The 57,671-nt window shown below is 59.5% G+C and carries 52 protein-coding genes and 1 tRNA gene (1 of these 53 only partly in view); 11 read left to right on the top strand and 42 right to left on the bottom strand.

Annotated features, from left to right (window positions below):
• Positions 1 to 628 precede the first annotated feature (628 nt).
• From Q4D83_RS06820 to Q4D83_RS06810, 3 genes are all read left to right on the top strand, one after another.
• Positions 629 to 1,369 carry an NAD-dependent deacylase gene (locus tag Q4D83_RS06820; RefSeq protein ID WP_303174125.1) on the top strand — a complete coding sequence of 247 codons (741 nt, stop codon included), beginning with the start codon at positions 629 to 631 and terminating at the stop codon, positions 1,367 to 1,369.
• A 189-nt stretch (positions 1,370 to 1,558) separates the two neighbouring features.
• Positions 1,559 to 3,889: an alpha-amylase family glycosyl hydrolase gene (locus Q4D83_RS06815; protein ID WP_303174123.1), complete on the top strand. Its 2,331-nt coding sequence runs from the start codon at positions 1,559 to 1,561 to the stop codon at positions 3,887 to 3,889.
• Between the two features lie 207 nt (positions 3,890 to 4,096).
• Entirely contained in the window at positions 4,097 to 4,465 is a 369-nt protein-coding gene (locus tag Q4D83_RS06810; RefSeq protein ID WP_303174122.1) for a DUF6463 family protein, read from the top strand.
• 84 nt (positions 4,466 to 4,549) lie between these two features.
• On the opposite strand, the gene Q4D83_RS06805 is transcribed toward Q4D83_RS06810, so the two are convergent.
• Both Q4D83_RS06805 and Q4D83_RS06800 read right to left on the bottom strand, forming a co-directional pair.
• Positions 4,550 to 4,622: transfer RNA gene (locus tag Q4D83_RS06805), tRNA-Lys, on the bottom strand.
• A 338-nt stretch (positions 4,623 to 4,960) separates the two neighbouring features.
• Positions 4,961 to 6,478: an acetyl-CoA hydrolase/transferase family protein gene (locus Q4D83_RS06800; RefSeq protein WP_303174120.1), complete on the bottom strand. Its 1,518-nt coding sequence runs from the start codon at positions 6,476 to 6,478 to the stop codon at positions 4,961 to 4,963.
• A gap of 245 nt (positions 6,479 to 6,723) precedes the next feature.
• Here Q4D83_RS06800 and dusB point away from each other — a divergent pair, with 245 nt between their 5' ends.
• Together dusB and Q4D83_RS06790 are read left to right on the top strand one after the other, a co-directional pair.
• On the top strand, positions 6,724 to 7,869 hold the full coding sequence (gene dusB, locus Q4D83_RS06795) for a tRNA dihydrouridine synthase DusB (RefSeq protein ID WP_303174165.1): 1,146 nt from the start codon (positions 6,724 to 6,726) through the stop codon (positions 7,867 to 7,869).
• A gap of 377 nt (positions 7,870 to 8,246) precedes the next feature.
• Entirely contained in the window at positions 8,247 to 8,978 is a 732-nt protein-coding gene (locus Q4D83_RS06790) for a hypothetical protein (RefSeq protein WP_303174118.1), read from the top strand.
• A gap of 450 nt (positions 8,979 to 9,428) precedes the next feature.
• Here the strand turns inward: Q4D83_RS06790 and mshD are convergent, their stop codons facing one another.
• A complete protein-coding gene (gene mshD, locus Q4D83_RS06785; protein WP_303174116.1) occupies positions 9,429 to 10,286 on the bottom strand; it encodes a mycothiol synthase in 858 nt (285 codons plus the stop codon).
• Positions 10,287 to 10,311: 25 nt separating this feature from the next.
• Here mshD and Q4D83_RS06780 point away from each other — a divergent pair, with 25 nt between their 5' ends.
• Together Q4D83_RS06780 and Q4D83_RS06775 are read left to right on the top strand one after the other, a co-directional pair.
• Entirely contained in the window at positions 10,312 to 11,010 is a 699-nt protein-coding gene (locus Q4D83_RS06780; RefSeq protein WP_303174114.1) for an LmeA family phospholipid-binding protein, read from the top strand.
• A 20-nt stretch (positions 11,011 to 11,030) separates the two neighbouring features.
• Positions 11,031 to 11,672 (top strand): FABP family protein, encoded by a 642-nt coding sequence (locus tag Q4D83_RS06775; RefSeq protein WP_303174112.1) that lies wholly within the window; start codon positions 11,031 to 11,033, stop codon positions 11,670 to 11,672.
• 619 nt (positions 11,673 to 12,291) lie between these two features.
• Here the strand turns inward: Q4D83_RS06775 and Q4D83_RS06770 are convergent.
• The gene (locus tag Q4D83_RS06770) at positions 12,292 to 13,173 is read right to left on the bottom strand and encodes an aminodeoxychorismate lyase (protein WP_303174110.1); all 882 of its coding nucleotides are present in this window, start codon (positions 13,171 to 13,173) and stop codon (positions 12,292 to 12,294) included.
• A gap of 63 nt (positions 13,174 to 13,236) precedes the next feature.
• On the opposite strand from Q4D83_RS06770, the gene Q4D83_RS06765 reads away from it, so the two are divergent.
• Together Q4D83_RS06765 and Q4D83_RS06760 are read left to right on the top strand one after the other, a co-directional pair.
• Positions 13,237 to 14,205: a folate-binding protein YgfZ gene (locus Q4D83_RS06765; RefSeq protein WP_303174163.1), complete on the top strand. Its 969-nt coding sequence runs from the start codon at positions 13,237 to 13,239 to the stop codon at positions 14,203 to 14,205.
• Between the two features lie 148 nt (positions 14,206 to 14,353).
• Positions 14,354 to 14,557: a DUF3073 domain-containing protein gene (locus Q4D83_RS06760; protein ID WP_303174108.1), complete on the top strand. Its 204-nt coding sequence runs from the start codon at positions 14,354 to 14,356 to the stop codon at positions 14,555 to 14,557.
• A gap of 126 nt (positions 14,558 to 14,683) precedes the next feature.
• Here Q4D83_RS06760 and purM read toward each other — a convergent pair whose 3' ends face one another.
• The 4 genes from purM to Q4D83_RS06740 are packed head-to-tail and all read right to left on the bottom strand — an operon-like array spanning position 14,684 to position 18,538.
• Entirely contained in the window at positions 14,684 to 15,754 is a 1,071-nt protein-coding gene (purM, locus tag Q4D83_RS06755) for a phosphoribosylformylglycinamidine cyclo-ligase (RefSeq protein WP_303174106.1), read from the bottom strand.
• A gap of 47 nt (positions 15,755 to 15,801) precedes the next feature.
• A complete protein-coding gene (gene purF, locus Q4D83_RS06750) occupies positions 15,802 to 17,316 on the bottom strand; it encodes an amidophosphoribosyltransferase (protein WP_303174162.1) in 1,515 nt (504 codons plus the stop codon).
• 57 nt (positions 17,317 to 17,373) lie between these two features.
• Complete coding sequence (locus tag Q4D83_RS06745) at positions 17,374 to 18,093, bottom strand: VIT family protein (RefSeq protein ID WP_303174104.1); 720 nt, start codon at positions 18,091 to 18,093, stop codon at positions 17,374 to 17,376.
• A 58-nt stretch (positions 18,094 to 18,151) separates the two neighbouring features.
• Complete coding sequence (locus tag Q4D83_RS06740) at positions 18,152 to 18,538, bottom strand: sterol carrier family protein (protein WP_303174103.1); 387 nt, start codon at positions 18,536 to 18,538, stop codon at positions 18,152 to 18,154.
• 51 nt (positions 18,539 to 18,589) lie between these two features.
• Between Q4D83_RS06740 and Q4D83_RS06735 the strand changes: the two genes are divergently transcribed.
• Positions 18,590 to 19,555 carry an acyl-CoA thioesterase gene (locus Q4D83_RS06735; RefSeq protein ID WP_303174101.1) on the top strand — a complete coding sequence of 322 codons (966 nt, stop codon included), beginning with the start codon at positions 18,590 to 18,592 and terminating at the stop codon, positions 19,553 to 19,555.
• Positions 19,556 to 19,622: 67 nt separating this feature from the next.
• Here the strand turns inward: Q4D83_RS06735 and Q4D83_RS06730 are convergent, their stop codons facing one another.
• From Q4D83_RS06730 to Q4D83_RS06630, 21 genes are all read right to left on the bottom strand, one after another.
• Entirely contained in the window at positions 19,623 to 20,318 is a 696-nt protein-coding gene (locus Q4D83_RS06730; RefSeq protein ID WP_303174100.1) for a hemolysin III family protein, read from the bottom strand.
• A gap of 96 nt (positions 20,319 to 20,414) precedes the next feature.
• Positions 20,415 to 22,739 (bottom strand): ABC transporter permease, encoded by a 2,325-nt coding sequence (locus Q4D83_RS06725; RefSeq protein WP_303174098.1) that lies wholly within the window; start codon positions 22,737 to 22,739, stop codon positions 20,415 to 20,417.
• Between the two features lie 260 nt (positions 22,740 to 22,999).
• Complete coding sequence (purL, locus tag Q4D83_RS06720; RefSeq protein WP_303174097.1) at positions 23,000 to 25,276, bottom strand: phosphoribosylformylglycinamidine synthase subunit PurL; 2,277 nt, start codon at positions 25,274 to 25,276, stop codon at positions 23,000 to 23,002.
• A 19-nt stretch (positions 25,277 to 25,295) separates the two neighbouring features.
• Complete coding sequence (purQ, locus tag Q4D83_RS06715; RefSeq protein WP_303174095.1) at positions 25,296 to 25,967, bottom strand: phosphoribosylformylglycinamidine synthase subunit PurQ; 672 nt, start codon at positions 25,965 to 25,967, stop codon at positions 25,296 to 25,298.
• A complete protein-coding gene (gene purS, locus Q4D83_RS06710) occupies positions 25,964 to 26,209 on the bottom strand; it encodes a phosphoribosylformylglycinamidine synthase subunit PurS (RefSeq protein ID WP_303174094.1) in 246 nt (81 codons plus the stop codon). The genes purQ and purS overlap by 4 nt, the downstream gene beginning before the upstream one ends.
• 162 nt (positions 26,210 to 26,371) lie before the next feature.
• Positions 26,372 to 26,848 (bottom strand): glutathione peroxidase, encoded by a 477-nt coding sequence (locus tag Q4D83_RS06705; RefSeq protein WP_303174093.1) that lies wholly within the window; start codon positions 26,846 to 26,848, stop codon positions 26,372 to 26,374.
• A gap of 4 nt (positions 26,849 to 26,852) precedes the next feature.
• Positions 26,853 to 27,470, bottom strand: coding sequence for a 5,6-dimethylbenzimidazole synthase (bluB, locus tag Q4D83_RS06700; RefSeq protein WP_303174161.1), 618 nt, complete (start codon positions 27,468 to 27,470; stop codon positions 26,853 to 26,855).
• A gap of 48 nt (positions 27,471 to 27,518) precedes the next feature.
• On the bottom strand, positions 27,519 to 28,667 hold the full coding sequence (locus Q4D83_RS06695; RefSeq protein WP_303174092.1) for an AAA family ATPase: 1,149 nt from the start codon (positions 28,665 to 28,667) through the stop codon (positions 27,519 to 27,521).
• A gap of 310 nt (positions 28,668 to 28,977) precedes the next feature.
• Positions 28,978 to 30,387 carry an MFS transporter gene (locus Q4D83_RS06690; RefSeq protein WP_303174091.1) on the bottom strand — a complete coding sequence of 470 codons (1,410 nt, stop codon included), beginning with the start codon at positions 30,385 to 30,387 and terminating at the stop codon, positions 28,978 to 28,980.
• Between the two features lie 15 nt (positions 30,388 to 30,402).
• Entirely contained in the window at positions 30,403 to 31,047 is a 645-nt protein-coding gene (locus Q4D83_RS06685) for a putative quinol monooxygenase (protein ID WP_303174088.1), read from the bottom strand.
• Positions 31,044 to 32,024 (bottom strand): hypothetical protein, encoded by a 981-nt coding sequence (locus Q4D83_RS06680; RefSeq protein ID WP_303174086.1) that lies wholly within the window; start codon positions 32,022 to 32,024, stop codon positions 31,044 to 31,046. The genes Q4D83_RS06685 and Q4D83_RS06680 overlap by 4 nt, the downstream gene beginning before the upstream one ends.
• 16 nt (positions 32,025 to 32,040) lie before the next feature.
• On the bottom strand, positions 32,041 to 32,613 hold the full coding sequence (locus Q4D83_RS06675) for a 3-phenylpropionate/cinnamic acid dioxygenase subunit beta (protein WP_303174084.1): 573 nt from the start codon (positions 32,611 to 32,613) through the stop codon (positions 32,041 to 32,043).
• 2 nt (positions 32,614 to 32,615) lie between these two features.
• Positions 32,616 to 33,974: an aromatic ring-hydroxylating dioxygenase subunit alpha gene (locus tag Q4D83_RS06670; protein WP_303174082.1), complete on the bottom strand. Its 1,359-nt coding sequence runs from the start codon at positions 33,972 to 33,974 to the stop codon at positions 32,616 to 32,618.
• A gap of 296 nt (positions 33,975 to 34,270) precedes the next feature.
• A complete protein-coding gene (locus Q4D83_RS06665) occupies positions 34,271 to 34,687 on the bottom strand; it encodes a PaaI family thioesterase (protein ID WP_303174081.1) in 417 nt (138 codons plus the stop codon).
• Positions 34,684 to 34,998 (bottom strand): hypothetical protein, encoded by a 315-nt coding sequence (locus Q4D83_RS06660; RefSeq protein WP_303174078.1) that lies wholly within the window; start codon positions 34,996 to 34,998, stop codon positions 34,684 to 34,686. Before Q4D83_RS06660 ends, Q4D83_RS06665 begins: the two co-directional genes overlap by 4 nt.
• Positions 34,995 to 36,596 carry a long-chain fatty acid--CoA ligase gene (locus Q4D83_RS06655; protein WP_303174076.1) on the bottom strand — a complete coding sequence of 534 codons (1,602 nt, stop codon included), beginning with the start codon at positions 36,594 to 36,596 and terminating at the stop codon, positions 34,995 to 34,997. The genes Q4D83_RS06660 and Q4D83_RS06655 overlap by 4 nt, the downstream gene beginning before the upstream one ends.
• The gene (locus Q4D83_RS06650) at positions 36,593 to 37,411 is read right to left on the bottom strand and encodes an SDR family NAD(P)-dependent oxidoreductase (protein WP_303174074.1); all 819 of its coding nucleotides are present in this window, start codon (positions 37,409 to 37,411) and stop codon (positions 36,593 to 36,595) included. The genes Q4D83_RS06655 and Q4D83_RS06650 overlap by 4 nt, the downstream gene beginning before the upstream one ends.
• A 12-nt stretch (positions 37,412 to 37,423) precedes the next feature.
• Entirely contained in the window at positions 37,424 to 37,981 is a 558-nt protein-coding gene (locus tag Q4D83_RS06645) for a 3-phenylpropionate/cinnamic acid dioxygenase subunit beta (RefSeq protein ID WP_303174072.1), read from the bottom strand.
• Between the two features lie 10 nt (positions 37,982 to 37,991).
• Positions 37,992 to 39,194 (bottom strand): NAD(P)/FAD-dependent oxidoreductase, encoded by a 1,203-nt coding sequence (locus Q4D83_RS06640; protein WP_303174070.1) that lies wholly within the window; start codon positions 39,192 to 39,194, stop codon positions 37,992 to 37,994.
• 5 nt (positions 39,195 to 39,199) lie between these two features.
• On the bottom strand, positions 39,200 to 39,544 hold the full coding sequence (locus tag Q4D83_RS06635; protein ID WP_303174068.1) for a non-heme iron oxygenase ferredoxin subunit: 345 nt from the start codon (positions 39,542 to 39,544) through the stop codon (positions 39,200 to 39,202).
• Between the two features lie 2 nt (positions 39,545 to 39,546).
• On the bottom strand, positions 39,547 to 40,884 hold the full coding sequence (locus Q4D83_RS06630; protein WP_303174159.1) for an aromatic ring-hydroxylating dioxygenase subunit alpha: 1,338 nt from the start codon (positions 40,882 to 40,884) through the stop codon (positions 39,547 to 39,549).
• A 413-nt stretch (positions 40,885 to 41,297) separates the two neighbouring features.
• Between Q4D83_RS06630 and Q4D83_RS06625 the strand changes: the two genes are divergently transcribed.
• Complete coding sequence (locus Q4D83_RS06625; protein WP_303174066.1) at positions 41,298 to 42,083, top strand: IclR family transcriptional regulator; 786 nt, start codon at positions 41,298 to 41,300, stop codon at positions 42,081 to 42,083.
• Positions 42,084 to 42,089: 6 nt separating this feature from the next.
• Here Q4D83_RS06625 and dmpG read toward each other — a convergent pair whose 3' ends face one another.
• From dmpG to Q4D83_RS06560, 13 genes are all read right to left on the bottom strand, one after another.
• Positions 42,090 to 43,100 carry a 4-hydroxy-2-oxovalerate aldolase gene (gene dmpG, locus Q4D83_RS06620; RefSeq protein ID WP_303174064.1) on the bottom strand — a complete coding sequence of 337 codons (1,011 nt, stop codon included), beginning with the start codon at positions 43,098 to 43,100 and terminating at the stop codon, positions 42,090 to 42,092.
• Positions 43,101 to 44,018 (bottom strand): acetaldehyde dehydrogenase (acetylating), encoded by a 918-nt coding sequence (locus tag Q4D83_RS06615; protein ID WP_303174063.1) that lies wholly within the window; start codon positions 44,016 to 44,018, stop codon positions 43,101 to 43,103.
• A 16-nt stretch (positions 44,019 to 44,034) separates the two neighbouring features.
• Entirely contained in the window at positions 44,035 to 44,811 is a 777-nt protein-coding gene (locus Q4D83_RS06610) for a 2-keto-4-pentenoate hydratase (protein WP_303174061.1), read from the bottom strand.
• Entirely contained in the window at positions 44,808 to 45,731 is a 924-nt protein-coding gene (locus Q4D83_RS06605) for a 3-carboxyethylcatechol 2,3-dioxygenase (protein WP_303174059.1), read from the bottom strand. Before Q4D83_RS06605 ends, Q4D83_RS06610 begins: the two co-directional genes overlap by 4 nt.
• 10 nt (positions 45,732 to 45,741) lie before the next feature.
• Positions 45,742 to 46,611 (bottom strand): alpha/beta fold hydrolase, encoded by an 870-nt coding sequence (locus Q4D83_RS06600; RefSeq protein ID WP_303174057.1) that lies wholly within the window; start codon positions 46,609 to 46,611, stop codon positions 45,742 to 45,744.
• A gap of 140 nt (positions 46,612 to 46,751) precedes the next feature.
• Positions 46,752 to 48,854 (bottom strand): S9 family peptidase, encoded by a 2,103-nt coding sequence (locus Q4D83_RS06595; RefSeq protein WP_303174055.1) that lies wholly within the window; start codon positions 48,852 to 48,854, stop codon positions 46,752 to 46,754.
• On the bottom strand, positions 48,847 to 49,575 hold the full coding sequence (locus tag Q4D83_RS06590; protein ID WP_303174053.1) for an ABC transporter ATP-binding protein: 729 nt from the start codon (positions 49,573 to 49,575) through the stop codon (positions 48,847 to 48,849). Before Q4D83_RS06590 ends, Q4D83_RS06595 begins: the two co-directional genes overlap by 8 nt.
• Entirely contained in the window at positions 49,569 to 50,666 is a 1,098-nt protein-coding gene (locus tag Q4D83_RS06585; protein ID WP_303174051.1) for an iron ABC transporter permease, read from the bottom strand. Before Q4D83_RS06585 ends, Q4D83_RS06590 begins: the two co-directional genes overlap by 7 nt.
• Positions 50,663 to 51,817 (bottom strand): ABC transporter substrate-binding protein, encoded by a 1,155-nt coding sequence (locus tag Q4D83_RS06580; RefSeq protein ID WP_368502199.1) that lies wholly within the window; start codon positions 51,815 to 51,817, stop codon positions 50,663 to 50,665. Before Q4D83_RS06580 ends, Q4D83_RS06585 begins: the two co-directional genes overlap by 4 nt.
• A gap of 145 nt (positions 51,818 to 51,962) precedes the next feature.
• The gene (locus Q4D83_RS06575; protein WP_303174047.1) at positions 51,963 to 52,856 is read right to left on the bottom strand and encodes a phosphoribosylaminoimidazolesuccinocarboxamide synthase; all 894 of its coding nucleotides are present in this window, start codon (positions 52,854 to 52,856) and stop codon (positions 51,963 to 51,965) included.
• A 230-nt stretch (positions 52,857 to 53,086) separates the two neighbouring features.
• Positions 53,087 to 54,517: an adenylosuccinate lyase gene (gene purB / locus Q4D83_RS06570; protein WP_303174045.1), complete on the bottom strand. Its 1,431-nt coding sequence runs from the start codon at positions 54,515 to 54,517 to the stop codon at positions 53,087 to 53,089.
• Positions 54,518 to 54,658: 141 nt separating this feature from the next.
• Positions 54,659 to 55,798: a pyridoxal phosphate-dependent aminotransferase gene (locus Q4D83_RS06565; RefSeq protein WP_303174043.1), complete on the bottom strand. Its 1,140-nt coding sequence runs from the start codon at positions 55,796 to 55,798 to the stop codon at positions 54,659 to 54,661.
• A 24-nt stretch (positions 55,799 to 55,822) separates the two neighbouring features.
• On the bottom strand, positions 55,823 to 57,671 hold the 3' portion of the coding sequence (locus tag Q4D83_RS06560; protein WP_303174042.1) for a DUF5979 domain-containing protein. The gene runs 764 nt beyond the window's last position; the window shows 1,849 of its 2,613 coding nt (coding positions 765–2,613); the start codon falls outside the window, past its right edge; its stop codon occupies positions 55,823 to 55,825.

Genomic DNA, 57,671 nt, shown 5'->3' with positions numbered 1-57,671 from the left:
CGTGGGGTTTGTTCAAGTTGCCTTGCAAACCATTAAGGCACTTTCGGCTGTCACGGAGGAAGGCTTTCGCTTTCCCTGAATGAGATGATGATACGGCTAGTATCGGTTGACGCGAGACGCGCTTCCTCTTGGAGTTCCGTTGCTGTTTCCATCGACGGAATGCTCCACGCCTCAATAGCTTTCGCTGTCGGGCTACTCGCAATTAAACATTGCGCGCGAATTCGCCAACCCACGCGTGGTGTTTATGGCCCCCGCCCTCGAGTGACAGTCTCGGACTTGTGAGCCCTCCGCGTACACACGATGCGTCGCGGCCATACCGTTGTGGGTTGCGTTCTTACCCAGGTGAACCCTGCCCGGGTTCCCGGTAATGCTTGGCGTCGCGGCCTCACAAGGTGGAGCCTTGTAAGACTAAAGTGCGCGGATTGCCTGAGGTTCCAACGATGCCCCCGTAGACGAAAGCAACCTTGGCGGCGGATTGTCAGGTCCACCTTTTGGGGAACTTGCGCACCCCTCGTGCGTCAGGCCGCAGAAAATAGGAGAACCCATTTTCTGCGTAATACTATAAAGAGCGCTGAGTTTTGGTGTCAATAGCATGCTGCGGCCATCACCTGCGGCTACCCTCGAAAGTATGAGCCTGGAATCCGCACTCAAGCTTGCCCAAGAATCCTCCAATGTGACCGTATTCACCGGCGCCGGCATGAGCGCCGAAAGCGGGATCCAAACGTACCGCGATGACACCACTGGACTGTGGGAAAATGTCGATCCACAAGCCATGGCGTCGATTTCCGCTTGGGCTCGCGACCCAGAACCAATGTGGGCGTGGTACCTATGGCGCGCTACGTTGGCGCAGCGTGCGGAGCCGAACGCTGGGCACGTCGCGTTGGCAGAGTGGGCGTCGATAGGCACGATCGTGACGCAGAATATCGATAATTTGCACGAACGGGCGGGAGCCCACAACGTCATCCACCTACACGGGAGCCTCTTTGAATGGCGCTGCACCATCTGCTCGCGGCCGTATCGAAAAGTTGAACTATTAGATGAACCCGTCGAACGGCTCACCCCGCCGCAATGCCCATTGTGCGGAAACTACATACGACCAGGCGTTGTGTGGTTTGGCGAAGCACTCCCACAACGGGAATGGAACCAAGCAGAGACCGCAATATCGAACTCAGATTTGCTTGTTATTGTGGGCACTTCGGGCGTTGTACAGCCCGCGGCGTCGTTACCCCTTATTGCGGTGGAAATGGGAATACCTGTTCTGGAAATCTCACCCGCGGACACTGAACTCACGCGGTTCGCGGACGTGTCTTGGCGCACCACCGCCGCTGTCGGACTACCCGAACTCGTCGCCGCCCTCAACGCACCGTAATCCCGGCGCAGGGTAGCCCAACGACTACCCCCATCGGCGGGGAAAACATGCGGCAGCCCGAAACTTAGTGCACGGGTTCGAGGCGTGCGCGCTGCAACGGGGGTTTCACTGGCGATCGTGAAGCGCTTTTGCTAAAAAATACGCCACGGTTGCAGCCGCGCCAAGCGCATCCGTGGAAGTATGGCCCCCATGACCGAAATCATCGCATTGGACGAAGCAACGTGGTCTTCTGCCACCTGGCCGCTTGGTACACACGCACACGCCGACGGTGTCACTTTCGCTGTGTTCGCCCCGGCTGCCACACGTTTGCAATTGGAAGTGTTTCCAGAATCCCTGGGCGTCACGGCGTCGCACACGTTCCTTCCGCAACGCGGCGAAGACGGCGTGTGGCGCGCAAAATTGCAGGGCTTGCAGTTGGGCGCGCTCATCGGGTTCCGCGCGTGGGGCCCAAACTGGGTGTTTGACCCGGAGTGGGTACCTGGTTCAGATGCGGGTTTCATTGCTGACCTGGACGAACATGGTAACCGTTTCAACCCAAACAAAGTGCTCTTCGACCCGTATTCTCGCGAAGTTTCTCACAATGTCTTTACGGATGAATTGCAACGCTTCGGCGTCAACGACGGCGTGTTCGGCACGGGCGGCGACATCATCGACGGCGTGCCCCGACGCGTCATCGATACGGGACCGTTCGCGCCAAAAGGCGTTGTGGTGGCGTGCGATGCGGAAGTCACACCCAAACCGAATCTGCCTGCGGAAGACGCAATCATCTACGAAGCCAGCATCGAGCAACTCACCGGCCACCCCTCCGTCGCCCGCCTCGCCGACATCCTCAGCGGCGAACACGGATTCGAGGAAGTGGTCAATATTCCCGCCGAGTACCACGGCACGTACAAAGGCGCAGGCATGCTCGCCCCGTACCTGAAAAGCATGGGAATCACCACGGTGGAACTACTCCCCGTCCACGAAACCAATGTTTCAGAAAGCGGCCGAGACGCCGCCACAAACTCGTGGGGATACATGACCCTGGCGTTTTTCGCCCCGAACCGCAAGTACGCCGCGGACAAAAGTTGGGGCGGGCCAACCCGAGAATTCAAAGCAATGGTCTCCGCCTTCCACGAGGCCGGCATGGAAGTGTACCTCGACGTCGTGTACAACCACACCGCGGAGGGCGGCAACTGGAACGGCGACGTCAACACCACTGGGTTCACTAGTTTGGGCGGTTTTGCCACCGCAGAGTATTACCAAATGACCGGGGACAATATCCTGGTCGACGGGGCCACAGGCACATCCAACCAGTTGAACTACTCCTCTGCCGCGGCCCAGCAACTGGTGCTCGATTCGCTGCGCTACTGGTCGCGCGAAATGCATGTGGACGGTTTCCGCTTCGACCTTGCAACCGTCCTGGGCCGCCAGCCTGGGGAAGCGGATCGAGACGACTGGGGCAACCAGAAACGCTTCTTCACCGAGCACCCGCTGCTGGTGGAGATCGCGAAGCTGGCCGAGGAAGACCATGTAGAGGTCATCGCGGAAGCCTGGGACCTGTGGGGCTACGAGGTAGGCAATTTCCCCCGCGGCTGGGGCGAATGGAACGGCCGCTACCGAGATGCGGTGCGCAGCTTCACCAAGGGCGAAGGCAATGTTGGCGAGTTTGTGGACATGCTCAACGGGGACTACCACCACTTCCACGACAACGGCGGCCCCCAGAAAACCATCAACTTCGTTGTCGCCCACGACGGCTTTAACCTCGCGGATTTGGTGAGCTACCAAACGAAGCTCAACGACCAACCCTTCCCCTTCGGCCCATCCGACGGCGGCAGCGACAACAACTTGTCCTGGGATTCCGGCGGCGACCACACCTTGCGGCGCCAACGCCTGCGCAACCTGTGGACCATCCTCATGTTCTCCCGTGGCGTACCAATGATCGTCGCCGGAGACGAGTTCGGCCGCACCCAGAACGGCAACAACAATCCGTGGGCGTTGCATTCCGTGGCAATGCGCAATAACTACGACATGATTGCCAGCAACTCCCCGCAACGTGTCCCCGTGGCGGAAGATATCGACGCCGCGTACCACGACAACCTAGGCACCTTCGCCAACGACGAACCAACCGTCAATGGATTGTTCCGATTCGCCACATACTTAATGCACATGCGGCATCGCCACAGTTGCCTGCAGCAAACCGAGTGGGGCGACTTCGTAGCCAACAACGGCGACGTGTCGTACCTGTTCTACAACCCCAGTGGCGACGGGCAACCCACCGAAGGCGACCGTGCCCTCGGCGTATACATCGACTCCCCCGAAGAAAACTTCTGGGTGATGATCAACATGTCCGGCGAATCCGTCAACTTCTACATCCCCGAAGAATTCCGCACCTCCGACTGGCACTACATCATCGACACCGCATCCTGGGCGGAACTAGTGAACAACTACTGGCCCGACGATGAAGGCGCCATCGTGCACGCGCACAACTCCGTGCACCCCTGGTCAATCGCGGTGTGGCACCGGACGCGCAACGCCTAGCGGCGGCGCGCGGGAGAGGGCGGCGTCGATACGCGGGAGTGCGGAAAGAAACGAAATATTGTCACAACGGTAACATTTGCGATACCGGAATAGCGGCTGTGATGCGGTAATATTCAATCGTTCAGTGCATTACTGAATTTCTCAGTTAAAACAAACGTGACGCGATACTATCGCACACAGCATCAAGCTCGACCGAAAGCAATACCGATGGCAAACATGCAGAAATGGACCGGCGCCCTCTTCGCAATCATGGGGATCGCCCACTGCATGGCCACCGACTGGATGCACCTCCGCGCCGCCGCCGGCCAAGGATGGTGGATGAGCGTCGACACCATGCCGGAAAGCCAAGCACTCTGGTTCCTCGTCGCCGGGATCTCACTGATCATCATCGGCTTCTTCGCGTTCAACTCACTCACCACACGCATCGCGGCGGCAATGCTCGTCACACTTCTCATGCTCGGCATCTACACAGGGACCGGGCTCGTCGGGGCCGCCATCGGTACCATCCTCGGAGGGGCCCTCATCGCCGCAACGCTCAAATCCACCAAACGCACCACAGCCAGCAAGGCCACATAAACACAACCGCATCGACGGTAGGGTACGGGGAAGCGGTAACCGGGGGGGCGTCAAAAAGCCCCCGCAGGGAACGGGGGCAAAATGTGGGCCCTGTGGGGCTCGAACCCACGACCTGCGGATTAAAAGTCCGTAGCTCTACCAACTGAGCTAAAGGCCCTTGGTCGCACAACCGCAACCAATACTCTGCCATTCTAGCGACTCGCCCCAAACTTAGGAAATCGCCTTGTGAGCAGGGGAATTCCTGGCGTTCCGGCACCCGGCGCGGAATCTGCCTGAGCAGTAAGGCAGATCCGACGTAAGGTGTTTCCCATCCTGCGGCAATACCCCAACCTCGAGGTGCACATGTCGAATCTGCCTGAGCGGCGGAACAACAGCAAGGCAGATCCGACGTGCAGCCAGCACACACCCGCAACACGACAACCCCCAACCCCGAAAAAAGAAACCGCCGCTCCCCCAAGTGCGCGGGGTCACGGCGTGAGTCTTTAAAGAAGCGGGTTAGCTCTTCTTCATGGTGCCAGTCTCGGCGAAGCGCTGGTGGAAGCTGAAGGCGTTCGCGAGGTCATGCGGCGTCTGCATGGTCTTGTTCTTCTCGGCCAAGTGGAGTGCCCGCTCGTAGTATTCCTCGAGCAGCGGGCGGTAGTCCGGGTGGGCCAGCGCGATCATCTTCTTCACGCGCTGACGTGGGGCGAGTCCACGCAGGTCAGCGTAGCCGTATTCGGTGATGACCACCTTGACGTCCTGCTCGGTGTGGTCAACGTGCGAAACGAACGGCACGATTGCGGAAATTGCGCCGCCCTTGGCGTCGGACGGGGTAATGAAGGAGCTGATGTACCCGTTGCGGGTGAAGTCTGCGGATCCGCCGACACCGTTCATCATGCGGGAGCCGATGACGTTGGTGGAGTTAACGTTGCCGTAGATGTCCGCTTCGATGAGACCGTTGGTGCAGATCAAGCCGAGACGGCGGACTACTTCGGGGTGGTTGGATACCTGTTGCGGGCGCAGAATGATCTGCTTGGCGTACTTGGAGGCCTCGCGGTTCATGCGGTCGGCGTATTCGGGCGACAGGGAGAAGGAGGTTGCGGAGGCAACGGTCATCTTGCCAGCGTCGATGAGGTCCACCATGCCGTCTTGGATAACCTCGGTGTACGCCTGAATGTTTTCGAACTTGGAGTCGAGCAAGCCGCTCATCACCGCGTTCGGAACATTGCCGACGCCCGACTGCATGCGGTAGCCGTCATAGGTGAGGCGACCTGCGGCCACCTCGCTTTCCAGGAAGTCGAGGAAGTGGCCGGCGATCTGCTTGGACTGATCATCGATCGGCTTGAAGGGCGCGTTGCGGTCCGGCAGGTCCGTCTCCACCACGGCAACGACCTTGTCAATATCAATGTCGATGTAGGTGGTACCGATACGCTGACCAGGCTCGGTGATCGGAATCGGCGTGCGGTTCGGCAGCTTCTTGTTGCGCCAAATGTCCGCCATACCCTCGAGCTCTTCGGACTGCCACGAGTTGACCTCGATGATGATCTTCTCGGCGGCATCCAGGTACTCAACGTTGTTGCCCACGGAGGAAGACGGCACCAGGTGGCCGTCTTCGGTGATGCGGACAACTTCCACGATGGCTACATTCATCTGGCCGAAGAACCCTTGTTCGACGTAGAGGCCGGACTCGGACAGGTGATAGTCCGCGTAGAAAGAGGTGCCGTCGTTGATCTTGGACCGCAGGATCGGGTCAGACTGGTACGGAGTACGGAAGTGGATTGCGTCGGCCTCGGCCAACACACCATCACAGTCCGGCGCGGTCGACGCGCCGGTGAACAGGTCAATCATGTACTCTTCGCCACGTGCGTGGGCTTCTTTGGCGCGTTCTGCGATGGCGGAGGGGAGCGCCTTCGGGTAACCAGCGCCGGTGAAGCCGGAGATGCCGACCTTGTCACCGTGGTTAACCAGTTGTGCCGCTTCCTCTGCGGACATCACCTTGCCGCGAAGCTTGGCGTTTGCGATCCGATCGGACATGTATCCTCCTGAGAGTTCTGACCTTAACGTGTCTTCGTGTGACATAGACCCCACCGGGTACTGTGACGCACCCTATACGATGGAACCCAAGTTGTGGTGACCACAGTATCCCAAATCCCCCCGCCACACGCCCCTACTTCCGCAAATCTTTACAATATGCTCCCCACGTTTTACCCCCGCCCGCGCGCGAGGTGCGGACGGTGGCTTGAGGTGCGCGGCGTCGATAAGCGTGCGACAATATGGCGGTGACACTGATGATCGGATCCCTCGCGCTGCACTCCCCCGTGGTGTTGGCGCCGATGGCGGGCGTAACGAACGTCGCGTTCCGCACGCTGTGCCGCGAACTGGAACTCGAAAAGACGGGTACCGTGGCGGGCCTCTACGTGTGCGAAATGGTGACCGCCCGCGCGCTCGTAGAGCGAAACGAAAAAACCCTCCGCATGACGACGTTCGCGCCCAACGAGGACCCCCGCTCCCTACAGCTTTACACCACCGACCCCAAATACACGTACGAAGCGGCGAAGATGGTGGTAGACGAAAACTTAGCCGACCACATCGACATGAACTTCGGCTGCCCCGTGCCAAAGGTAACTCGCCGCGGCGGCGGATCTGCCTTGCCGTACAAACGCCGACTCTTCGCAAACATCGTAGCCGCTGCCGTACGCGCCACGGAAGGCACCAACATTCCCATCACAGTCAAATTCCGCATCGGCATCGACGACGAACACCACACCCATCTCGACGCCGGGCGCATCGCCGCAGCTGAAGGAGCCGCCGCCGTCGCACTCCACGCACGGACCGCCGCGCAACGCTACTCCGGCACTGCAGACTGGGGTGAAATCCGCCGCCTCAAGGCACATTTGGCGGACTCTGGTGTGCCGGTGCTCGGCAACGGTGACATTTTCAAAGCGTCCGACGCCGCCGCGATGATGCAGCAAACTGGTTGCGACGGCGTTGTCGTCGGCCGCGGCTGCCTCGGTCGCCCCTGGCTCTTCCCCCAGCTTTCCGCCGCGCTCCGCGGTAAACCCATCCCTCCCGAACCGACGCTTGGGGAGGTCACACGCATTATACTGCGCCACGCGGAACTGCTCATAGCGCATGAAGGCGCCGAAAAAGGCTGCCGCGACCTGCGCAAACACATGGGATGGTACCTTCGCGGCTTCCCCGTGGGTGGCGACGCCCGCGCCAAACTCGCCCAAGTCCGCTCCCTCGCCGACATCGCCCAAGCGCTCGACCCGTGGGCGGAATCTGACTCACTCGCGGCAGATTCCGAAGGGGCACGCGGGCGGCAAGGATCCCCTGGGAAAGTCGTGCTCCCCGAAGGATGGCTCGACAACCCCGAAGACGACACCGTGCCGGAAGGCGCCGAAATTATGCACTCCGGCGGGTAAAACGCGGCGTCGAGAGGCGGGAATTATACACTGAACTCAAGCTGTATGCAAGGCCTTTTGGGAGGCGGCTAGAAAAACTGGGGAAAACGTCCAGTTATCCACAGGCTCAGATCAGCGTGCCAGAAAAACCCTAGCCGCAAGCCGGCCCCAGAACTAACACTAAGGTTATGGGCGCCCACCTAACCTTGACACGCAACGACCTCGTGCGCATCACGCGACGCACCCGCGTACCGCGCCACCTATGCCGGCCGCAACGCGACGTGTGCTACGGGTCAGAAAACCATCCTCAACGGCATGGCTACCCAGCGCCAATCATTCTCCGCGCACGCGCACACCACGCGCAAACCCCCAACGCAATCATCGGAGGATGGGCAGCCGTGGCCTACGCAGGGCTCCCACACTGGGCCGACGATGCCCACATCACCCTCCACGTCACCAGCAATTTTCGGCAAGCGCACAACCCACTCGACGCCACCCGACGCCGCATCCGCCACGACGCCGCCACCTGGAAACCCGACCAAAAACAACCAAACATGCGCGTAATGATCCCCGAAGTCGCGCTCGTTGACTGCCTCATCGACCTGCAACGCAACCGACACGCCTGGTGGGTTTACCAAGTGCCCGGCCTAGACGCGTGGGAAGTGCGCGCGATCCAACTCATCGACGCCCTACGGCGGGTCTGCCACCTCAATATCCACCTCATCCGCAACATCGCACGAAACATTTTCTGCGCGCGGGAACTGAGCAAACTACTGCGAATGTCCAGTTCAGGCGCGGAATCACCGCCGGAGACTGCGCTCAGGCTCATCGCCGAACAAGTACGTAAACAACTGCAAGTACAGGTGCCGGTGCGGCAATCTGGAAGCCTCCGCGACGACGGCACACCGCTACTCACAATTCTCGACGCGAGCTGGACCGACATCCGCGTCGCGCTCTTCTACGACGGTGCCCACCACCTCCAACGGGAGCAACGCGACTACGACTCCACCGTATTCATTCGACTCCGGGAACTCGGGTGGGAACCACTCCGCATCACGCACGGCCTCCTAAGAAACCCGCGAAAACTTGCCACTACCTTGCGAAACGCCATCCAACGCGCCGAACGCTGACCAAAGACCGTGCGCGGATTGGGGGCGGGGCGGGGCGAGGCGTCAGGACGGAAGTGCCGCGTCACAGTGCTTATCGACGCCGCCGACAACTCCGGCGCTGAGCTCCCCCTCCTCTAAGCTACTTTTACTACCCCGCTCCCCGCGGAATCTGCCTTGCCACAGAATCTGCCTTACCTAGCGGGATTCGCCTCTTTTGTGCCGTCGGTGAGCTGCGAAAACTCGCTCGCATTGAAAATATTTAAGGCAGATTCGACAACAACGTTGAAGAGGCAGTCAGAATAGGCTCTCGCCGCAGGGAGCCGAAACGCCGGTGCCGCAGTTCAGTGTTTATCGACGCCGCGGACAACTCCGTGCGCGATTTGCCTCTTGCAGAATCTGCCTTGCTTAGCCATATGTACCTCAAGTATCGCCGTCGGTGAGCTGGAAAAACGCACCGTTGTTATATGTGCCTCAGGCAGATTCGTAAGCGACGTGCTGTTCGGCAATGATGAAGCCGAGACGTTCGTAGGCGCTGACAGCCGGATGATTATCTGCTTCCACATAGAGGATGACTTCCTCGCATCCGATATCCACGAGGTGCGCTAGACCAAGGCGGATTAAGGGTGCGCCCAAGCCTTTGCCGCGATGGTGCGAACCAAGGCCGACAACGTAGATCTCGCCGAGGCGATCTGAATGTCGTTTAGTCCAGTGGAAACCTGCCATGGCGCCGTTGTCGGACATGAGGAATCGAACACCGGCCGGTGAGAACCAAGGCACATCGAGTGCGCGGCGCAGGCGAGACATGTCCCATCTGCCTTGTTCCGGGTGCCAGGCGAATGCTTCATTGTTGATGCGCAGCCAGTCGGATAAGGCAGATTCGCCGAGGTCTTCAAATGTGGATTCGTAGTATCCGGGAGGGGCAATAGGTTGCTGGCCTGCGCATGCGTCAGTGAGGGCATCGCCGCTGATGGACATGACGAGCAGTGTTCGTACCGGCTTCATGTGTCGTTTCGTTGCGAGCGATCGAGCGGCAGGCAGATTTCCGTGGGCCCAGGTGCTGGCGGGAGGGAGGGCGTCGAGAAGCGCGGTGGCGTAGCCGCGACGACGGTGATCGGGATGGACCACGAGTTCGATTGTCGCGCCGTCGTACGCGGCGAGGGCTACGAGATCCGGGGCAAAGAGCAGTATATGTGTGTTTTCTTCGGCAAGCCCGCGGAGGAATTGTTCGGACAGGGGGGCGAATCCGTCGGCGGCGGTCGCGGCGTCGCAAAGTGCGAAGGCCTGGGCGAGCAACGGTTCGGGCAAGGCGGTGACTTGTCGAAGCTCCATGGTCCCACCCTAGTAACCTGAAGGGGTGAAACGCACAATTGCCCTTGCGGTGGCGCTCATTCTCGGTGGCGCGTACGCCGTGGATAACGCATACGCAGCGAATCTCGAACGCCGTATCGGTGAGGAAACACGCTTGCATGCGCACCTTGACGCTACGCCCAAGATCTACCTCGGCGGAGTGCCGTATTCGCAGGCGTTGATAACCGGGGAAATTCCCATTATTAGCTCAGAAGTTCTGGATGTGGATGTGCCTCGGCTGGGCATGGTTAACGCACGGACGGAAGCCCGCGGCGTCGAAGTTACGCCCGAACAGGTGCGCGAAGGGGACATTACTGGGGCGCGGGCGGGGCTGCTGACAAGGCGGATCAGCATGGATGGCGTCGCGCTGGGGCACTTGTTAAATATGACTGATCTGGATATTTCGCATCCTTACGATATGTCGCCAAACGGCGGGGACGCAGCTGAGGTACGGCTCCGCGGCACGCCGCCGGGCGAAACCGAACCTACGACCGAACTCGCCAAGTTGCGGATCATCGGCGATACAATCAATATCATCCCCGAGCACAACGAAGCGTTCGCACTCACGTTCACAAACGCGGAGATGCCGCTCACGGCGCCGGCAAGCAAAATTTTCGTCGCAGGCGGCTCAATCTACATCGAGTCGCTGGAGCGCAACGTCCTGCTCGACGCAACTGACCTCTCGCCGTTGTCGCGGAAAACGTAACTGCAAGTAGGCTTGAGTCCATGGCTGAAGAACAAGACCGCAAGCTTGATGGAAACGCAGCGGTGAATCTGGCGGCTGAGCAGTCGCAAAGCACGGCGAGTTTGAACATTTCCCCGGAAATCGCTGGCGTCCCCGCCCTCGGCGCCCCCGCGGACACTGCGAATTTGCGCCTCGGCCCGAATCTCCACGACGGCCTGCTCGCGCTATTGCCGCTGGTGGGCGTGTGGCGCGGCGAAGGCCAGGCAGATTCCGCTGCCGGCCAGTACGCGTTCGGCCAGCAGTTGACGTTCACCCACAACGGCGAGAATTACCTGGCGTTTGAGTCGATCATTTGGCGGCTGGACAGCAACGGCGAGCCGACCGGGCATGACCAGCGCGAAACCGGCTTTTGGAGGATCAGCCTGGACGACGAAATTTCCGTAGTTTCGTGCGGCGCGGCGGGCGTGGTTGAGATCTTCTACGGCAATCCCTTGAGCGAGCGGGCGTGGCAGCTGGAAAGCGCCTCGACGCTGGTCACCTCTTCCGGACCGGCCGATTTGGGCCCAGGTAAGCGCTTGTACGGGCTGCTGCCCACGCATGAACTCGGCTGGGTGGAGGAGCGGCTCGTCGATGGCGCATTGCAACCGCGACTGTCGGCACAGTTGAAGCGGGTGGTCGGCTAACTTCCCCCCGCTTCTCGACGCCCCGTCCTCCCGACGCACCGCGCTTTCCCCACGCTCTCCGGCGGTGGGGGTAGTCATCGGGGGTGGCGAATTTGGCCGCTTGAAACCTGTGGATTTTGCCTTAAAATCTCCACGCATTAGCAAGGTGCGCAAGCTTTTTGCTGCATTGATGCTACATTTCTGGGGCGCCACCTAGCTTCGCGCAAGCAATTTTCCGCCCTGCAGAATCTGTCTGAGGCAGATTTTCGGACGCCAAAAATACCGCTCTACGTGCACACATACACTAGCTCACGTGTTCGTTATGACATGGGTCATAAAATATTCATTGCTCGCAATGCATTGCACACTTCGGAACTCGGTGTTTGCCCGAGCCAGGCAGATCCGACATCGGGCCGAAATTCGAAAATCGCTTTCCTGAGAAAATTGAAATGCGTACTCTTTAATAACGGTCCGGGGATTACTTTTCTTGAAAAAGTGCTTCCCTTCCGCGGTGTTGGTGAGTTAATCTTCAAGTGCACCGACACGGTGGCCTCGGGGGAAGCGAGGGCCTCAGCGACACAGAGTCACTGAGGTCCTCGTCATTTTATTCACGCAATCAGTGTGACTCCGCCGCCGATGCCTAGCTGAGAGCTTTTTCCACCATGCTGCGAAACCGGTCATTTGCTTCGTCCCCGGCGTCCGGCAAATCCACCTCGTTGATTCGCGTGACTCGGACGGCTATTTTGACGGAACTGACCAGCCACACGCTGTCGGCCTCGAGGAGGTCGTTGATGGCGAGTTGCTGTTCGTGGCACCGCCATCCTTTCCAGCGAGCGTGCTCGAAGAGCGCGCGTTGGGTGGTTCCGGGCAGGATGTCTCCCCCTGGCGGTGGGGTGTACAGGGAGGTTCCGCGGACCGCAATGACGGTGGAGGTTGTGCCTTCGAGGACGCGCCCGTCTTCGACGTAGATGACGTCGTCAAACCCGTGAGCTTCGGCGTAGCGTTTGGCCGCCATGTTTGCCGCGTAACTGAGCGTTTTGGCGCCAATGGTGAGCCACGGGGCCACCGCCACCCCATCGATGCCCACCGGCAATTGCGTATCGACGCTGTAGCCCCGCGGGCTGGTCATCACCCGCACACCGTGTTCGCGCTGCCGGAGCGTGGTTTCGTCAATGGGCTTGATCACAATCCAGGCGCTGGGGTGGCCGGTGGCTGCGCGGCCGCGGGTGTACGTCCAGACGCAGGTGCCGTCGGCGTCTCCCCAATGTTCCAGGGCTTCTTCGGTGGCTTTGAGCCAGTGTTCGGGCCGCGGCGCGGGCAGGCTGAGGAGTTCGGCGCTGGCGGTAAAGCGGTCGAGGTGGTGTTGGAGGTTACACACCCGCCCGCCTCGCACGAGCATACTTTCGAAAATTCCGTCGCCGCGTGTTACAGCGGCGTCGTCCCAGAAGATGAAAGGCAATTCGGGGTTATGGTGCCGTGTCGAACCTCCGTACGGCTCCAACACGACGATTGTGGGCTTCATAAGTCTAGATTACGGGTTACCATGAGCCTTGTGGCTGAAGTTTGCGCATATGTGTCCCCATTCATGGCTCACCCGGGTGCGGCGCCGGCATCCCCGAATGTTGGCGTGGCCTGGCATTATGGCAACCCTTTGGGTGAGCAACGCGGCCCGTTTGTGGTCGACCGTTCGCACCACCGTGTGCTTCGGGTTAGCGGCCCTGACGCCGCCGCGTTCCTGAACAATCTGCTTTCACAGCAGCTTATCGACGCCCCGCCCTCCACCGCCGCGCTGAACCTCGACGCGCAGGGCCGGATCCTCCATCACGTGGGGATTTGGCTGGAGCATGACACGTTTTTCCTCGAGGGCCCGGCGTCCGAAATCGCGACGTTGAAGCCTTACCTGCTGCGAATGGTCTTCTGGTCAGATGTGGAGATCAAAGAGGCAGATTTGGCTTTGCTGACGGTAATCGGAGCGGAACCGACCACGGGGATGAAGCGGCGTGTGCAATGGGGCGGCCCGGAGCGGTGGGACGTGTTGGTGCCGAGGGAGCGGTTGGGCGCGGCCGTCGATAAGTTGGGGTTGCCGTTGGCGGGGCTGATGGCATTTACGGCCGAGCGCGTGAAGGCGGTGGAGCCGGAGGTGACGGCGGACCTCGACGCCAAAGCTATACCGCACGAAGTTCCGCAATGGATCGAATCGGCCGTGCATTTGGATAAGGGTTGCTATCGGGGACAGGAAACGGTGGCGCGGGTGCACAATTTGGGTCGCTCGCCGCGGGTGCTGGTGATGGTGCATATCGACGGCTCGGCACCCGAGCTCCCCGAGCAAGGTTCCGCAATCACGGCGGGCGGTCGCACCGTCGGTCGACTGGGGACGGTGGTTCATGATTGCGAATACGGTCCGATTGGACTGGCGCTGATCAAACGCAGCGCCCTGGCGGCGCCGGAGCTCGCGGTGGAGGATGTGGCGCTGGCGATCGACCCCGACACGGTTCCCGCAGACGACGGCGAACGCCCCGGACGCGCCGCCCAAAACCGACTTCGGGGGCGGTAACCCCGGAAAACACGCAGGTGAGCGCCCCGGTGCGGACTTTTTCGCTCGCAACCGCTATTGTGTCTAACAGGAATACATTTACTTAAAAACACTCAAGGGAGTGCCGAATTCCCCGCGCACTCCTCGCTCACACCAAGGGGGTCAGGCCATGGGTCGCGGCCGCGCCAAGGCAAAACAAGCCAAGGTTGCTCGTCAACTGAAGTACAACTCTCCAGAAATGGACCTCGCTTCACTGCAGCGGGAGCTCGCTGGGAAGTCTGAGAACAACTCCTCCCGTCGTGAGGATGACCAGTACGCCGAATGGGCAGACTGGGAAGCTGACGACGATGATGACGAGCGCTCCTGGCGGTAACACGCCCCTCGAGCACTGAGTCGCAGCGCACCAGCGTCATAGGAGCGCGCAACGACACGCAAGCCCGCCACCCCGCGGTTAACGCTTGGGGCAGCGGGCTTGGTGGCGCGCGTCAGTAGTAGTCGGTCAGTAGCCTGGGTGTTCGCCCGTAAGCTTCACGCGCTGTTGCTCACCAGGGGCGGCCTTGCAAATCCTCCCCAACTCCCACGCCTCGATGTGGCGGGCGGTGAGCATAGCGAGGGCACGCTCGCAGTCCTGCGGCGCCACGATGGCAACCATGCCGACTCCCATGTTGAAGGTTTTCTCCATCTCCGCCTGGGGCACCTTGCCCACGGACGCGATGGTGCGGAAAATCTGCCCCGGAGTCCACGTCGCGCGGGACAACTCCGCGACGAGCCCCTCCGGAATGACGCGCGCGAGGTTGCCTGCGAGCCCGCCGCCCGTAACATGGCAGAACGTGTGTACCTCACACTCGGAAGCCAAAGCGAGGCAGTCGAGGGCGTAAATCCGGGTCGGTTCGAGAAGTTCCTCACCCAGGGTCCGCCCGAGCTCCTCCATGTGGCCGTCGAGCGGCAGGCCGGCTTTCTCCAGTAACACGTGGCGAACCAGCGAATAACCGTTCGAGTGCAGGCCGGAGGATTTCATAGCTATCACAACGTCCCCGTTTCGCACGCGCTCGGGACCCAGCACGCTGTCCGCCTCAACGACGCCCACCGCGGTTGCGGACACGTCGTAGTGGCCGGGCTCCATGGTGCCGGGATGCTCGGCGGTTTCCCCACCGAGCAAGGCGCATCCAGCACGGACGCATCCCTCGGCGATTCCGGAGACGATTGCCGCGACGTGCTCGGGCACAACCTTGCCCACCGCGATATAGTCCTGCAGGAACAGAGGTTCAGCACCGCACACCACAAGGTCGTCCACGCACATGGCAACGAGATCAATGCCGATGGTGTCATGAATATCCATGGCCTGCGCGATTGCAAGTTTCGTGCCGACGCCGTCTGAACCGGCCGCCAGCAGCGGCTCACGGTATTTCCCTAACGCGAACAGACCCGCGAACCCGCCGAGGCCGCCCCGAACCTCCGGACGAGTAGCACGCTTGGCATGGGGCGCGAACAATTCAACGGCGCGGTCACCCGCCTCAATATCCACGCCGGCGGCAGCGTAGGAAACCTCAGAATCTTGGTTGTGGCTCATACAGTGATAACTTTCTTAACGTCACTAAAAATTAATGGTCAGCGCAGCTACATGGTAGCCTGCATTGCACGGACAAGGTCGGCGTTGTGGTTGCCCGCGGGCAAGCCGAGGGGGTAGACGCCGTCGAAACACGCACAACACAGCTCACTGCGCTGCTGGCGAGTGGATTCAACCATGTTGCCCACAGAAACGAACCCCAGCGAGTCGGCGCCGATCGCGGTACCCACGGCTTGGACGATGGCTTGCTCGTCGTCACCCTCCACACAATTGGCCAAAAGTTCGCCAGGACTTGCGAAGTCAATGCCATAGAAGCACGGCCACTTCACCGGCGGGGACGCGATGCGGACATGCACCTCCGCCGCGCCTGCCTCCCGGAGCATGCGGATCAACGCGCGCTGCGTATTGCCGCGCACAATGGAATCGTCCACCACGACGAGACGTTTGCCCGCGATCACTTCCCGCAAGGGATTCAGCTTGAGCCGGATACCCAATTGCCGGATCGTCTGCGAAGGTTGAATAAACGTTCGGCCAACGTAGGCGTTTTTGACAAGGCCTTGTCCGAACGGAATTCCGGAACCTTGGGCGTATCCGACGGCGGCGGGTGTCCCCGAATCCGGCACTGGGATTACTAGGTCCCCATCAGCCGGACATTCCTCAGCCAAGCGCCTTCCGATCTCCACGCGGGTGGCATTGACCGCGCGGCCGCGGATCACGGAATCAGGCCGCGCCAAATACACATATTCGAACACACATCCCTTGTGGTGAGTGGTGCCAAAGCGTTCAGAACGCACCCCCGCCTCGCTGATACTAATAAGTTCGCCGGGCTCAACCTCGCGCACAAACGACGCGCCCACGATGTCGAGGGCTGCGGTTTCGGACGCCACTACCCAGCCGCGTTCGAGACGGCCAATAGAAAGCGGACGCACCCCGTAAGGGTCACGCGCGGCATAGAGCGTGGTGCCGTCAGTAAAGGTGAGACAAAACGCGCCTTCGATTCGCGGAAGAAGCTCTTTAGCGGATTCGATAATGGTCCGGCCGCCGCGCATGCCATCCGCGAGCAGCGCACACATCACGTCAGAGTCCGAAGGGCTGTTCGCCTTGTCGACGAGCTCGCGACGGGAAGCTTCCTCCAGCAACTCCATATAGTTAACCAGGTTTCCGTTGTGCCCAAGCGCCACGTCGGTACCGTCAGGAGCCGACCGGAACATGGGTTGCGCGTTGTCCCAGCATTCGCCACCGGCGGTGGAATAACGGGTGTGCCCAATCGCAATATGCCCCCGCAGAGAGTCGAGCGTTTGTTCGTCAAAGATTTGGGAAACAAGGCCAATGTCCTTGAACACGAGGATCTGATCACCGTCGCCGACGGCGATGCCAGCGGCCTCTTGGCCTCGATGCTGGAGCGCATACAGGCCGTAGTACGTGAGTTTGGCGACCTCCTCCCCCGGTGCCCAAACCCCAAAGACGCCGCACTCCTCCCGGGGTGCTTGCTCGCCATGGTCGTTCAATCCGTCGTGATCGGTGGGCGCGGGACGCGAGGCCGCCGCGCTGAGGGATTTCTCCAAAGCTGCCACGAAACATAATCGTAGCGGCTCGATGGGTTACGCCCTAATGATCCCCGATTAACCGCCTACCGTAACGCCGAACAAAACACCGATAAGGTACGTCGCCCCCAACGCCAGCGCCCCGCCGAATACGAGTCGAGCCACCGATCTACCCTGCTCGCCGCCAGCAAGAAATGCGGACACGCTGCCGGTGATGCTGAGCGCCGCGAGCGTAGCAACCAGAGTTACGACGGCGCGCAGATCACCCGGCGCCAGCAGCACGGCCAGCAACGGCAACGCCGCACCAACGACGAACGAAATTGCGGAAGAACCGGCCGCAACCCACGGATTTGTCAGCTCCTCCGTATCGAGCCCCAGTTCGATATCGAGATGCGCGGCGAGCGCATCATGGTCCGCCATTTCCAACGCTGCCATCTCGGCCGTGTGTTGAGACAGGCCCTTCTTGCGGAGGATTTCCACAAGTTCCTTATGCTCGGCGTCGGGCATCGTGGCCAGCTCCCATCGCTCCTTATCAATGAGCGCTTTTTCCGTGTCACGCTGCGTGGACACGGACACATATTCGCCGAGCGCCATACTCACCGCGCCGGACACGAGCGCAGCAAACCCGGCGGTAGCAATCACACTTGTCGACGCCCCAGTTGCCGCCACGCCCATAACTAAACCCGCCGTGGAGACGATGCCATCGTTGGCACCCAGCACGCCGGCACGCAGCCAATTCAGCCGATTGTTGAGGCCTTGGTTGTGAGGTTCTTTGATGACATGCATGGTTTCAATCATGACGCCACACTATCAATATGTGCGCACTTACGCACATATGGAAAGGCTGGCCTGAGCTCTAGTTTTCCGCTTGGGGCAGCGAAACCAGCGGCAACCACTGGGCAATCTCAGCGGCGCGCGTACCAGAAATCGTAACGGTCGCGGCGTCGTCAAGCAGGATCAAACCAGTAGCCAGCCGAAGCCACGTGCGAGGATCAGTCTCCACCACATTAGGTGGAGTGCCACGGGTGTGACGTGGGCCAGCAATACACTGAATACCCACAAACGGAGGTATCCGAACCTCAACGCTTTGACCGGGCGCCAACGCCTCCAACGTACGAGCGGTCAGGCGAACAGCTTGCGCAATCTCGGCGCGCGAGGGCTGCGGGGCGGACTCATCGCGCAACCAGGGTGCAATTGCGAGCACCGCGGCGCGCGTCTCGGCGGCAGAAATGGAACGTTTCACAGAGTGCGAGTTTACCGTTCTATAAGGTGAAACTATACAGAAAGGAACCCCATGACATCCCGCTCTCCGAGTCTGACCTTGCGCTTTCTCGCCGCCCCGACGGACATCATCATGGCCGGCAACCACGGCGTATCCGGTGGCCGAGTCCTCGAATGGATAGACAAAGCCGCGTACGCCTGTGCGGTCGGCTGGTCCGGCGCCTATTGCGTCACCGCATACGTCGGCCACATCCACTTCACGCGGCCAATCCCCAGCGGACACATGGTAGAGGTGAGGTCGCGGATCGCCATGACTGGGCGGTCGTCAATGCACATCATCAACGAAGTCCTCTCCGCCGACCCGCGCGAGGGCGTATTCACCCGTGCGTGCGATTGCCTGGTGATTTTCGTAGCTAAAAACGCGGACACCGGCAAACCGCAACAGGTGCCCGAATTCATCCCGGAAAGCGACGAGGAACGTCGAGTTTTCGACGCCGCGCTCTCCCGCATCGACCTCCGCAAAGCAATCGAACGGGAGATGGAACAGCAAACCTACGACGGGCCCTCGGAGGCGCCGCGCCTCATCACCCGCTTCCTGGCGAAACCCACCGATGTCAACTGGGGCGGCAAAGTGCACGGTGGCACCGCAATGGAATGGATTGACGAAGCCGGCGCCGCGTGCACCATGGAATGGTCTGGGGAACACACCGTTGCCGTTTACGCGGGCGGCATCCGCTTCTACCGACCCATCCAAATCGGCGACCTCATTGAGGTAGACGCTCGCCTCATGCGCACCGACGCCCGCTCCATGCAAATGTCCGTTCACGTACGTTCCGGCGCGCCGCGCGGTGGCAGGTCGGCGCTCGAAACCGCCATTCACGCCACCATCTCCTACATCGCCGTAGATATCGACGGCCAGCCCCTCCCGGCGCGCCAATTCACGCCACGCGCAAGTGAGGACGTACGGCTTTCGGATCACGCGGCAAAGCTGCGCGAATTGCGAGCCAAATACGCCCCGATCCCGCTGATCAAACGTTAGTTTGTCGGAGCAGCAGATCGTGGGAAAGCGAACGCACACGCAATATTCGCGATGCCTCACCCACGCTTCATGCTGCTCCTTGCACCACCACGATCCACACGGCGATTAAGTGCAATACACCAGCGATAATGGTGGCGAGGTGGAAATGCTCGTGATATCCAATCCAACGGGCGTGCCGGCCAGGCCACCGCACCGCATACAGTAGGGCGCCGAACGAATAGACTAATCCACCGGCCAGCAGCAGCCACACCACGGAGGGGCCTGCGTGCCGCCACAACTCGGGAATAATCGGCACTGACAACCACCCAAGCCCGAGGTATACCACCACATCCAACCAGCGTGGGTGCGGAAACAGTGATAACGCAACACTGAACGCTGCCCCGCCCCACACCGCACATAACAGCCACCCGGAAATCGAGGGTGACATCTTCAACAATGCCATCGGGGTATACGTGGCAGCGATAAACAACGCTATGGTCGAGTGGTCGGCCCAGCGCCATAACGCCACGGTCCGTGCCGAACGCCACGGACCACAGTGATACGCCGCCGACACCCCGAACATTTGCACGAGCCCTATCGCATAGACGGTGACACCAAACGCCGGCAGCGGGTTCAGCGTCATCCAAGCGTAGGTGATCAGTACCGCACCGGACATCGATGCTAAAAGTGCCGCGACAAGGTGGTACCAACCACGCGCCCGTGGGCGGGGGCCACGGTCCAACACCCAGCGAGTTTGCGGTATGAGCTGCGGTTGTTCAATCATGTGCCACAAACGACTTTCAACTATCTAATGTGTTGCCTACAAACATATTTCTAAAGTCTATGACGGAAGGTACGTACACGCATAGTCCGGATCGCACTATTCATCTCGCACCTTTACTCCTTCCACGAGGTGCAGCCGCGCAATCTTACGCAAGGATACGAGCCAAACAAACACAATCACACCAAGTGCGGAACAGGCCGCCCACGCATAGGTATCCCACTGAATGTGCGCTTCAAACAAAAGCTGTGAATTCGCGAACTTTCGGGCGACGTAGGACGTGAGGTAATAACCGCACACCAGCCCCAGAGGCAGACCAAACACGAACTGAAGTGCGAGCTCCTTAAGGTATGCGAACGAAATCTCGCGCGGCGAATAGCCCATCACCCGCAACAACACGAACTCATACTGACGGGCAAGCAGCGCAATCGTGGACACAGAGTACAACGCGGCGATACCCAACACCACCGAAAAGCACACGAGCAGCACAATATACATGCTCAATGTTGCGGACAACGTTTGAAAACTCTTCCGATCGTCCGAAACTGAGTTCACGGCAAGTACGCCGTCTTGGCGTTCCAGAGTTTTCTGCGTCTCCCGCACATCAGCGTCGGTGCTTGCAAACACAGTGTTGTAAACGCTGTCCGCTAGGCCCAACGAATGCTGGGCGGTATCCGTTGTGGCGCTGGCAAGAAACCCAATGTTTTGCCGCACACATGCCACCACCGTCGCCTCACCTGCGACAACATCGTTTGGCGTGGACACCTTCACGGTATCCCCGACCGACACCCCCAAGAGCTCCGCATAGTATTCCGGCAACACGATTCCCCCGCTATACGACGGCGCGCCTCCCGCAGCGGATTCAAAATTGTACACGTCGTCGGGGTTATCCAGGATAACCAGCGGTAACTCTTCCGAACGATCACCGGCGGAGAATGTGCCCGCCAACACCAGAGCTTCGTGGTGTTCGGTGATGGGCGCGGCGTCGATAATCGAAGGCGGTTGCGTGCGGGGAGTAACCGACGTGCGAATGGCAAGGTCATAATCAACAACAGTGTCGAAATAGTCGGTGGTAACAAATTTATAGGAATCCTGGAAGCCGAGCGACAGCACCGTGAGCGTCACCGAAGCAACCACCCCGCACACCATTGCGAAAAATCGACCGCGGTTTCGGAGTGCAGCCTTGAGGGAATAGCGCGAATGGAACGACAGCCACCCCCACAGCGGCGTTCGCTGCAGCAACACATCGCGGCCAGTCTTCGGTGGTTCGGCGTGCATTGCCTCAGCTGGCATGATCGTCACGACGCGCCAAACCGCGAACAAAGTAGCGATCACCGTGACGAGCAAAGACAACGCGACCGGCAGCCACAAATGCTCGCCAAAACCTTGGAACGTGAAATACGGTGCAGTGAAAATCGACTGATACGTGTTCACCAAAAACGGCCCGGCAAACCACGCAATCAACGCACCAAGTCCCGCGCCAACAATGGTCGCAACTGCCGAAATGAGACAGTACAGCGTAATCACCAAACCGCTACTGCAACCCATCGCTTTCAAAATTCCGATCTGCCTGCGGTCGCGCATCACGTTACGGCGCTGGCCAACAAACACAACCACGGAAGCGATAATCAGAAAAACAATAGGAAAAATATAGGCCATTCGGTTGTAATCGCCGACATCCGCACTAAACGAGTCGTAGCTGCCCACCTTTGTTTTTTCCGTCAGCTTTTCCACCTTTTCACCAAGCGCGGTCTCCACATCCTCGTTGATGCGTCCACCATCGGCGTCTTGCGCAAACACCAACACGATTTGATTCGCCGGCACCTGCCGCTCACGCAAAAACTCCGTATCCACATACACCACACCAAATTCACTGGTATCGGCGACGGATTCCGTGGCGCTTTGCTTCAGGTACATATCCTCTGGGGCGGTGGCGATACCGCTCACTTTGCACTCCGCTTGGAAAAGTCGGTGCTCAAAGCGCACCGTGTCGCCAGGGTGAACGTCGTTTTTTGTCGCGTATTTTTCCGCCACAAGACACTCGTCAACGTGCTCCGGTTCGCGGCCTTCCTGCAGGTACGGGCGATTTACGCGCGGATTGTGAATATCATAAGACAACAGCCGCAATGTATCGTCCCCATCGCGGGTATCCACGGAAGCGCGAACCTGCACCGCCTCCACCCCGCTCATCCTCCGCAAAGTATCGGCGTCCTGGTCTGTGAAACCTACACCGTCGACAATAAGGTCGGGCATGCCATAGTCGTGGAAATACTGATAGGTACTGCGCTCAAAATTAACGGAATTCGTCTTCAGGGTGGCGTAAAACCCCACCGCCACGCCAATAATGATGACCAAACCCAGTAGCGAACCCACCTGCAAACGCATCTGCCGCAATGCGTTCAGAAAGGGCTTACGAACAAACATTGCACACCATCAATGTGGGAGTGTCGCTCACACGCTGGTGCGCTATCACACCTTTTCGACCCCACCGACGAACAGACCATGCAGACATACGCTTCACGTTACCGCAGCCTGCAATGGTTACGAAGCCCCAAAAATCAGTTACTTTTCATGCGGAATCTGCCTCTCGGCAGGCAGATTCGACACGTGCTCGCGACGCCATTCTGGTTCCCGCAGGTCGCGAGCGGCGTCGAAAACTGCCGTGTCGAATCTGCCTTAGCCGGCTACTCCACCACGGAATTAGCGCCGACGGCGTGCCCGAAGATTTCCGGCAGGGTGGCTTCCCACGCCTCACGGAGCTCGTCGAGAGCGATGTCAAAATGACCGGCCACTCGCAACGTCTGGTCGCTGTTGGTGGTGCCGAGTTTGGTGTACTCGATACCGAGTTCCGCGGCGCGGGCCTCCAACGCGGCTTCGTCTTGGGTAGCAACGAGGACACGGGAGGCAGATTCGGAAAACATCGCCACGAATGCGTCATTATGTACGGACGCAATGTCGACGTCCGCACCAACATTCGAAGTGATGGTCAGTTCAGCAAGTGCTTGGGCAAGGCCACCTTCAGAGAGGTCGTGCGCGGCAGTCACTACGCGCGGCCCGGTAAAGAAATCTGCGAGCGCAATTTCGTTCGCAAGATTGATCTTCGGAGGCATGCCGTTGAGCCCAGCTCCGGAGATTTGCTGCCAAATGGAGCCGCCGAACTCATCTTCGGTTGCGCCCAAGAGGTAGAGCGTTTCGGGGCCGTCGACCGTGCCAAGGTCGTGACCGATGCGCTGATGCACATCCTCAATCACGCCAAGTACCCCGACGACCGGCGTCGGCAAAATTGGCGTTGTTCCGGTTTGATTGTAGAAGGAAACGTTGCCTCCGGACACCGGAATCCCCAGCTCAACGCATCCGTCGGCAAGCCCATGGACAGCTTCGCGGAATTGCCACATCACGTCAGGATCTTCTGGAGACCCAAAGTTGAGGCAGTTTGTTACCGCGACCGGCCGGGCGCCAGTCACTGCAACATTGCGATACGCTTCAGCCAGCGCAAGGCGCGCACCTGTGTTCGGATCCAGCTTGGTATATCGGCCCGACGCATCTGCGGAAACCGCGACGCCACGGCCGGTTTCCTCATCGATGCGCAGCACGCCAGCATCGGAGTTTTGTGCGAGCACGGTATTGCCCCGCACGTAGCGATCGTACTGTTGCGTAATAAACGCCCGCGAGCAGAGCGCTGGAGACGACACCATCTCCAGCAAGGTGGCGCGCAGATCGCTAGGCTTTTCGACACCGCGGAACTCCTGCAATTCGTCTTGCCATTCCGGCCGCGCGTACGGACGTTCATACACGGGGCCCTGATGCGCAATAGTGTGAGCGGGAGCTTCCACCACCACTTCGTCGCGGTGCACAATCACAAGGCGATCATTGTCGGTGACTTCGCCGATCTCGGCGCAGGTGACGTCCCAATGGGCGCAGATTTCTTTGAACTTAGCTACGTTCTCTGGAGTGACAATCGCACACATGCGCTCCTGCGATTCGGAGGCGAGGATTTCGGCGGCGGTCATATTTTCTGCACGCAACGGCACCATATCCAGATTGACCAGCATGCCGCCATCCCCGGCCGCGGCAAGCTCGGAAGTCGCGCACGACAGGCCAGCGCCGCCAAGGTCTTGGATGCCCACAACCACGCCAGCCTGATAGAGCTCAAGGCAGCATTCAATGAGGACCTTTTCCGCAAATGGATCGCCGACCTGCACCGCGGGAAGCTTGCGTTCGGCGCCTTCTTCGAACGTGTCCGAGGCTAGGACAGAGACGCCGCCAATGCCGTCGAGGCCCGTGCGGGAGCCAAAGAGCATGACTTTGTTGCCAAGACCAGAAGCGAAAGCCAGTTTGAGGTCTTCGACTTTAAGGGTACCCACGCAAAGAGCGTTCACCAGCGGATTCCCGGCATAGGATTCATCGAAGACAGTTTCACCACCGATGTTGGGAAGGCCGAGGCAATTGCCGTAACCACCCACGCCGTCAACAACGCCAGGCAGGACGCGTTGGGTGTCTGGGGCATCCGCGGGACCAAAGCGAAGCTGATCCATGACGGCGATCGGGCGGGCACCCATCGCCATGATGTCGCGCACGATACCGCCCACGCCGGTGGCGGCGCCTTGGTGCGGCTCGACGTAGGAGGGGTGATTGTGGGACTCTACGCGGAAGGTCACGGCGTGCCCATTACCGATGTCCACGACGCCCGCGTTCTCGCCAATACCTGCGAGGATTTTTTCACCCATTTCGGGCGTTGTGGTCTCGCCAAAGTAGCGCAAATGAACTTTCGAGGATTTGTACGAGCAGTGCTCGGACCACATGACCGAATACATGGTGAGCTCGGCGTGGGTGGGGCGGCGCCCAAGGATCTCCTTGATGCGCGCATACTCATCGTCTTTGAGGCCGAGTTCGCGATACGGCTGCGGGGCGTCGGGCTGGGCTTTCGCGGCGTCGACAGTATCGTTGAAGGGAACGTTCATAGTGCAGAATCCTTCCGGGTTAAGCGGCAACGCTGCCGACGGCGGACAAGAACAGCTCTAGGCCGTCCAACGACGGGCCCGTCAGCTTTTCGACGGCGTGTTCAGGGTGCGGCATCAGCCCCACAACGCGGCCGTTCTCCGAGCAAATCCCCGCGATTGAATTCAACGAACCGTTCAAATTATCTACGTAGCGAAACACCACGCGGCCTTCGTCTTCAAGCATTTTCACGGTCTCGGCGGACGCCTGAAAACGCCCCTCGCCATGCTTCGAGGGCACCAGAATGCGCTGCCCCTTCGCAAAGGTATTCGTCCATGCGGTGGTGTTGTTTTCAACGGTGAGGTACACGTCAGCGCAATGGAAATGCAAACCCTGGTTACGGGTGAGCACACCCGGCAGCAAACGCGCCTCCGTCAGAATCTGGAAACCGTTACAAATACCCAGCACCGGCATCCCCTTCGCCGCCGCGTCAACCACGGAACGCATCACGGGTGCCAGTGCCGAAATAGCGCCGGAACGCAAATAATCCCCGTAGGAAAAACCACCGGGGATCACAACCGCATCGACACCCATCAGGTCCGTATCCGCATGCCAGAGCGAAACTGCTTCGGCGCCGGCAATGCGTACGGCGCGCGCGGCGTCGACATCATCAAGCGTGCCGGGGAACGTAATTACGCCAATTTTCGCGGTCACTCCGACACCTCAAAACCAACGACTTCAAAATCCTCGATGACGGTGTTCGCTAGGAGAATCTCCGCAACTTTCGCAATATCTTCTTTCGAAACCGTGTCCGAAACCTCAAGTTCAAAGCGCTTTCCTTGGCGGACATCGGACACCCCCTCAACCCCGATACGACCCAAGGCGCGGGCGACTGCCTGCCCCTGAGGATCCAAAATTTCTGCCTTCGGCATCACATTGACAACTACACGGGCCACAACAATTCCCTTACTCGCAGTAGGTACAGCGTGCAATCCTGCGAAACACGCAGAACTCGGACGCACACAGCATACCGAGAACCACGATGGAGCGCCTATTCCATGTACGAAATCTTTTGCGGATGGAACATTTGTCAAAGCACGATCCGCGGGTCGGAGCGACTAGATAGGCAAATGTGCCTCGATAACGTCAACGATGGCGTCGTCTTCAGGGTCGGTGCGAGGCTCGAAATGCGCTACCACTTCCCCGGTCGCAGAAACCACGAATTTTTCGAAGTTCCAGGCAATCTCCTCAACCCCCGCTGCCTGCTTCAAGTACGTGAATAACGGGTGGGCATCCGCGCCATTGACGTCAGCTTTGGCGAGCATTGGGAAAGTCACGCCGAACTTGGTGCTGCACATTTCGGCGATTTCGGCTTCGGAGCCGGGCTCTTGACCCCCGAATTGGTTGCACGGCATGCCGATGACGAAGAATCCTCGCATCGCGAAGTCATCGAACAGGCGTTGGAGGCCTTCGTACTGTTCGGTGAGCCCGCATTCCGATGCGGTGTTAACGATGAGCAGGACGTGCCCCGCCCAATCACCCATGGTAGCGGGGCGGCCGTCGATGGTTGTTACGGGGATATCGTAGAGTGCCATAGCTTCAGCGTAGACGCTCGCGGTGGATTGCACAGTCGAGCGGCCGACGGTCGCGCCAACCGAAACGCTCCAAATCAGGCACCTGTTCGAGGTGAGTAACGGGCCCGAGACAGAGCCACGCAATTGGGCGTTTCGGGGCATCGCAACCGACGAATTCGGCGAGATAATCCTCTTCGTAAAAACTCACCCAGCCCATGCCGAGCCCCTCTGCCGTCGCTGCTAACCACATGTTTTGAATGGCAAGCGCGGCGCTCATAAGGCCAGTGTCGGCGATCGTGTGCCTACCCAAAACGTGGGGGCCACCGCGTTCTGGGTTGTAGGTAACAACCATGCCCGTCCCGGATTCGCGGATTCCTTCAATTTTTATTGGGTTGAAAGTGCGCTTGAGGTGGCCGGGAAGGCTGTCCGCGAATGCTTCTCGACGCCCCGCCACGTGCGCCGCGAACTCAGCTAACCGCTGCGGCTGTTGAATAATCACAAAATCCCAGGGCTGTGAATTTCCTACAGATGGCGCGGCATGCCCGGCGGCAAGTATTCGCCGAAGCTGCTCCTCCGTAATGAGTTCGCCCGTGTATTCGGCTCGGACATCACGGCGGGTAGCGATCGCCTGGTACACATCAATCATGGTTTGAGCATAGGTCGCCGCCGAGGCAACCCATGCATGTGCCCACTAGTGCGACATGACTGATTCTTTATCTTCCACGCGTTCCTGAGCATCCTCCGAAGCTTCTTCTACGTCTTCGTTGTCCGTAGATTCCGCCGGGGCTTCCGCAGCGGCAGTGTCTGCCGAATCCGGTGCGTCTGCCGTGTCTGTAGAGTTTTCTGTAGCGCCTTCGGCTTCGTCGGTTTCGGTGGCGACTTCGTCGATCGGGGTGAGATAACTCAGGCCAGTTTCGGCGTCGCGGCCGACAATGACAATGTGTTCATTGCCGGCGTTTTGGCCCGCGTCAACAAGGTCGGGGCTGCGGGTAGCAACAATTGTCTGGATGCTGTGCAGCATCGCAAGGAACAGGTCGCTGTGTTGTGGGTGCAGGAAGTGTTCCGGGGTGTCGATAAGCAGAGTTTTTCCGCTGAGTTGGGCGGTGGCGAGGGCAAGTTCGCCAAGGAAACCGTCGCTAAGGTGGCGGGCGGGGGTGCCCACAAATTGGCCCTGAAACTGCTCGTTGAGGACCATCATGACGTCGCCGAGGTCAGTGGTGGCGAAGCCGAGAGAGCGAGCGGAGGGCCCGCCGAGGTCGCAGGCAATGGTTTCGATTCGGGCGAAGGATTCGGGGTCTGCGGTGGCGAGCTGATACAGGACGCCAGACAGGTTCGAGGCGTCCGGTTCGAGAACATCGCCCACTGGACTGAATTCCCGCATCCGCTCAGGGTGGGGCACGAATTCAGTGATGGAGCACAAGGTTTGGGAAAGCTCGTCGATGGCCCAGTCCTCCACCACTGGCAGCCCCGCCAGCTTAAACAACGCCGAATGACGGCCATCGAACGAAAGTTCAGCTAGGTTGAGGGATTCACCTTCGCCCATACCTAGCACCTCTTCGGTGATGCGCAGCTCGGGGCGGACCTCCACAACAATGTCGTAGGTGAGGTTTCCAACGCTGCAGCCGATACGGAATTCATCGTGGCCGCGCGGCGCGCATTCGAGATCTTCCAAGACGGATTCGATGGGCCAACCGGCAGCAAGCCTGCCCAATGTTCGAAGCGCTAACAGCGCATTTGTCTTCCCGACGTGATGAGGTCCCACCAACAAAGCAGCAGACCCGAGGTCTAAGGTCTGCTCGTGGAATGTCATCCACTGGGTCAATCGCAGGTGAGTGATCATATGGGCCACGGTAGCAAAAAGAACAAGGTCGCTATAGCACAGATTGTGCACTACCTTTCAGCAAATGGGGCGGAAAGCTGAGAATAACGCTCCCTTCCCCACCCGCCACGTCGAACTATAGTGCGGATTCGATGTGATGCGCTCTGCCCTTGTCAACAATGAAATCGCCCCCTCAAAAGAGGGCATAAATCAGCGAACCACGCGCCCCAACCGGACACTCACGTAACCCTTATCACTTTTTTAAAGTGCTCGGCGTGGCGGGCCTGCCGCTGTGGGGGTAGGGGCGGCAGGCGGGGCGTCGAGAAGCGAGCTACGCCTTCACTACCGACGTCTCCTGGAATCGCTGCGTGTGGGATTCTGGGCGGGCGGTTTCCTTCGACGCGAGGATCGCCGCGGAACTCACCACAAACAACAACGTTGCATACCAAGCAACCGGGTCCAGGCCGGTCTCTGGGGAAACCAACCGGTTTGCAATCAACGGCGCAGTACCCGCACCCAAAATCGAGGCCATTTGAAACGTCATCCCCGCACCCGTGTATCGATGCGCGGCGTCGAACTTCTCTGACAGGAACGCACCAATCGGGCCATATTGGGCCGGCTGCACCACGCACACCATGAGAATCAACGCTGGCCACACCTGGGCGGGCTCCCCGGTATCGATCATCCGAATGACCACCCACAGCCCAACCACGGACACCACACCGCCGGCAACCATAACCATGCGGCGGCCGTAGCGATCCGAAAGGAAAGCCAATAACGGCATGACAAAGATGGCGATGACGGAACCAATGGTCACCATCATGAGGCCGTCCGCCCGCGAAATCGGCGTCGGACTATCCGCCGTTTTCGCAACAATGTATGGGACCATGAACGACGCCTGCAGCCCCTGGATAAACAACCCAGCCATGCCCGCGAGCGAACCAGTGAGCAGTTCCTTGGGGGAATCCCGCAACATCTTCATCAGGGGAACACCAGTGTGCACATCGCCCCGTTGGCGGGCCGCCTCAAACTCCGGGGACTCAGTAACGCGCGAGCGCAGGTACAAGCCAAACACGACGATGCCGGCGGAGAACAAGAACGGAACGCGCCAGCCCCAGTCCGTAACAAAATACTGCTCAGGGTTGGCGAAATTATCGCCGGACAGGGTGGAAAACACCGAAAGCACGAGCGTAGAAAGCACCGCGCCCGCTGGGCCGCCGGCGATGGCCAGCGACGCACCGAACCCCTTGTTTCCCTCCCGAGAATGCTCCATGGCCATGAGCGTCGCGCCCGCCCATTCTCCGCCTACAGCAATGCCTTGTACGGTGCGCAGCACGACCAACAAAATCGGCGCAGCCACGCCGAGGACGTCTGCGGACGGCATCAGACCGATAGCCACCGAGACAATGCCCATGGTGAGGAGCGTAATCACCAGCACGTTTTTGCGGCCGTACTTATCGCCAAAATGGCCAAACGCCATGGAACCGATCGGGCGGGAAATATAGCCGATCAGGAGGATCACAAAGGAAATGGTGGTACCCATTGCTGGGCTGAGGTTACCGAAGAACAATTTGGGAAACACGAGGCCCGCGGCCGCGGCATACAGCAAAAAGTCGTAGTATTCGACGGTGCTACCGAGGAAACTGGACAGCACCGCGCGGCGACGCTCCGCAGCATCCGGCGTTGCGACCGACTGCGACTCCGCGGACGGCGGCGAGGTTTCATGAGGGGTTGTGGTCATGATACGAAGGTTCCTTTAGCAAGAATCTGGCCACACCACGGTGTGGGAATATTGGGCGGGGTTGCGGGGCAAAAATCTTCCATACAGAAGGTCGAATTCGGTGCGGCGATAAAACTCACGCTCGGAGTCCGCGATAGGCGTCCGGCCCGAGTCGCCACGGTAATCTGCGGTTTCCACCCGGCCGAACCAGTGCGCGTCGTAGAGTTGTTGATCCTGCCAAACTTCCAACAGCAATAACTTGCTGGAATCGCACGCATGCTCGTACCAGTCGTAGGCGACGCATCCGGGTTCACGACGAGTTTCCGCGACCTCCCGCGCAATAAGCTCACGCAACTTCGGATTCGGGGCATACTGTCCCTGAATAATTATTCGAACTTGGTCGCGGGCGGGCCACCGCACTAAGGGCGAACCGGCGGCGCGGCTGACCCACACATCGTCGCGCAGATCGAACAAACATTGGCGGTAGATTTCGGTGCTGGCGGACGCCGCAAACTCGCGGTACTCAGCACTGGATAACAGCGGTTCCAACTCATGCTCCGCAAGAAGCATCACGACGGCCGCGTCTGCCCCGGTGAGCGAACGGTAATGCTCAGCGCGGCCAGGAAGGGTTTCAAACAAAAGTTCAGGAATGTGGGGTGCCTGGTGCAGTATTCGGATCATTGGTAATCCACCACCCAATCCGGTTGCGCGAACTCAGGTTCCGGCGTGCGGCGACGGACGACGATCTCCACGAGGTACCCGCCAAGTGCGTCGAACGTGTCGAAATAGCCGAACTCGGCAGCTTGCCCGCGCAACGTCGAACCCATGCACAGCGGGTAGCCCAACTCCCCCATGCGGCTTACCACCGAATCCCACGCCACGTCATCGGGGGCCAACCACGGGAAAATATGGTGGATGCCGGGACCACGGACATCAAAAAACTCGCGATTGTAGTGGCTCGAGCCGTGGTTACTTTGAATGATTTCGAAACCGAAGTCACCGACCATTCCTTGGGCGGTGAAATAGCCATGATCCACGGGCTCACCGCGGTATTGCGGCGCGTCCAGCCGACCCCAACCCGTCTCCCAGGTTTTGCAATCGAACTTGGTGATGCCAAAGACGTCGCGGTACGCGGGCAACGCCTCGAGCACATCGTGCACCAGCACCCCGAAATGGAAAATCCGATCGGTGGGTAGCGCGGGGTCTGTTGGTGGTTCCGCCGGCATCAAAGCGTCAGCGAACACGTCGTGAGGTACCGCCTCAACTAGGAAGCCACCGAGACTCTTACGCGTGTCATAGAAAACTCGTTCACCTGCGGTGTAGGCGACGGGGATGCCGAGGGATCGAAAATGCGCCTGCGGGTCACCATCCACCACGACCTGCAAAAACGCAATTCCTTCGCGTTTCGTACGTAAATGCTCGTGAAATGGGGACTCGCCGGCCAGCGGCTGCACCAGCTCGAAGGTGAATGCGCCCGTGGAGCCGCACGCACTGATCCAGCGGGCACCAGTCACCTCGCGCCCATAGGACATCGCTTGAGCTGGGGCGTACTCCTGGGTGTCCCAGCTGGTGATGTCGTACATGTATGTGTAGTTTCGCTTGGCTTGCTCGATGTCGTAGACGACAACACCGATGCGCCCAAGTCGCAGCGTTTTCATGTTGGACACCTTTCCGTTAGTAGAACAGGCTGAGGTTCTTCACCAGGATCGTGGACATGTCGAATCGGATTTCGCGTTCCAGCACTTGAAACCCGTACGCAAATTCGGGGACAGCGACGATAATGTCGCGGCGTTCCCCGGCGATGATGTCTTGGCTGCGTTCCCCACGGCTCCGGTAAATCAAGAAATTCGAACGCACATTGAATTTTCGGGCGGTCGCGTCGGCTGGACCGTCGGCGGTATGGGCGTCGATACGAATATTTGTAATGAGGTGGCGGGAACGCGACGGCGGTTCCTCCGCCCACGCCATGTTGGTTTGCAGGCGAAATACGCGCTGCCGTAGGTATTCGTGTCCTTCCTCGAAATAGACGGACGTGCCTTTGGGGTAAAACTCCTGGGAGCGTTCCCGTGCGACACGGTTTTCCCGAACGGGCGCCCAATAGTAGATATCTGGGTGCATACATTCGAGCCAGGTATCCCACTCCATGTTGTCTATGAGTTCGGCCTCGTCGTAGAGAAAGCGGGTGATGGCGCGCTCGGTCTCTGCGTCGACCCGAAGCTCCTCAGCGCGGGTTTGATTTGAAAGCATGTTCAGTTTCCCTTCCCGGTCGCGGCGGTTTCCAGCACGGCGCTGAAATCGGCGGTTGCCACCTCGGGGGTGCCGTTGCGCATGGCTTTGAGTTCTTCCCAGGTGTGGCCGGCCATCAGATCGCGATAGAAGCCGTACATATTCAACGCGGCATTGTCCGAGTACACGTGGGCGGTGGAACCGCCGGGGTAACCGTCGTCATCGTGGGTAACCGGCACACCCCGCATGTTGTAGGTGAACCCGGTCTTGCGGGCCTTCGCGCCACGCAAAATGCGCTGCATTTCCTCCCAGTTTTCGGCATCGTCTTGTTCGAACATGCCGCCGGGTGAAAACGTACGCATGACGTCGACGCGGATTGCTTCCTTGACCTCCTCGGGCGCGTCCTTGGGCACGAATGCCCACGACCAAATTTCCATTTCGTGCGGGCCACGCGGGTGTGTGACGCGGAACGTGTAGTTGCCCAGCAGCATGAAGTTGGGGAACACGTTCATGTGTCCACGGACTTCGCGGAACTCGCCGAGCCGCTGTTCAATGCTGCTGCGGACCGTGTGTTCCCAATCCACCAGCGCCGGGGCGGTGTTGGGGATTTCGTTGCCACGTTTGCCAAAGAATGCGCCGCCGTGGCCGTACGGGCTGAAGAATTGACGCCCCGTAGGAACCTTCTCCCTGCCTGTTTTTCGGTTAAAAGTATCGGAACCGCTAGCGAGGGCCTCCACCGCGGAAACATGGCTGATTTCGGAATGCTGCATATCGGAGGTTGGTTGTTCAACATTGAACTTCCAGTTTGCTGGCAACACCCATTTGTGTACCGCAATCGCTTCCATGCCACCCTCGTAGCGATCAATATAGCCATCCAAGTAGTATTTGGCGTTTCCTAAATATTCCTCGAGCGGTAGAATGGTCTCGTCCCAAGATCCGAAAATGAATCCGTTGTAGTTTTCTATGCGGGGGACACGAATTGCGCTGAGTTTAGATTTGTCCAAACCTTGCGGGTAGGCGTTATCCTCGTGCGGGATATCCACGAGGTTCCCTTGCAGGTCGTAGGCCCAACCATGGAACGAGCACATAAAGCTCTTTGCCACGCCCCGATCGGCCCGGCAAATCCGCATGCCGCGGTGCCGGCACTGGTTGAGAAACGCGGTCACTTCGCCGGAGCGTTGCCGCACCACAATAATTGGGTCTTCTCCAATATAGGTTTGAATGTAGCTACCTTTTTTGGGAAGCATTGAATCGTGCGCTAAAAACACCCAGGTGCGCTGCCAAACATGTTCAAGTTCTTGGGCGTAGATTTCCTCATCTACAAATATTTTGCCCGAGACGTACCCTCCTATTGGGTCAATGAGCTGGTGTATATCTGGCACAAGTTCCTCCTTGTACGCGGGTTTTGGCGGGGATAGTCAGAAATGCAAAATCTGAACGATTTGCTGGTGAATCAGCTTGCAAAAATAACGTAACCGCAATCACTATTGTGTTTTAAGTCACCGTTCCGGAGATTGGAACGTACCCGCGATGAGCTGCAACAACCGGCGGCGTACACCGCAGCTCACCGCCGCCGAACCCCACCAAGGACGGGTTCTGCGCGCAGAGAAAAACCTCGCCGGGCCGGCAGGGTGCCAGCGCGCGGCGAGGTGGCAGTCTCTGTGTGTCGTTGACCTGGCTACGCCTTCGGTTGCGGAACCGTATAAGTGGTCACGACTTTGGCGAGCACGGCGTCGTCAACCGACGATCGAACAACAGTATCGGTGACGATCACGGTGCGACCGGCGCGCACAATCGTCGCGGTGGCCACCGCGTCCCCCTCCTTTTTGTTCGAAACCACGTTCACAGATGAACTGACGGCGAGCGGGAAGACGCCGCGCGGGACCTGCTGCATAGCCAGCCACGTCCCGCAAATGTCGGCGAGCCCAAACAGCGCAGGCGCCGAGAACATCCCCGCGGGCTGCGTGATCGCTTGGTGCAGCGGCATACCCACACGGACTTCCTCAGCTGAACCCGAAATTGGGTAAAGATTGAGGGTGACAGCTACGTCGTCAACGCGCGAATAGAAATCGTTCCACTGTTCTATAAAGCTCATGTGAGTTCCATTTCTTCTGTATCTTTGCAGGTCACCCATGCTGGCTCGTTCACCATGAGGGAAACTTCCGTCCCGTCGCGCAATTGCACGTCAAGAACATACCGATATCCAGCATCTTCGCACCCGGCAATGGCGCCAATATCGCCTTCTGGGACGGCAACTACTACCCGCCGACACCGCGGGTGCGCGGCGTACAACGCCTCAGTATCCGAGCGCAACTGCTCCGCCGTGCTGTACGCCAGTTCCATGTCGTGACGGCTGAAGGGGTACGTGTGCCGCAGCGACGACTGCGCTATGAATGACGCGCTCATTGCTGCTCCTCCAGCAGATCGAGCACATGTCGGCGGATGGCGAGCTTGTCGATCTTCCCGGCGGAATTCCTTGCGATTTCATCGACGATCACGAGGCGCTTCGGCAGCTTATACCGCGCCAAATGCCGTTCACAGTGTTCGCGTAGCTGTTCGAGCGTGATATCGGCACCCGGATCGAGCTGCACCACGGACACCACACTTTCGCCCCATTTTTCATCCGGCACGCCCACGACGGCATTGCCGCGCACACCATCCATTTCTGCGACTACGCGCTCAACTTCCGCCGGATAGACGTTCTCGCCGCCGGTGATGATCATGTCTTTGAGCCGATCCACGATGTAGTAGTAGCCGTCTTCGTCGCGGTGACCAAGATCGCCGGTGTGGAACCAGCCCGCCGTATAAGAGTTCTGGGTGATCTCCGGGTTGTTCCAATACCCCGTGGCCACGTTCGGTCCGCGTACCCAAAGCTCCCCGGTCTCACCGGCTTCGCGCACCTCTTCGCCGGTATCCGGATTTACCAATCGAATCTGTGTATAAGGCATTGGGATGCCACACGATCCGACTTTCGTTTCCGTCATACTTGGTGGCAGGTAGGTGGCAAACGGCGCGGTTTCCGTCAACCCCCACGCCTGCTGCACGTTCACGCCTTTCTCTAGGTAGCGGCGGATCAGCACCGGCGGCACGGGCGCCCCCGCACAGATAGTTGCCCGCATTGAATCCAGTTTGGCGTCCGCAAACTTCGGATGTGCGTACATAGCTTCTAATTGCGCGGGAACAAGGAACGACGAACCGACCCGATATTGCTCGATGTCTCGCATCACCACTTCCGGGTCAAAGTGCCGGTGAATCAACACCGTATTGCCCCGCACCAACGCCCGGATAGCAAAGGAGTTCAAAGCGCCGACGTGGAATAGCGGGGCACTCGCCATCGTGATGTCGCCGGGGCGCGTATCCACCATGGTGTCCACATTGACTGAGTTCCACCACAGGTTTCCAAAGGTCAGCTGCGCACCTTTCGGCAATCCGGTGGTTCCGGAGGTAAATAGCAACAAGGCGAGATCGCTCATGGTCATCGGCCTTGGTTTGCCCAGATCCGCCACGCTTGTCGCCGCGGCTTTCGTAGCAGTGTGCCAATACAGCGGCACGCGACCGTCTACCGGTGCGTGCGCATCGTCGTCGACGATCACTACGTGGTGGCGCTCGATCCCATAGATGTGTTTCGCCATCGGCAGGTGCGTGCCTTCCACCACGACCGTGTGCGGCGTACCCTGCATCAATAGCTGGGAAACTTCGGATTCTGAAAGTCTGAAGTTGAGCGGCATAAACGTCGCGCCGAGCCACCAGGCGGCGAGCATGGCATAGATAAAGGACTTCGAGTTCATACCCAGATACGCAACTCGATCACCTTGTCGAACGCCCGCGTCGTCGAGGTGCGCTGCCCAGGCCTTCACAATGCGCTGCAGCTCGTCATACGAAACCAACTCACCTTCGTAAATCAGTGCGAGTTGCTCGGGTTGGTACGCGGCGTGGCGCACCACCTGGGCGCACGGGTTGATATCGATGGTTTCTAGATAATGGCTTACTCCGGTGATAATCACAGGTCGTCTCCTCCTGCCGCGTGTTCGAATCCGCGTGCGGCGATTCCGCCGTCGGCGTTGATGATGGCGCCGGTGATGTTTCCGGCCTCTGCTGGCGACGCCAACATGACGTATGGCCCTGTGAACGTCGCCGGATCGGTATCGATATCGTGCAGCGGGATGTACGGATTGCTTGCCGACGCCCGCCGATCGAACGTGTCCCTCAACCTGCGGCGTTCCAACCCCAACGACGCGGGGCCCCGAAGATCAGTTCGCATGCCACCGACCGCGACACCGTTCACCCGCACCTTCGGAGCGAGCTCATAGGCGAATTGCAGCATCAGCCCGCGATCGGCGAATTTGCTGGCGGTGTACACGGGACCGCCACCGGCGGCGTAAAACGCCGCATTGGACAAGGTCATGATGATCGAGCCGCGGGTGGCCACCAATTCCCGCCACGTCGCCGCAACGGTCAACAAGTAACCCTTCACGTTGATCGCGAACACCTCATCGAATACCTCCCCTAGTTCGGCGCCGCTGTGCCGGGTGACCGACCGGTTGTAGTCCCAGATCCCCGCGTTGGGAATTACGGTGTCCAAACGCCCGAACGCATCTTTGGTTTTCGCCACCGCGCCGACCAACGCATCCGCATCTCGCACGTCCGCAGCCAGCGCTAGCCCGCGCCCGTCCGGCAAGGTATCCACCACGGCTTGAACGCGGTCGAGATCCACGTCCACTGCCGCCACATAGGCACCTTCCGCTGCGAACCTTTTTGCTAATGCCGCACCCAACCCGGAACCGGCCCCGGTAATAAATGCGGTTGTTCCTGCTAACATCGCTCAAGCTCCCTAGAAAAACGTGGAAATGTTTTTGGAAGGCAGGACGTTGATGTCCAGCAGGATCCGCCGGTCAAAAATTTTCCACTTCCCCTCGACGTTGCGCAGCAAATCCGTTCGGGTACCCGCGAAAATATCGCGCTCACGCTCGAGCCGGGTACGCCACACCAGGAAGTTGGTACGCACCTCCAGGACGGGCGCGGCGTCGACACGCGCGTGTCGAGCGGTGAGGTTCGTGATCAAATGCCGGGTGCGCGAGGGCGGGTCTTCGGCCCATGCCATGCCAGAATCGAAGCGGCGGATACGCCACGCCAGGGATTCTTTCGTTTCGTCGTAAAACGCGGTGTCTTCGGGCCCGGCGATGGCCAAGGCCTGCTGCCGCCTCAGACGATTTGTTCGAGTCGGCGCCCAATAGTAGAGGTCGTCGTCGAAGTGCTCGAGCCAGTCCACGTAGCGGCCCTCATCAAGCAGGTCCGCCTCGTCGTAGTAGTAGTTCTGCAACTCATAGTAGAGCTGGGCGTCTACCCGTTCACCGAGTTCAACGCCCTCTTTGCTGAGATAGTCAGTCATTGCCGTAGTCCTAACGTGCAAGCTTTTTCAAGTTGATGGAAGGGTCTTGCAATTGCGCGGGGTCGACGACAATCTGCCGGTCAATCAGCCGCCGAGCGGCTCGAACAGCCATGCCATTATCTATGGCGGCGCACCCCGCGAGCCTGCCATCGTCACGCACCCGAAACGCCACCTGCGCTTGGCCGTCCGCAGCCATCCGAAGCACCGTCGTCCCAGGCTCCGTCATGGAACCCACCCCCTCCACATGCACCCCGTAGCGGTCCGTCCAAAACCACGGAGCACCGTGTTTCGGCAGCTCATCCCCGCATATCGACGCCGCGGCTATCTGCGCCTCGAACACCGCGGACTCCCAGTGCTCATGGCGGCGTTGCAACGTTCCGTCCGCATTGCGCGTGCGGGCACAATCCCCGATCGCCCACACCCGGTCCATGCTGGTTTGCTGGGCGTGGTTGACTAGGACGCCACCATCGCAATCCAGTTCCGCGCTGCGCGCGAGCCGTTCCTCCGGCACGATACCCACGGCCATGAGCACTTGGTCAGCGGTCACGGATTCCTGCCCGTCCACGCTGATCACGTAGCCTTTTTCGGTGTGTTCAATGGCGGTGGTTAACCCCGTGATGGTCCGCACGCCGTGGGTGGCGTGCAACTCGTGCAAGCGCTGCGCCAACGCCTCGCCGAGGGCAGGTACGAGGGCAACGGGCGCGGGGTCGATAAGCGTCACCTCGGCCCCCAGTGCGCGGGCGGAGGAAGCCACCTCGGCTCCGATCAAGCCTGCGCCTACGATGGCAAGGTGCACGCCGGGGCGCAGCACTTTTTTCAACCGCTCGGCATCGTCGACGGTTCGCAGCACGTGCAACGTGGGGTCCTCAAAGCCCGGAATGTTGCGCGGCACGCCACCCGTAGCCAACACCAAGTTGTCGAATGAACGGGTGGTGCCGTCTTCCATAACCAACATGCGTTCGGCTGGATCAATGCGGCCAACGGCGCCGCGTTCAATAGCAACGTTGTTTTCTTCGTACCAGCTGCGTGGCGCCAACAACAGTTGCTCGGCGTTTTTCTCGCCGGACAGGATTTCCTTGGACAGCGGCGGCCGATCGTACGGCAATCCGTGGGGGTCAATGATGGTCACCGCGCCGGCGTAACCCCGGGAGCGCAGTTCGCTCGCCAGTGTGAAACCACCGATGCCGCCACCAATAATGGTCGTTGTGGTCATGTCCGCTACGCTCCCGCCGGGGTACCTGGGTAGAGCCACACCTCGTCGCCGCGCAACTCAACTTTGTGGGTGACCATGTCTTCCACCGCCGGCATGCTCAACACCTTGCCCGTTTTCAGGCAAAACTTCCCCGCGTGCAGCGGGCATTCCACTTCCGCACCTTCCACCCAGCCTTCTGCCAGCGAGGCGTTCCCGTGGGTGCACACATCATCGAGCGCGTAAAACTCATCATCCTCGGTGCGGAACACCGCGATGGCGGCTTCGATTCCGGTGACATCCGACTCGATGACCTTGCCTTCTTCCTGTTCGAAATCGTCAATAGTGCCGATCTGTACGGGTTGCTGTGCCATGGTTATGCTCCTTGGGCTTCGTGCTGAGTTCCCTGCTGGGTTTCGTGCCAGGCTGGGGTTGACATGAGTTCGCGCCACCGGCGATACACGCCTCGCCCGGCGGCGTCGGAGTACAAGCCGGAGGTGGTGCCTGGGTAGTCTTCGCGCTGGGTTTCCGTGCCGAGGCCCATCTGGTAGTTCAGCGCGGTATTTCCCACCATGAACGCGTGCGCGTTCGCCTGACACTCGGACCAGTTTTCACCGTCATCCTGTTCGAAAATGCCGGATGGGCCGAAGGTGCGCAGGTTGTACAGGCGTTGGGCGCGGCGAACTTCTTCGGGCATGGACTTGTCGAGCACCGTCCAAGACCACACCTCCATCTTGTTGGGGCCTTTCGGGTGCCACACTCGAATCGACCCATTTACCGGCAGGTACGAGAAATTGGGGAACACGGTGGCGTGGCCGTTCGTCAACGGCCCCATGACCTGCGCTGGGGACAGCCGTTCGCGCAGGAACTCATAGTCGTAGTACTCGTGGACCGGCTGGGCGTCGAACCGGTTGCGCGGGTGGACGGGGAACCCGGCGCCGTTGCCACGCGCATCGGTGTACTGCACACCCGTGCGCATTGCGATTTCCTTCTTTGGGCCTTTCCCCGTGGGCGACAGCACCATCAGCGCTGAGGCGTGCGACATGTTCACGTGGTACCAGTCCGTGGCAAACTGCTCGGCGGCAAGCTTCCAGTTGCCTTCAAGCACCCACTTTGCCACGCCGCCAACCACGCAGGTGCCTTCCGGATCGCGGTCCATAAACGCGTCGATGTACCACTTCATATCGCCAAGCGCGTCCTCCAACGGCTCCGCGTCCGCGTCCCAGTTCGCAAAAATAAGCCCTTTGTACGTTGCCACCCGCGGGGCGCTCACCAATCCCCAATCCGCGGGATTGAAGTCACTGGCGTAAGCGTCTTGGGCGGGCACGTCCACGAGGTTGCCATCGAGGTCGTACGCCCACCCGTGATACGTGCAGATAAAGTTCTTCGTTGCGCCTTCGTCTGCGCGACACACCCGGGCACCTCGGTGCCGACAATTATTCAGCAGCACCCGGATTTCGCGCTTTTTGTTCATCACCGCAATGACGGGATCTTCGCCCATATAGGTTTGGAAAAAGGAACCCGGGCGCTGGAATTGGTCCATGTGCGCGATAAACAACCAGCTTCGCGCGAATATTCGACGCATTTCCTGCTGATATACCGCCGGGTCCGAGAAAATTCGGCGATCGACAAGACCCCCGTCGGGGTCGACCATACCGCTCACATCAAGGTTTACATCCAACGCCTCGGGCCGGGTGAGCCCTCCCCGAGGCATTGGGTTGTCTGGTGTACACACGTTGTTTCTCCTAAGACTGCCGTGGGACTGACACGGCGAACCTGGTGTCCAATTTGTACTGTGCCCCGAAACACATAGAGTGTTCTAGCTCACGTTCCGCACAGTGGAACGGCATGGCAATTGCCCATCGCTTCGACCGCGCCGCAGCATCGCCTCACTGGGGCGACGGCGGACCCGAGTCCCCCGCACAGGTTCGCAATACCCCAACGGATGCGCACAATGAGCTGCACGTTCACCCAGCCTCCTTCCCTCAAATGGGGTGATTGTTTTCTGCCAGGTTTACAACACGCTCTAATGTGTTTCACATCACGTTCCGCAGAGTGGAACGTCTCCTATGGCCGGCAATGTGTTCTAGCGCACAATGTCCGGAAGAAGTCCTGAGGAAAGAACCAATGAACAACACAAAATCTGCCGATACCAGAAGTGCCGTAGACAAAGCCTTCAGCCTGCTCCGCAGCTTCAGCGACCACGATGCCGCGGGTGTCGGTGTGAGTGAATTGGCGCGGCGCGCTGAAATGTCCAAATCCACGGCGCACCGCCTCCTTGCCACCCTCGTTGCCAATGGCGCAGTGGAACGCTCCGGCGATGTCTACCGCCTCGGCCCACTCTGCTTCGAACTCACCAGCGACCGTGGGGCACGCACCAGCGAGATACTCAGCGAGGTACTCACCCCATTCCTGGCCGTGCTTTTCGAACGCACGCGCCAAACGGTGCATTTGGCAACGCTGCAAGGCAACGAGGTCGTCTACATCAACAAGTTGTTTTCCGCCCGGCGCATCGCCAGCCCCTCCCGCATCGGCGGACGCGCCCCCGCGTATTGCACGGGTGTCGGCAAAGCGATGTTGGCGTGGGACGAGGTACGCGCCGAATCAGCTATCGCCGGCGGGCTCCACCGCTGGACCCCGTACACGATCACGGATCCCGACGAAATCCGCGAAGAGCTCGCCAATATTCGCACTGAGGGCATCGCCCACGACCGCCAAGAGATTGCCCTAGGCCTTAGCTGCATCGCTGCCCCGATTTTCGGACGCAACAACGAACCCATCGCCGCCATGTCCGTTTCCGGCGCCTCCTCACAGTTCAAACCTGACGAGCACGCCCTCGCCCTCAAACGCATTTGCGCGGCGGCCGGTCGCGCCGCCCTCGAGCACCAACGGGCTCACGACCGCACCGCCTAACCCGCGCTACGCTGCGGCGTCGCGGAGGGCGACCGCGACGTCGATAATCATGTCTTCCTGGCCCCCGACGTAACCGCGACGCCCAACCTCGGCGAGAATGTCCGCGGTGGGGACGCCGTAGCGGGCAGCAGCGCGTTCCGCGTGGAGCAGGAAGGAATTGTAAACGCCCCGGTAGCCTTGGACGATGGATCCACGATCCAAACTCGGGAGCCGTTCGACCATAGGTTTGAGCACATCCTCGGCCGCGGCGAGGATTTCGGCGTTCCGGACACCGTGCTGGATACCAAGCCGATCGAACGCAACTGCGAGTACTTCCGTGGGGGAATTTCCGGCGCCGGCACCGAGGCCTGCTAAGGAACCGTCGATTTGCGACGCCCCGGCCCGCACCGCAAGCACCGAATTAGCAACGCCGAACGAAAGGTTTTGGTGCCCGTGGAAGCCCACCTGCGCGTCGTCGCCGATTTCATCAACAAGCGCCGCAACCCGTTCGGAAGCTTGTTCCATAATCAGTGAACCTGCAGAGTCGACAACGAAGACGCACTCGCAGCCCGCGTCAACCATGATGCGCGCTTGACTCGCAAGTTCTTTCGGCTCAATGCGGTGGGAAAGCATCAGGAAACCGCCGGTTTCCAACCCGAGTTCACGCGCGGCCTGAAAGTGCCGGATAGACACGTCAGCCTCGGTGCAATGCGTGGCGATGCGCACCATACTGGCCCCGCGCTGTTGCGCCTCCTTCAGGTCAGCGACAGTGCCCAGGCCGGGCAACAGCAGGCAAGCGATGCGGGCGTTAGTGGCTTCATCGACGGCCGCGGCGATAAGGTCTAGGTCGTTGACCTTAGAAAACCCGTAGTTGAAGGAGGACCCGCCTAAGCCGTCGCCGTGGGTCACCTCGATCATCTCAACGTTGGCATCATCGAGTGCTCGCACCACTCGCCGCACCTGATCCTCCGTATATTGGTGACGTACCGCGTGCGAGCCGTCGCGCAGCGTGGTGTCATTGAGGCGAATCGTTGGCATTTATTTTCCTCCTTCGAGCAATTCCACGTACCGGTCCGCGGTGGCCACAGCGGCCGCGGTGATGATGTCTAGGTTTCCGGCGTATTCGGGCAGATAGTCAGCGGCGCCGCGGACTTCGATAAGCACGGTGACGCGCCCCCAGCCATTCCACTCCGGCCGCGCATGATCAAACTGGGGTTCGGCCGTTAGGCGGTAGCCAGGAACGTACCCCTGCACCGTTTCAACCATCTGATCGATTGACTGCCGTACTCGATCCTGCAACTCGCCAGGCTCTGCCGCCTCCGCCGGCAAGGAACAGTACACCGTGTTGCGCATCAGCATCGGCGGCTCCACGGGGTTCAGGATCAAAATAGCCTTGCCCCGCCGCGCACCACCAACACGCTCGAGCGCACGTGCGGTTGTTTCCATAAATTCGTCGATATTTGCGCGTGTTCCAGGGCCCGCCGATTTCGAAGCTATCGACGCCACGATCTCGGCGTATTCAACCTCCACCACGCGTGACACCGCCGCCACGATAGGAGTAGTTGCCTGTCCGCCGCAGGTAATCATGTTCACGTTGTCCACCGTCTTGAGCGCATCAAGGTTTACCGATGGGCAGAAGTACGGGCCAACGGCTGCCGGCGTCAAATCGATGGCGCGGATCCCGGCTTCCCGATACTTTGGAGCATTGGCCTGGTGCGCATACGCCGAGGTTGCCTCGAACACGAGGTCGGGCCGCACGGATTGTTCCAGCAGCCAATCCACGCCACCGGCAGACGCGGTAACGCCAAGTTTTTCGGCGCGGGCTAGGCCATCGGAGGCGGGATCCACACCAATCATGTAGATGGGTTCGACGTTGCGCGAGTTGCGCAACAGTTTGATCAGCAGGTCGGTACCAATATTGCCTGGGCCGACCACAGCTGCGGTGTATTTTCTCATGGGTGATGTCCTTGATTTATTGAAAGTGTGCCGTAAGCGAGCCCAAGTCGCCGTAACTGACGGTCACTGTGTCACCGGCCGCGACGGGGGCTGCGCCGCAAAAGCTACCTGTGAGTATCAGGTCCCCGGCGCGCAGCGTCACATCTTGTTCGCCGAGCGTGCGCGCCAGCCACACCAGCGGGTGCAAGGGATGGTCCATGACCGCCGCGCCGGTGCCTTCCCCGACGACTTCGCCGCCGATCCGCATGCACGCCGCAACCCCTGGCAAGTCGCACACAGGTACGTTTTTCAGCTCGGCGCCGAGGATGACAGCGCCGCAGGAAGCGTTATCAGCTACGGTGTCCACGAGGCGAATGTCCCAATCGCGGACACGGGAATCAATAATCTCCGCCGCCACAAACGTCGAATCGATCGCCGCGGCCACCGCCTCAAAGTCTGCATCCGGCGGAAGATCACTGCCTAAGCGAAACGCAAGCTCCGGTTCGATCTTGGGGTCAATAAACTGGGAGACTTCAATGGTGTCACCGTCCGCGAAAACCATGCGATCGGTGAAAAAGCCGAAGTCTGGGCTGTCCACACCAAGTTGCCGCTGCATTGCCAGCGACGTGAGGCCGATCTTGCGGCCCACCACCTGGTGCCCGGCATCCTCAAATGCGCGTTCTTGAGTTTGTTGGATCTTATACGCGCCAGCTACGTCCAGCCCTGGAATGGTCAACCGCGGTGGCGCGATCGGGGTGCGCGTGCGATACGCCGCGAACAGGTCGCCGGCTACGCGTTGCAGGGACTCGCTCATTCGCACTCCTCCGCGAACATGATGCCAAATCCTGCGATAAATTCCTTAATCGGGCGATAGTATTCGTACGCCACGTCGTAACCGTCCACGGCGGCGCTCATTGCGGAAAATGCGGCGACCCAGCTGCGCACCTCGTGCGAGGAGTGACCAGCGTCAATGTCCATTTGATCCGCAGTGTAGGCGTCGAAAAGGGTGGGGTCGCCGGCGGCGCAAACGTCCATAAACTTACGATCCCAGCTGGGGTTAAGGTCCTGGATTTCCGCCTCGCCTTTCGCAAACGCTCGGGCGGTGGTGATGACGCGTTCTTGCCGCGCGTTGCGCGCTTCTTCCGTGGGGTGGCGGCCGTTGAGCAGCAGCTTTCGTTGCTCGTCGGTGGCGGTCACCCATTGCGGGACTGGCGGATCGTGGCTGAGCCCTCCGGACGCAATAATCAAGATCTTTTCCGAACGGCCACGCAAGAATTCACCGACGAGTTGGCCCATCCGGCGCACCCGTTCCATAGGGACGAAGGGGCGAGCGAGCCCATTCACGTAGATCGGCAGGACGGGTTTGGCAGCGATGTCGCCGTACAGGATTTCCATGGGCTGCACCGCACCGTGGTCGAGCTCCATGCGACGCGAAATGGCCATGTCGATCCCACGATCGAGCAGGAATTGGGCAAGTTCTTCGCTCAGCTGGGTGGGCACGTCCAGGGGCCCGGCCTGGGAATCGTAATCTCCGACGCCAACGGCCTCGTAGCCGACACAATAGGGCGGCATCAGGTCGTAGAAGAATCCGTTGTAATGGTCTGGGGAAAACGTCACCACCAAATCAGGGTCAAACTCGCGTACAGCACTGCGAACACGCTCGAACGCAGCATCGAGTTCCGCTTTCACTTCGGCACCGGGATCGTTGATATGCAGCAGCGGGCTGTGCGACATCGCCAACAATTTAAGCATCGGAGCCCTCCAGCAAAAATTCGAGGTGCAGCGCGTTAAAGGTGTCGGCGTCTTCGTATTGTGGCCAGTGACCGCAATTTTCCATCACCGCGAGGCGGGCGTTCGGAATCAGCTCAGCGATCCGACGCCCCTCATCCACCGGTCCGGATGGATCCTTTGTCGTCCACAGCACCAGCGCTGGGGCCTGGATGGCGCGCAGGTCATCGTCGCTGAGCATATTGCGTTTGCGGATCTCTAGGTTCTGCAACGCCATGTTCATTTCGCACGCGTGTTTCCAGTCCGGCTGCTCGAAAATGCGCTGGCGGGTACGGATAAGGTCTGGGGTAACCATGCTCGGATCGGCCATCAGCCATTCCAAACGGGCCTGGACACGCTCCCAGCTTGGGTCTTCCGCAGCCGCCATGGACAACGTGTACAAACGTTCCATGACCTGCGGATTCGCCATGGTCCCGCCCATCGTGTTGAGTACGATGCGCGCCACGCGCTCGGGGTGCAATTGTGCGAGCCGCGCGGTGGTCCAGCCGCCGAGGGATTCGCCAGAGAAGTACGCTTTTTCCACGCCGAGGTGGTCGAGGAACGCGAGCACCTGGTCGATGTAGTGGGGAATCTCCAGCGGATGATCCGGTTTGGTGCTGTAACCGTGGCCGATAAAGTCGATGGCGTAGACGTTAAAGTGTTCGGCGTGGGCGCGAAGATTGCGAACATAGGCCTCCGCGTGGCCGGTGATCCCGTGGAGCAACAATAATGTTGGTTTCTCCGGCGAACCCGCGTGAAGGTAGCGGGTTCGATAGCCGCCCGCCTCCACGTATCCCTGGCTGAACTCGACTTCCGCGAGATCGTCCCACACACTCGTATATTTCATGGTTCCTCCGATCCAAAGGCGAAACGTTGGCACCGATAGTGATGCCCCGCACACTGAGTGATCGTAAGAGGAACCCCAGCCGAACCTATAGGGCTGTTCCATCTATTGGAACAGCCCCGCCAGGGTGGCCGTATGGACGATTAGTCCAGCTTGCCGGTGACCTGATTGATAATCCAGGCGAATTCGAAGGCGGTTTGGCGCCAGCTATCGTAGCGGCCGGAAACCCCGCCGTGTCCAGCCGCCATTTCCGTTTTCAACAGGAATTCACCGCCGGTCGCTGTAGCGCGCAGTGCCGCGATCCACTTCGCGGGTTCCACGTACAGCACCCGGGTGTCATTGATTGAAGTCACCGCAAGAATATTTGGATACGCTTTGGCTTCGATGTTTTCGTACGGGGCGTAGGAAGCCATATAGTCGTAGACCTCCGGATCGGCCAGCGGATTGCCCCACTCTTCCCACTCCACCACAGTCAACGGCAACTCGGGCATGAGAATGCTGGTGAGGGGGTCAACAAACGGGACGATTGCGGCGATAGCGCGGAACCTGTCGCTGGCCATGTTCGCCACCGCGCCCATGAGCAAGCCGCCCGCAGACCCACCATTGGCCGCCAACATCTCCGGCGCGGTGACCTTTTGCTCGATGAGGTAGTCCGCGACGTCGATAAAGTCGGTGAAGGTGTTTTTCTTCGCCAATAACTTGCCGGTGTCGTACCACTTCCGGCCCATTTCACCACCGCCGCGCACGTGTGCAACGGCAAAGATCATTCCGCGGTCAAGCATACTGAGGCGGGCCACGGAAAACCCGGGATCAATGGGGGTTTCGTACGAGCCGTAGCCATACAACAATGTGGGATTCGGTTGCGAAAGATCAAGGTCAGCGCGGTGCACCAACGACACCGGCACCTGCACCCCATCGCGCGCGGTAACCCACAGGCGCGTGGCAGTGTAGTCCGTTGGATCGTAGCCGCCGAGCACCTCCTGCTGCTTCAACAGGGTTCGCTCATCGGTTTGCACATCGAGCTCATAGATGCTCGACGGGCTAATAAAACTGGTGTACGTGTAGCGGAGGCGCGGGGTTTCCCACTCGGGGTTATTGCCCGTGCCCACGCTGTACAAGTCCTCCGCAAACTCCAGTTCGGTAAACGTGGTGTAGCCGGGGTCCAGCTTCATCAACGCTAACCGGCCGATGCCGCCAGCACGGTAACCGAAGGCTATGTGGGTGGCAAAGGGGTCCACACCCTCGATGCGAACGTCGTCATTGTGCGGGACCAACACATTCAAATCGGCCAGCGAGTGGAGCTCGCCCACTGCGCACTCCCCCAACTCAAAATTCGGTCCGGTGGCGTTATGTACAACCAGCCAGCGGTCCTCACCAGCCACTACCGCATGGTCCACGCCGTATTCCACGCGTTCTTCACGCGGCACCAAGCAACGGAATTCGCCGGTGGGATTGTCCATCTCCAGCACCCACACTTCGCTGCTGGTTTTCGATCCGAGCTCGATGAGCAAGTACTTTTCGCTGCGGGTAGCGTCCACACCCACCCAGAAGCGTTCGTCAGCCTCGTGGAAAACTTGCACGTCCTCGCTGGCGGGCGTGCCCACCCGGTGCCGCCACACCGAATCGGGCCGCCATGCTGCGTCAACGCGCTGGTAAAACACGTAGTCTTCCCCCGCCCACACCGCGCCGGCGGCGATACCGGGAATTTCATCGCTCAACAGTTCGCCCGTTGCGAGGTCTTTGATGCGCAGCGTGTACCGCTCGTCGCCCGCAACATCCGTGGAATACGCCAAGTAGCGGCCCGAAAGCGTAACCGAACCGGCGCCAAGCGCAAAAAACTCGTGCCCCTCCGCCAGCTCATTCGAATCCAGAATGACTTGTTCGCCGGGCAGCGCGTCTTGGGTGATCTCCGGCGGGTTCCAGTCGTGCGCGGGCACTCGGCAGCTCACGCTATAGCTTTTCCCCTCCTCGGTGCGAACAAAATACCACCAGTCGCCGGAGCGCGTCGGCACAGTCATATCCGTCTCTTTGACGCGACCCTTAATTTCCTGGAAGATTCTCTCCCGCAGCGCCGCGAGGTTTGCGGTGTGCGACGCCGTGTACTCGTTTTCCGCTTCCAGGTAGGCGATTGTTTCTGGAGACGTCTTGTCCCGCAACCACTCGTAGTTATCTATGAATTCCCTACCGTGATGGCTGCGGGTCAGGGGGACTTTGTTCGCCGTGGGCGGGGTTACGCGTTCAGTCATGCATCCCGATGGTACCCAGCGGCGTCACCACTGGCACATCGCCGTGGCACAAGACCTCCGCTTCGACGCGGTACACGTCGCGCAATAGTTCGGGCGTGATTACCTCCCGTGGCGGCCCCTGCGTGACGAGCTCACCGTTTCGCATCACCACAAGCTCTGCGCACATTCGTGCGGCAAGGTTGATGTCATGGATGGCTACGAGCGCCACCGCACCCTGTTCCGCCGTTTTTCGTTGCAGCAATGCGAGTAGGAACAATTGACGGTGCAAATCCAGCGCCGAGGTCGGCTCGTCGAGAAGCATCAGCTGCGGTTGCGCAACGAGCATCTGGGCAACCGCCACGAGTTGCCGTTGCCCGCCAGACAATTCACGCAAGTAGCGTCCCGCCACGTGCCCCACGCCCAACTCCGCGAGTGTCGACGCCGCGGCCTGCACCGGGTGTTCCGCACCCGCCCGCCGCGCACCCACCAGCACCGTCTCGAGCGCGGACAATGCCGCGGTATCCGGGATCTCCTGCGGCACGTACCCTATCTCCCGATTCGTTCCCACTAGCGTTCGAATGAGGGTGGATTTGCCGGAGGCGTTGGGGCCCAACAGGCCGGTCACGTGCCCGCCGACAATCGGGCGCGAGGTGCAGAAATTATCCAGCACTTTCTTCCGACCGTAGCTAGCGGAAACGTTTTCGATCACCAACGTGCTAACCGTATCTGTGGCGGTCACCATAGCGCCCTCCTCCCGGCCATGACGATCACGATAAAGAACGGCACCCCAATAAGCGCGGTGATAATGCCAATGGGCATCGCCAGCCCGGGGATAATCAACAAACTCGCGGCGTGGGAAGCAGAGAGCATCAGGGCACCCGCAGCCATGGAAGCAGGCATGAAATAACGTTGATCCTCACCCACGAGCATGCGCGCCACATGGGGGCCAACCAAGCCCACAAATCCAATGATTCCGCAGAATGCCACGGCGGTGGCAGCCAGCAGCGAAACCACTATGAGCACCACCACCCGCAAACGTGTCACGTTGACGCCGAGCGCGCGGGCGCGGGCGTCGCCAAGCCGGAGCGCGGTGAGCTGCCACGACAGCACCATAAACAACGGCACCGCCAACAACAACGACGCACCAATCACGCCGTTTGCAATCCACGTCGCGCGAGTCAGCGAACCCATGGTCCAAAACACGATCTGCTGTAACGCCTCGGTGGTGGCGCGGTACTGAATCAGCGCCAGCAGCGCCTGGAACAGAAACACCAGCCCAATCCCGAGGAGGATCATGGTTTCGGCGGAGGCGCCACGCACCACTGCGGCAACAACGATCATCGTCGTGGCCAGCATCGCAGCAGCCCAAGCAGTGGCAGCCAAATTGAATTGCGGCTGACTAATCACGGTCCAACCAAGCGCAATCGCCGCCGCCCCGCCAAACGCCGCGGCTGCCGAAATGCCAAGCGTAAACGGTTCGGCAAGCGGATTGCCCAGGATGGTTTGCATCTGCGCGCCAGCCAAAGCCAACGCCATGCCCACAAGCAGCGCCATCACCGACATGGGCAAGCGCAGTCGCCACAGCACGGTGTAATCACGGCTACTCAACGATTGGGGATCGATAATCCCAACCACCACGTCGCGGACGCTTAGGTCCACGGGGCCCACAATGGTGCTCACCACGAACGCAATCACCGCGGCAACCAACAAGGCGAAAATAATGGCGAAGCGCCAAACAACGGTGCGTTTGTGGTCCGCGACGATCTGTGCAACCGCCTCCGACGTAGGCTCGGTAGTGCTTGCGGAAGCGGTCACCTCAATGTGCTGTGTCATTTGTTGTCAGGATTCGAGACAAAGAACACGCCGCTTGCCGAGAACGGGACGTACTGCTCGTGTGCCTTTACAAAGTCCTCTTCTGGGGTGAAATCTTGGAATAGTTCCGGCTGCAACCACACGGCGAATTGTTCCAGCACGAGATAGTTAAACGGGGAATCGTAAAACTGGTGCCAGACCGCGTACATATCGCTGTCGAGTTGATCGAAACCGGGGGTGGCAAGCAACCCTTGCAAGGTCTTTTCAGCCTGTTGTTCGGTTGCCGCATAACCGAGTTCAACGTGTGGCAATACCTCCGGCTTGTCCTTTTTCGGGGCCCAAGAGCCGCCCGTAGCAATAATCACCTCTGGCTGTTCAGCGACGACCTTCTCCGCAGTGATATCGCCTTCGTCGCCAGTGAGAATATGGTCGCCGAGGTTGTCGCCGCCCGCGAGGTTGACCAGCTCACCGAGATTGGAATCCTTCACAGTCGCGCAGCAATCCTTCAAACCGGCAGCACGCCACAGCAGAGTTTTCGGCCGGTGCGAAACCTTTGCGGTGCGCTCAGTAACCTTGTCGACGGTGTTGGTCCATTCCTGATTGAACTCCTTAGCTTGCTCCTCTTTGCCGAGCAACGCGCCAAACGCCTCCATGGATTTGGTGGTGTTCTCTAGCGGATGCTGGCGGAAATCAGTAACCACGTATTTCAGACCGGCTTCCTCCATTTGCGCCAACATTCCCGTATTGGAAATTGAGTCGTGATGATCTGCCGTAATCACCACCACGTCAGGGTTATAGGAAAGCAGGTTTTCTACGGTGACGTCGCCCTTGGCTAGACCACCAATCTCGGGGATATCTTTAGCAGCCGGTATGGCTTCGACGAGTTTTTCCCGGTAGCTGGGTGCGGCGTTTGCCAAGTCGTTGCCGATGGCAACAACGCGGTCCAACGGGTTGTCCTTGTCCAGGATGGCGGTAGCGAACACGCCGCGGCCTTCACCGAGAATAATGCGCTCCGGCGGGGCATCGAATTCGACCTTACGTCCCAGCACGTCAGTGACCACCACGGCGCCACTTGCACTGGCTGTTTGAGTTTCACTGTCTGAATTCGGTGAACTACAAGCACTTAACGCTGTGCAAGCACACACGACAAGCGCAGCTACTCTTTTGAGCATGCGTACCCTCCGTACGGTTGATCTTTCACTCGGCCGTTCGATTGACCACCATGAATAGTAGTAAGGATAGGCTTTCCTGGCAAGCTCTTTTGGGCAAAAATAATGCCCCGCAGTACACCTGCAGGGCAATCACATGATTAGTGCGCTATACGCAACACCCAATCCATTCCGAAAACTTTTTGCCTGAAATGCGTTCATACGCTTCCAAATAGCGTTCACGAGTAGCTTCCACTACCGCGCCAGGCAACGGAGGCGGCGGGGTTGCGCCGTTTTTATCCCACCCGGATTTTGAGCTCAACAGCCAATTCCGCACATATTGCTTATCAAAACTTGGCTGAGTACGTCCCTCCGCGTACCCATCTGCAGGCCAATATCGGGAAGAATCCGGAGTAAGCACCTCATCGGCCAGCACTAGTGTGCCATCGCTATCAAGCCCGAATTCAAATTTGGTATCCGCCAAAATAAGCCCGTGCTCCAGCGCCATCTCCGCAGCTTGAGCGTAAATTTCCAGCGTCGCCGTGCGCAATTCTTCCGCACGGGCCTCGCCAAGCTTTTCCACCACGACGTCGAAATCCACGTTCTCATCGTGAGCGCCGAGTTCCGCCTTGCGCGCGGGCGTAAAAATCGGCTCCGCAAGTTTCGAAGCCTCACGCAGACCCTCCGGCAGCTCCACCCCGCACACCGTGCCAGTTTCCTTGTATTCGAGCAAGCCCGAACCAGTAAGGTAACCCCGCGCAACACACTCAAACGGCACCATGTCCAGTTTCTTGCACACCATCGCCCGACCCAGCACCTCCTCGGGGATGCGCGGATCATCAATCGGGCCGGCAAGATGATTGGGGAAATCGATCGTGTCAAAAAAGAACATGCTCATCGCGGTAAGGACACGACCCTTGTCTGGAATCTCGGTTTCCAAAATGTGATCAAAAGCCGAGATTCGATCTGAAACCACCATGAGGAGTGTTTCATCGTCGATTTCATAAATCTCGCGAACCTTACCTGCAGAAAGGTGGTTGTACGAGGACAATTCTGGACGCATAGGAAAAGATTCTAGTCCGCGGCGTCCCCCAATGTCATTCGGTTTCAAACACAACAAGCCAAACACTCACACCAGCAAATTCGCCACCGTCCCCGCAGCACACACAGCCACCCCAAGCGAGCGCGAAACCCAAGGAAAACGGCCGCGAACTACCGAGTTCACCGTGCGCAGCTCACCCCTTTCGTAGGGTATGGTGCTGGTCACTACCGCGCCGCACACGCCACACCCGACTACAGGATATCGCCAGGCTTATACTCGGCGGCCTCCGGATGCCGATACACCAACTCCTGAATCCGAGTAATCACCCGCGCAGTTTGAGATTCCGCAGCACCAATAAACGCATGCCGATCAGCGAGGGCCTCCTGCAACTGGGCCGCATTCAACGGGATGCGCTTGTCCTTGGCCAAACGTTCAATCAAGTCCTGCTCCGCGCCCTGTTCACGCATATTCAATGCCACGGCAACAGCGTTTTCCTTAATTGCCTCGTGAGCAGTTTCGCGTCCCACGCCGGCGCGCACCGCCGCCATGAGAATGCGGGTGGTAGCCAAAAATGGCAGATAACGTTCCAATTCGCGCGAAATCATCGCGGGAAACGCACCAAACTCAGCCAACACCGTCAGGAAAGTTTCAAACATCCCATCGATGGCAAAAAAGGCATCCGGCAAGGCGACGCGGCGAACCACCGAACAGAACACGTCCCCCTCGTTCCACTGCTGGCCGGAAAGATCCGCGACCATGGTGAGATAACCGCGCAACACCACCTGCAAACCGCACACGCGTTCACAGGAACGAGCGTTCATCTTATGGGGCATCGCAGAAGACCCGACCTGGCCCTCCTTAAACCCTTCCGTGACAATCTCATTGCCCGCCATCAACCGGATCGTCGTAGCCAACGACGACGGACCCGCGCCTAATTGCACGAGCGCAGACACGGCGTCGAAATCCAGCGAACGCGGATACACCTGACCCACAGAATCGAACACGCGGTGGAATCCAAGGTGATCGGCGATGCGAGTTTCCAGCGACGCAAGCTTGATCTCGTTGCCACCCATCAAATCCAGCATGTCCTGAGACGTGCCCATCGGCCCCTTAATGCCACGCAGCGGGTACCGGCCGAGCAACTCCTCCACACGTTCGATAGCCACCAGCATTTCATCAGCGGCACTAGCAAAGCGCTTCCCCAACGTCGTCGCCTGCGCCGCAACATTGTGCGACCGGCCAGCCATCACCTCCGTTTGATATTGAGCCGCACGCTCGCCAATGCGCGCCACCACAGCAACGGCTTTATCACGAATGAGTTCTAATGAGCGGAGTATCTGAAGCTGCTCCACATTCTCCGTCAAATCGCGGCTGGTCATCCCCTTGTGAATATGCTCGTGCCCAGCGAGCGCATTGAATTCCTCAATCCGCGCCTTCACGTCGTGCCGAGTCACCCGCTCCCGCGCTGCAATCGAATCCAGGTCCACATGGTCAACCACAGCCTCATATGCCTCGATGGCGTCGGCCGGGATATCCACCCCAAGGTCTTTCTGGGCTTTCATCACGGCGATCCACAGCTGCCGCTCCAGGATAATTTTCGATTCCGCACTCCAGAAACTGTTGAGCTCTTCCGAAGCGTAACGGTTGGACAGAACATTCGCGATTTTGTTGGTTACAGCCACACCAGAATTATCGCACGAATCTGTTGCGCGTTACGTTCCTACACTGCTCTTTCGGCATTTCCAATGCACGTACAAGGCAACGCTCAGCATCACCGGCCCGCAACCTAGCGCAACGCGACGAAACGTTGAAGTTTCGGGACCTCAGCGTAAGAACTCCGCGATCCGTTCGCACGCCTGGGCGACCTGCGCAGTGTCCAAGCAAAAGCTGATTCGAATGTACTTGTGCCCGTCGACGGGGTCGAAGTCCACGCCCGGTGCGAACGCCACACCGGTGGTTTCCAGCACCTCACGGCACCAGGCTTCCGAATCGTTCGTTAGGTGCGAGACGTCCACATACAGGTAGAACCCACCGTCGGGCGGAGCAAAGTGATTGAACCCAAGTTGCGGGAGCCGTTCCAGCAACATGCTTCTCGACGCCGCGTACCGCGCAACGTGCCCGCGAACCTCGGCCAAGGCGGCGTCGTCAAACGCTGCCAAGGCGGCGTATTGGGATATCGCGGGCGGGCACAACGCCAGGTTCGCCTGCAAATTCTCCAACGGTTCAAGCAAGTATTCGGGAACGATAAGCCAGCCGAGGCGCCAGCCCGTCATGGAGAAGAACTTGCTCAAGCTGCCCACAACGACGGCCTCGTCGGAAAAGTTTCGGGCGGTGACGCAGGGCCTGCCGTAGCTGATGCCGTGGTAGATTTCGTCGGAAATCAACAGGCAGCCGTGTGCCTCACACCACCGCGCGATTCCTTGCAGTACTTCCGCATCAATAATCGTGCCGGTGGGATTATTCGGGCTGGTTACGATCAGCGCGCGGGGCGCTTCCGGAAGCGCCTCCAGTTGCGCCACAGTCGGCTGAAAACGATTGCTCGGCCCGCACGGAAGCTCTACGATACGCGCGCCGAGGGCCTCGACGGTATTGCGGTAGGCGGGATATCCGGGACGCGCCATGGCAATGGCTTCCCCCTGGTCGAGGGCTGCAAGGAACAACGCCACGAACGCCCCAGAGGACCCGGTAGTCACTACCACGTTCCGTGCAGTGGTGTTCGAACTGTAAGTATCGCGGTGCCAGCGGGCGATGCGTTCCCGCAGTTCCGGAATACCGAGCGTGGCGGTGTAGCCCAATTGGTGCTCAACGAGGCTGCGCTGGGCTTGCTCGACCACAACGCGCGGAGCGCCCGTAGTCGGCTGTCCCACACACATCATGATGGATCCCGGCCGCTGTTGCGCGGCGGCGAGGATCTGCATGACCCGAAATGGTTGGACCTGACTACGGGCGCTCAAGTAGCTCATACGAGCTATGGTAGTGCCTGCGCACTAGGAATTTCGACGAGACCTGCGAACGAGGAACAAACCTACGCCTGCAATCGCGAGGGCGAATACCGCAATCCCAATCACGCTTGCACCGGTCTGAGCCAGCTGCCGCGGACCAGCATTGGTGGCGTTGTTCGTTGCGGTGTTCTGGGCGCCATTCTCAGCCTTCGGGGCTTCGCTCGGCTTGCTCGGCGCAGTGGTCTGCGTCGAATTGCTGCTCGAGCCGGAGGACCCAGAAGAACCGCCGGACAGGAACGGACTGAACGCCAGCAAACCAAGCCAGCCGAGCGGCGGGTTATCCGGATCTTCCAAGGAGTTGGTCACGGTGACCAGCAGCTTGGCATCGTCAGCCATGACGGTCACGGTGGCGGAACCGTCGCCGTTATCCTGGACTGCGTCCGCAACGTTACCTTCGAACACCGGGGTAGCCCACGGAGTACGCTCTGGAAGGATCTCCTTGATGGTCACCTTCGTGCCCAGCGGCAACTTCGGGAAGTCAGAGTATGCGTCACGGGGGCGCAGGGTGAACTCACGCTTTTCAGTCTTGCCGTTGTTATCCCAGGAAGCTTCGAACTTGAATTCCTCGTCGCGCATCACGGCGTCGACACGCTCGTTGTCGATCTTCTTGGTCACCGCCAAGCTACCGGTCATGCGCACGTACGTATTGGTAAATTCTGCCTTTACCACGTTCGGCTCGGCGGTAATTTCAACGCTGCGCTTGAAGTCAACCGGGTGAGCAACAAGGTCGTAGCCTTCAATGCCGGCCTTGCTAACGTCCTCTTCAATATCGCAAATAGCGCCGATCGGGAACCGTTCCTTGCTGAGTTTGGCCTCCCCGTTGCCGAGGATGCTCATCGTGCCAGTAGCAACAATGTCGCTGCCGGGCACGCGGCAGGTGTAGTTAAACCAGAACTCCTTGTCCTTGGCGCTGTCCACGCCAGCGGTGTTCTTCACCAGCGCGAACGGGGCGTCAGTGTCCAGCTCAGCGGCAATGTTTTCCAGCTCCACCTTCACGTTAGCGTTGGAAACCACCTTCAGTTTGATGGACTTACCGTCGTTGAGCAGCTCAACGTCTTCCTTCTTGGTGCCTTCACCGGGCTTGAACTGGTAATCGGTGAAGTTGATACCTGGGACCTGCGGGAAATCAATCTCGCTCAACACCACTACGGTGCCGGCTTTCCACTCCTTCGGGCCACTTTGAGTGCCATTTGCGGGCATGGAGATCTCTTCGGTTGCCAGCTTGCTGCCGTCCGCACCAAACACTTCCGCCTTGACCTTGAACATCGCATCAGCAGGAATCAGGGTGCCGTCCACGCCGGTGACCTTCTTGGTCACCTCGTAGGAACCCCGCTTCACGCCCGTAATCGTGCCAAGGCTGCGTTGCTTGCGAGAAATCGTCGCAACATTGAATTTGGAGACCCCGGTAACCGAAACTTCATTCCACGTAAAGTACTTCTCCGCACCTGGGTCGTTCGGCTTCACGTTGTCCGGCTGCACCGGCGCCAACTTACCGTCATGGGTTTCGGTGGTGTAGATAATTCGGTAGAAACGGTCGGTGCGCCACTTCTTCTCTGGGTTCGGAGGCTCAACATCGAAGTCGATGGTGTTGCCCGAATGCTGCACATTCATTGCGTTTCCGCTCAGCGCAGTTCGTTTGTTCGCCTCGGGCAGCGTCGGCTCACCGTCTTCAACCACTGCCTCATATTCGTAAATCTTCGGCGTTGATTTGAACTTATGGCCGTAACCGTGCAGCGAATCCTTCACGTGAAGCGTAGCTGGCGCGTTCACGAGGTTTTCGCCAGGAATATTGATGGTCCAAGTAGCGGTGTTCCCAACGCTGGAGTACCAACCC

This window comes from Corynebacterium sp. (assembly GCF_030532715.1).
In the GTDB taxonomy this organism is placed as follows: Bacteria; Actinomycetota; Actinomycetes; order Mycobacteriales; family Mycobacteriaceae; genus Corynebacterium.
The sequence above is the reverse complement of the archived record's forward strand: the minus strand, read 5'-3'. Positions and strand labels throughout refer to the sequence as shown.

Coding starts and splice junctions, on each gene's coding strand:
- Q4D83_RS06820 (WP_303174125.1), top strand. CDS start 629: ATGAGCCTGGAATCCGCACTCAAGCTTGCCCAAGAATCCTCCAATGTG.
- Q4D83_RS06815 (WP_303174123.1), top strand. CDS start 1,559: ATGACCGAAATCATCGCATTGGACGAAGCAACGTGGTCTTCTGCCACC.
- Q4D83_RS06810 (WP_303174122.1), top strand. CDS start 4,097: ATGGCAAACATGCAGAAATGGACCGGCGCCCTCTTCGCAATCATGGGG.
- Q4D83_RS06800 (WP_303174120.1), bottom strand. CDS start 6,478: ATGTCCGATCGGATCGCAAACGCCAAGCTTCGCGGCAAGGTGATGTCC.
- mshD (WP_303174116.1), bottom strand. CDS start 10,286: ATGGAGCTTCGACAAGTCACCGCCTTGCCCGAACCGTTGCTCGCCCAG.
- Q4D83_RS06775 (WP_303174112.1), top strand. CDS start 11,031: ATGGCTGAAGAACAAGACCGCAAGCTTGATGGAAACGCAGCGGTGAAT.
- Q4D83_RS06770 (WP_303174110.1), bottom strand. CDS start 13,173: ATGAAGCCCACAATCGTCGTGTTGGAGCCGTACGGAGGTTCGACACGG.
- Q4D83_RS06765 (WP_303174163.1), top strand. CDS start 13,237: ATGGCTCACCCGGGTGCGGCGCCGGCATCCCCGAATGTTGGCGTGGCC.
- Q4D83_RS06760 (WP_303174108.1), top strand. CDS start 14,354: ATGGGTCGCGGCCGCGCCAAGGCAAAACAAGCCAAGGTTGCTCGTCAA.
- purM (WP_303174106.1), bottom strand. CDS start 15,754: ATGAGCCACAACCAAGATTCTGAGGTTTCCTACGCTGCCGCCGGCGTG.
- Q4D83_RS06745 (WP_303174104.1), bottom strand. CDS start 18,093: ATGATTGAAACCATGCATGTCATCAAAGAACCTCACAACCAAGGCCTC.
- Q4D83_RS06735 (WP_303174101.1), top strand. CDS start 18,590: ATGACATCCCGCTCTCCGAGTCTGACCTTGCGCTTTCTCGCCGCCCCG.
- Q4D83_RS06730 (WP_303174100.1), bottom strand. CDS start 20,318: ATGATTGAACAACCGCAGCTCATACCGCAAACTCGCTGGGTGTTGGAC.
- Q4D83_RS06725 (WP_303174098.1), bottom strand. CDS start 22,739: ATGTTTGTTCGTAAGCCCTTTCTGAACGCATTGCGGCAGATGCGTTTG.
- purL (WP_303174097.1), bottom strand. CDS start 25,276: ATGAACGTTCCCTTCAACGATACTGTCGACGCCGCGAAAGCCCAGCCC.
- Q4D83_RS06705 (WP_303174093.1), bottom strand. CDS start 26,848: ATGGCACTCTACGATATCCCCGTAACAACCATCGACGGCCGCCCCGCT.
- Q4D83_RS06695 (WP_303174092.1), bottom strand. CDS start 28,667: ATGATCACTCACCTGCGATTGACCCAGTGGATGACATTCCACGAGCAG.
- Q4D83_RS06690 (WP_303174091.1), bottom strand. CDS start 30,387: ATGACCACAACCCCTCATGAAACCTCGCCGCCGTCCGCGGAGTCGCAG.
- Q4D83_RS06685 (WP_303174088.1), bottom strand. CDS start 31,047: ATGATCCGAATACTGCACCAGGCACCCCACATTCCTGAACTTTTGTTT.
- Q4D83_RS06680 (WP_303174086.1), bottom strand. CDS start 32,024: ATGAAAACGCTGCGACTTGGGCGCATCGGTGTTGTCGTCTACGACATC.
- Q4D83_RS06675 (WP_303174084.1), bottom strand. CDS start 32,613: ATGCTTTCAAATCAAACCCGCGCTGAGGAGCTTCGGGTCGACGCAGAG.
- Q4D83_RS06665 (WP_303174081.1), bottom strand. CDS start 34,687: ATGAGCTTTATAGAACAGTGGAACGATTTCTATTCGCGCGTTGACGAC.
- Q4D83_RS06660 (WP_303174078.1), bottom strand. CDS start 34,998: ATGAGCGCGTCATTCATAGCGCAGTCGTCGCTGCGGCACACGTACCCC.
- Q4D83_RS06650 (WP_303174074.1), bottom strand. CDS start 37,411: ATGTTAGCAGGAACAACCGCATTTATTACCGGGGCCGGTTCCGGGTTG.
- Q4D83_RS06645 (WP_303174072.1), bottom strand. CDS start 37,981: ATGACTGACTATCTCAGCAAAGAGGGCGTTGAACTCGGTGAACGGGTA.
- Q4D83_RS06640 (WP_303174070.1), bottom strand. CDS start 39,194: ATGACCACAACGACCATTATTGGTGGCGGCATCGGTGGTTTCACACTG.
- Q4D83_RS06635 (WP_303174068.1), bottom strand. CDS start 39,544: ATGGCACAGCAACCCGTACAGATCGGCACTATTGACGATTTCGAACAG.
- Q4D83_RS06630 (WP_303174159.1), bottom strand. CDS start 40,884: ATGCCTCGGGGAGGGCTCACCCGGCCCGAGGCGTTGGATGTAAACCTT.
- Q4D83_RS06625 (WP_303174066.1), top strand. CDS start 41,298: ATGAACAACACAAAATCTGCCGATACCAGAAGTGCCGTAGACAAAGCC.
- dmpG (WP_303174064.1), bottom strand. CDS start 43,100: ATGCCAACGATTCGCCTCAATGACACCACGCTGCGCGACGGCTCGCAC.
- Q4D83_RS06615 (WP_303174063.1), bottom strand. CDS start 44,018: ATGAGAAAATACACCGCAGCTGTGGTCGGCCCAGGCAATATTGGTACC.
- Q4D83_RS06610 (WP_303174061.1), bottom strand. CDS start 44,811: ATGAGCGAGTCCCTGCAACGCGTAGCCGGCGACCTGTTCGCGGCGTAT.
- Q4D83_RS06605 (WP_303174059.1), bottom strand. CDS start 45,731: ATGTCGCACAGCCCGCTGCTGCATATCAACGATCCCGGTGCCGAAGTG.
- Q4D83_RS06600 (WP_303174057.1), bottom strand. CDS start 46,611: ATGAAATATACGAGTGTGTGGGACGATCTCGCGGAAGTCGAGTTCAGC.
- Q4D83_RS06595 (WP_303174055.1), bottom strand. CDS start 48,854: ATGACTGAACGCGTAACCCCGCCCACGGCGAACAAAGTCCCCCTGACC.
- Q4D83_RS06590 (WP_303174053.1), bottom strand. CDS start 49,575: ATGGTGACCGCCACAGATACGGTTAGCACGTTGGTGATCGAAAACGTT.
- Q4D83_RS06585 (WP_303174051.1), bottom strand. CDS start 50,666: ATGACACAGCACATTGAGGTGACCGCTTCCGCAAGCACTACCGAGCCT.
- Q4D83_RS06580 (WP_368502199.1), bottom strand. CDS start 51,817: ATGCTCAAAAGAGTAGCTGCGCTTGTCGTGTGTGCTTGCACAGCGTTA.
- Q4D83_RS06575 (WP_303174047.1), bottom strand. CDS start 52,856: ATGCGTCCAGAATTGTCCTCGTACAACCACCTTTCTGCAGGTAAGGTT.
- Q4D83_RS06565 (WP_303174043.1), bottom strand. CDS start 55,798: ATGAGCTACTTGAGCGCCCGTAGTCAGGTCCAACCATTTCGGGTCATG.